Raw genomic sequence first — 51,867 nt, 5'->3', positions numbered from 1 at the left:
CGCCCGGTTACATTCCGAACCCGGAAGCTAAGCCTCATAGCGCCGATGGTACTGCAGGGGGGACCCTGTGGGAGAGTAGGACGCCGCCGAACAATCTTTCAGGAAAGGGCTCCAGCCGAAAGGCTGGGGCCCTTTTCGCGTTTCCGGGCCGTTCGAAAGCAGGGCGGAGGACGTACGCTCGCGGGTATGCGGACTTCTGAGAACACGTCAGGTGCGGGCCGGGTCGAGCGCGTCGAGGCGCTGACGGGGGAGCGGGCCGGGGAGGTGCGGGAGCTGCTGGCGGCGGCTGCCGCGGCGGACGGGCGGGAGGCGGTTTCGGAGGCGGGGCGGCTGCGGGTGCGGGCGGACAGTCCGCGGGTGGGGGTGGTGCACCTGGTGCAGTCGGTCGGCGGGGCGGTGACGGGGTACGGGCAGGTCGACGGGGAGCGGCCGGGGACGGTCGAGCTGACGGTGGCGCCGGCGGAGCGCGGGCGGGGGCTCGGGGCGGAGCTGGTGCGGGTGGTGTTGGACGGGGCGGACGGGGCGCTGGACTTCTGGGCGCACGGCGGGCTGCCGGCGGCCCGGCACCTGGCGGAGGTTCACGGGGCGGTGCTGGTGCGGGAGTTGCGGCAGATGCGGCGCACCGCGGCGGCTCCGGAGGCGGTGGCGGTGCCGGCGGGGGTGGCGCTGCGGACGTTCGAGCCGGGCCGGGACGAGGAGGCGTGGCTGGCGTTGAACGCGCTGGCGTTCGCGCACCACCCGGAGCAGGGGGCGTGGACGGCGCGGGACCTGGCGGAGCGGATGGCGGAGCCGTGGTTCGACCCGAAGGGGTTCTTCCTGGCGGAGCGGGACGGCCGGCTGGTGGGCTTCCACTGGACCAAGGTGCAGCCGGACGGACCGGGCGAGGTGTACGTGGTGGGGGTGGACCCGGCGGAGCAGGGTAATGGCCTGGGGAAGGCGTTGACGGCGGCCGGGCTGCGGCACCTGGGTCTGGAGCGCGGGCTGTCGACGGTGATGCTGTACGTGGACGCGGACAACGCTGCGGCCGTCCGGGTGTACGAGCGCCTGGGGTTCGCGGTCCACGAGGTGGACCTGATGTACCGCTGGGAGCCGACCGCGGGGCGCTGAGCTGGCAGGACGCGGGTGGAACGGAGTGTCCGGTAGCCGCCACGGGGGTGACGGACTCAGCTTTCCTCCTGGCCATGCGGTGTTTACCGTGGATTCAATTGTCGCCGCGAAGATCACAGAATGTCGCCCGTGTTGCCCGGTCCACGTCACCGCTCCACCCGCTGCCCGGTCGGGCGGACCCCGGTTTCGCCGGGCGGGTGGACCGGGTCGGCGGGGGCGGGTGCGGGGCGGTATGTCCCCCGGCCCGCCGGGACCGTGTCCTGCTGGAGGAGCTGGAACCGATGAGCATCCCCCGCCCTGTGTCCGAGTCGGCCGAGTCGGCCGCGCGCAGTACCGAGCAGAAGCCGGCCGCGAGGTCCAGTGCACGGAGCGAGTCCCGGGCCGCGGCCAAGGACACCACCAAGGAGTCGAAGCCCCGTACGGCGTCGCGCGCCAAGCCGAAGCCGGCCGCACCGGCCGCCGACGCGAGCGCCGCCGAGGCCGCCGGAGCGGGCGCGTCCGCGCCCGCCGCGGTGAGCGCGCCGGCCGAGCCGGTGCGGGCGACGACGGCGCTGCCGCCCGCGGTGTCGGCGGCCTTCCCGGCCGGGGCGGCGGACGCCCGGAGCGCCGAGGAGGCGGAGTTGCCGCAGGGCCGGTTCCTGGACCGCGAGCGCAGCTGGCTGGCGTTCAACGAGCGGGTGCTGGAGCTGGCGGAGGACCCGAACGTCCCGCTGCTGGAGCGGGCGAAGTTCCTGGCGATCTTCGCGTCCAACCTGGACGAGTTCTTCATGGTCCGGGTCGCGGGGCTGAAGCGCCGGATCGCCACCGGGGTGGCCCAGCGCTCGGCGTCGGGGCTGCAGCCGCGCGAGGTGCTGGACCAGATCTGGCGCCGGTCGCGGGAGTTGATGGCCCGTCACGCGGCGACCTTCCAGCAGGAGGTGCTGCCGGACCTGGCGTCCGAGGGCATCGAGCTGGTGCGTTGGGCGGAGCTGGCGGAGACCGAGCAGGCCCGGCTGCACACGCTGTTCCGGCAGCAGATCTTCCCGGTGCTGACGCCGCTGGCGGTCGACCCGGCGCACCCGTTCCCGTACATATCGGGGCTGTCGCTGAACCTGGCGGTGGTGGTGCGCAACCCGGTGTCGGGGCACAAGCACTTCGCCCGGGTGAAGGTGCCGCAGCTGCTGACCCGTTTCCTGGAGGCGTCGCCGCAGCGGTTCGTGCCGCTGGAGGACGTGATCGGCGCGCACCTGGAGGAGCTGTTCCCGGGGATGGAGGTGCTCGCCCACCACGCGTTCCGGGTCACCCGCAACGAGGACCTGGAGGTGGAGGAGGACGACACCGAGAACATCCTGAAGGCGTTGGAGAAGGAGCTGATGCGGCGCCGCTTCGGCCCGCCGGTGCGCCTGGAGGTCGAGGAGTCCATCGACCCGTACATCCTGGACCTGCTGGTGCGGGAGCTGAACATCACCGAGGCGGAGGTCTTCCCGCTGCCCGGTCCGCTGGACCTGACCGGTCTGTTCGGGCTGTCCGACCTGGACCGGCCGGAGCTGAAGTACCCGAAGTTCGTGGCGGGCACCGCGCGCGGCCTGACCGACGTGGAGTCGGCGACGCTGCCGGACATCTTCGGGGCGATGCGCGAGCGCGACGTGCTGCTGCACCACCCGTACGACTCGTTCTCCACCTCGGTGCAGGCGTTCCTGGAGCAGGCCGCCGCCGACCCGCACGTGCTGGCGATCAAGCAGACGCTGTACCGCACCTCGGGCGACTCGCCGATCGTGGATGCGCTGACCGACGCCGCGGAGTCCGGCAAGCAGGTCCTGGTGCTGGTGGAGATCAAGGCGCGCTTCGACGAGCAGGCCAACATCAAGTGGGCCCGCAAGCTGGAGGAGGCCGGCTGCCACGTGGTGTACGGCCTGGTCGGCCTGAAGACGCACTGCAAGCTGTCGCTGGTGGTCCGTCAGGAGGGCGACACGCTGCGGCGGTACTCGCACGTCGGCACCGGCAACTACCACCCGAAGACGGCCCGGCTGTACGAGGACCTCGGCCTGCTGACCGCGGACCCGCAGGTCGGCGCCGACCTGTCGGACCTGTTCAACCGGCTGTCGGGGTACTCGCGCCGGGAGTCGTACCGGCGGCTGCTGACCGCGCCGCGCGGGCTGCGCGACGGCCTGGTCGCCCGGATCAACGGGGAGATCGCGCACCACCGGGCCGGGCGCCCCGCCTCCGTCAAGATCAAGGTCAACTCGATCGTCGACGAGGTGGTGGTGGACGCCCTGTACCGGGCCTCGCAGGCGGGCGTGCCGGTGGACGTGTGGGTGCGCGGCATCTGCGCGATCCGGCCGGGCGTGCCGGGGCTGAGCGAGAACATCCGGGTGCGCTCCATCCTCGGACGGTTCCTGGAGCACTCGCGGGTGTTCGTGTTCGGCAACGGCGGCGACCCGGAGGTGTGGATCGGCAGTTCCGACATGATGCACCGCAACCTGGACCGCCGGATCGAGGCCCTGGTGCGGGTCACCGACCCGGCGCACCGGGCCGAGCTGAACGGGCTGCTGGACCTCGGCCTCTCCGACGAGACCGACTCCTGGCACCTGGGCGCCGACGGCACCTGGACCCGCCACGCGCAGGACGCCGAGGGCCGCCCGCTGCGGCACGTCCAGGACCTGCTGATCGACTCGCGCCGCCGCAACCGCGGCTCCGCCGCCGCACGCTGAGCGACACCCCGCCCGCGCCGGACGTGCACCCGGCGCGGGCGGACCGCATCCCTGGGGCAGGCCCAGGGAGGAGATCGGGGAGAGCCACAGCCATGACCGATGCGCCGACGACGGCCCCGGTGGCGCACGCCGCGACCGCCGGGGAGGTCCTTGCCGGCTACCTGACCGACCGGGCGGGCGCGTTCCTGCGCGCCCTGCCGCAGGCGGTCGGCGAGGCGGGCTCCAGACCGGGGGCGCTCCCGGCGTCGGCCCAGGCCGCGGACGACCTGCTGCGCGCGGTGCGCCGGATCGGCGGCGCGCTGCACACCTTCGCCGAGGTCTTCGACCCGGACTGGGCGCAGGAGTCCCGCACCGAACTGCGCTGGCTGCTCAACCTGCTCGCCCTGGAGCCGGGCTACCGGCGCCGCTCCACCCGGCTGTTGGGGGCCCTCGACTCGCTCTCCGACACCGACCCGGCGGGGGCCGGGATGCTGGCCGGGCACACGGGCGCGCCCAAGGCCCGGGCGCTGCTGGAGCGCCAGCTGACGCTGGGCCGGACCAGGGCGCACACCGCGCTGCTGCAGGAGCTGCGCTCGGCCCGGCTGCACGCGCTGGCGGACCGGATGACGCTGCTGGCCGGCGAGGTGCCGCTGGTCGCGCGGGCCGCCGCCGAGCCGGCCGAGGCGCTGCTGCCGCAGACCGGGGCGGCGCTCGGGGCGCTGGCCGCGGCCGCCGAGCGGCTGCCCTGGCGGCGGTCCGCGGAGGCGTACGCGGGGGCGGGCCTGCACCGGCTCGGCCCGGCGGCGGAGACCGAGCCGGGCCGGGTGCCGGCGGCGCGCAGTGCCGCGCCGGACGCGGACACGGCGCTGGCCGCCGACGACGCCCCGTGGCTGCGGGCCCGGATCCTGCTGAAGCGGGCCAGGTACGCGCTGGAGGTGTGCGGCGCGGCCGGGGACGGGCTGTTGGAGCTGGACGTGGTGCTGGGCCGCCACCAGGAGGCCTCGGACGCGGCGGCGACGGTGGCGACCGCCGCCCGCACGCCGCGGATCACCCCGGCGACCGCGTACGTGCTGGGCGTGGTGCACGCCGATCAGCGGCTGGAGGTGGAGGCGGCCCGGTACGCTTTCGGGCGCCAGTGGCCGGCGGTGGCGCCCGGGCTGGTCGGGCCGGTCGCCGTGGCGTCGGACTGAACCCCCCACCCCCTCGTCCGGATAGGCCGCGTACTGCTGATGCCCGCTCGCCCGACCTCGCCCCGCCCTGTCCGCCCCGCCGCCGCCCGCCCGGGCGGCGGTCCGGCGGAGGGCCGGCGCTCCACGGTGCTGGCGGCGGGCGCGGTGCTGTGGGTGCCCGGGCCGCTGCGCAAGGACGGTGGCCGGAAGAAGCCCCGGGTGGCGCTGGTGCACCGGCCCAAGTACGACGACTGGAGCCTGCCGAAGGGCAAGCTAGAACCGGGCGAGGGCTGGCGGGCCGCCGCGCTGCGCGAGGTGCTGGAGGAGACCGGCATGCGCTGCGTGCTGGGGCCGGAGTTGCCCGCGCAGCACTACCTGGCGCACGGCCGGCCGAAGGAGGTCCGGTACTGGTCGGCGGTGCCGACCGGCGGGGCGTTCCGGCCGAACCGCGAGGTGGACCGGCTGGAGTGGCTGCCGCCGCGGCGGGCCAAGGAGCGGCTGACCCACCCGCGGGACCAAGTGCTGATCGACGCCCTGCTGTCTCTCCTGCTCGGGTGACCCCCCGCCGAGCCCCCGCCCGTCCGGGCCGCTCGGGCGGGTGATCAGCCCGCGCCCGCACCGTGACGCAACCGTTACTACCGGCCGCAGTTTCCTGACATCCCTCCGAGGTTCACTCCCCGTTCATTTGTGACCGGCTGACGCGTCACCTGTCCTGCCTAACTTCTGGGTTACCGGAGGGCCGATAGGGCCCCGGACCACAGCAAATCCGGTCGTTCCGAGACCGGCATTGCCTCAGAAAGGGACACCCTGTGAACCTGCGGAACGGCCGCTCCAAGGCCCTCGCCATCGGTGCCGTCGCGCTCGTCTCCACGCTGTCGCTGTCTGCCTGCGGCACGGACGACAACACCAAGACGACCTCGGGCAGCTCCGCCTCCGGTGCGGCTCCGGCTGCCGCCAAGATCGCCTGCGCCGACAAGGGCGCCTCGCTGCTGGCGGCCGGTTCGACCGCGCAGACCCCGGCGATCGACGTCTGGAAGGCCGCCTACAGCGCCGCCTGCTCCAGCGCCACCCTGACCTACGGCGGCGGCGGCTCCGGCGCCGGCGTCACCCAGTTCAACCAGGGCAAGGTCGCCTTCGCGGGCTCCGACTCGGCCCTGAAGCCGGCCGAGGTCGACGCCTCGAAGGCCGTCTGCACCGGCGGCCAGGCGATCGACCTCCCGATGGTCGGCGGCCTGATCTCGATCGTCTTCAACGTGGACGGCGTCGACAAGCTCGTCCTCGACGGCCCGACCCTGGCGAAGATCTTCGACGCTCAGATCACCAAGTGGAACGACCCGGCGATCGCCGCCCTGAACGCGGGCGTGACCCTGCCGGACGCCGACATCCAGGCGATCCACCGCGCCGACGACTCCGGCACCACCGCCAACCTGACCGGCTACTTCGCCAAGGCCGGCGGCGGCGCCTGGAAGTACCCGGCCTCCAAGACCTGGGCGGGCCAGAAGGGCCAGTCCGCCACCGGCTCCGCCGGTGTCGCGGCCCAGGTGAAGCAGGTCAAGAACTCGATCTCCTACGTCGAGCTCTCCTTCGCCCAGACCAACAAGCTGAACAGCGCGCTGATCAACACCGGTGCCGCCAAGCCGGTCGAGGCCACCGCCGCCAACGCCGCCAACACCCTGGCCGCCGCCAAGGTCACCGGCACCGGTGCCGACCTCGCGCTGGACATCGACTACGCGACCAAGGCGGACAACAACTACCCGCTGACCCTGGTCACCTACGAGATCGTCTGCGACAAGGGCAACAAGGCCGACACCCTGCCGGTCCTGAAGTCCTTCCTGAACTACACCGTGAGCGACGCCGGCCAGCAGGCCATCGGCGCGGTCGGCTACGTGCCGCTGCCGAAGGAGCTCGCGGGCAAGGTCAAGACCCAGATCGACGCCCTGGCCTGAGGCTGAGCGACGCCCGGCCGGGCGGCCCCCGACGGAGGGGGGAGGGGCCGCCCGGCCGGGCCATTCGTCCGCACGCACCACGCATCACCGCACCACGCACCACCACCACACCAGAACGTCCGGGGCACCGCCGCCATGGTGCCGCCCTCCGCGGGGCTGCGCCGCCAGACCGGAGTAAACGATCATGACTACTGAAGCCCCCGCCGAGGCGCGGGGACGGACTCGACGGAGCCGGGGCGACAGCCGCCGCGGTGACAGCGTGTTCTTCAACCTCTCCCGCGGGTCGGGCGTCCTGCTGCTGGTCATCATGGCCGCCATCGCAGGCTTCCTCGCCTACCGCTCCGCCCTCGCCCTGAGCAAGAACCAGGGCAACTTCCTCACCACCTTCGAGTGGACGCCGGACGCCGTGACACCGGTGTTCGGCATTGCCGTGCTCACCTTCGGCACCCTGGTCAGCGCGCTGATCGCGATGCTGATCGCGGTCCCGGTCTCGGTCGGCATCGCGCTGTTCATCTCGCACTACGCGCCGCGCCGGATCGCCCAGCCGTTCGCCTACCTGGTGGACCTGCTGGCGGCCGTCCCGTCCATCGTCTACGGCCTGTGGGGCGTGCTGTTCCTGGTGCCGCACATGGACGGCCTGACCAGCTGGATGGACCAGTACCTCGGCTGGACGTACATCTTCGACCAGAGCAGCAAGGGCGTTCCGGCGCGCAACCTGTTCACGGTCGGCATCCTGCTCGCGATCATGGTGCTGCCGATCATCACCGCGGTCACCCGCGAGGTGTTCCGCCAGGTCCCGCGGATGCACGAGGAGGCGGCGCTCGCGCTCGGCGCCACCCGCTGGGAGATGATCCGGACCTCGGTGCTGCCGTTCGGCCGCCCCGGCATCATCTCGGCCTCGATGCTCGGCCTCGGCCGCGCGCTCGGCGAGACCATCGCCGTCGCCACCGTGCTCTCCACCAACAACAAGCTGTCGCTGCACCTGCTCGACCCGGGCGGCGGCACCTTCGCGCAGAACATCGCGCTGAAGTTCAACGAGGCCCAGCCGTTCGGGCGGGACGCCCTGATGGCCTCCGGCCTGGTCCTGTTCGTCATCACCCTGCTGGTGAACGGCGCGGCCCGCATGATCATCGCCCGTCGCAAGGAGTACTCGGGGGCCGCCGCGTGAGCAGCACCGTCACCATCGCCGACGCCACGCCGCCGCAGCTCAGCCACCGGCTGACCGCGGCCCGGCTGCCCCGCTGGGCGCCGGCCGGCATCGCCGCCGCCTCGATCGCGGTGGGCTGCGGGATCGGCGCCGCCGCCGGCCTGCAGAGCCACCTGCAGTGGGGGCTGCTCTCGGCCCTGCTGTTCCTGGTGGTCAGCTACGCCGTCTCGGCCTCGGTCGAGGGGCGCCGGCAGGCCAAGGACCGCTTCGCCACCTCGCTGATCTGGGTCTCCTTCATCTGCGCCGTGGTGCCGCTGGTCGCGCTGACCTTCTACACCGTGCAGCAGGGCATCGGCGCGCTCAGCGTCGACTTCCTGACCCACTCGATGAAGGGCGTCGTCGCCACCCTGTCCCCGGACGGCGGCATCTACCACGCCATCATCGGCACCATCGAGCAGGTCCTGCTGGCCACCCTGATCGCCGCGCCGATCGGCCTGCTCACCGCCGTCTACCTGGTGGAGTACGGCCGCGGCCGGCTCGCCAAGGCGGTCACCTTCTTCGTCGACGTCATGACGGGCATCCCGTCGGTCGTCGCCGGTCTCTTCATCCTCTCGCTCTGGAACATCGCCCTCGGCTTCCAGTACTCCGGCTTCTCCGGCAGCCTCGCGCTGGCCATCCTGATGATGCCGGTCGTGGTCCGCTCGACCGAGGAGATGCTCAAGCTGGTCCCGAACGAGCTGCGGGAAGCCTCGTACGCGCTCGGTGTGCCGCGCTGGAAGACGATCCTGCGGATCGTCCTCCCCACGGCCATCGGCGGTATCACCACCGGTGTGATGCTGGCGGTCGCCCGCATCACCGGTGAGACCGCCCCCGTGATGATGCTGGTGTTCGGCGCCGACTTCATCAACAGCGACCCGTTCAACGGCCCGCAGCAGTCGCTGCCGCTCTACATCTGGCAGCAGTACTCGCAGATCAACAACGACTTCGGCTACGAGCGCGCCTGGGGCGCGGCACTGGTGCTGATCGCCTTCGTGATGGGGCTCAACCTCGTCGCCCGGGGCATCGCGCGCTGGCGCTCGCCCAAGGGCGGGCACTGACACCGACTGACGTACGAACAGACGAGAAGAGACCAAGGATCATGGCCAAGCGCATCGACGTCAGCGGACTGTCCGCCTACTACGGCTCCACCCGCGCCATCGAGGACATCTCGATGACCATCGAGCCCCGCTCGGTGACCGCCTTCATCGGCCCCTCGGGCTGCGGCAAGTCCACCTTCCTGCGCACCCTGAACCGGATGCACGAGGTGATCCCCGGCGCCCGGGTCGAGGGCAAGGTGATGCTCGACGACGAGAACCTGTACGGCTCGAACGTCGACCCGGTCGCCGTCCGCCGCTCGGTCGGCATGGTGTTCCAGCGCCCCAACCCGTTCCCCACCATGTCGATCTACGACAACGTGGTGGCGGGCCTGAAGCTGGCCGGCGTGAAGAAGAAGTCCGTCCTGGACGGCGTGGTGGAGAAGTCGCTGCAGGGCGCGAACCTGTGGAACGAGGTCAAGGACCGCCTCAACAAGCCCGGCGCGGGCCTGTCCGGCGGCCAGCAGCAGCGGCTCTGCATCGCCCGGGCGATCGCGGTCGAGCCCGAGGTGCTGCTGATGGACGAGCCCTGCTCGGCCCTCGACCCGATCTCCACCCTCGCCATCGAGGACCTGATCGGCGAGCTGAAGTCGCAGTTCACCATCGTGATCGTGACCCACAACATGCAGCAGGCGGCGCGCGTCTCCGACCGCACCGCGTTCTTCAACCTGGCGGGCGTCGGCCAGCCCGGCAAGCTGGTCGAGCTGGACGACACCCAGCGGATCTTCTCCAACCCGCAGGTCCAGGCGACCGAGGACTACATCTCCGGCCGCTTCGGCTGATCGGCGCCCCGCGCCGCGCGAGCTGCTTCGCGGTGCTGCATGGCGGTGCCGCCGCGGAGCCGAAGGGAAGGGCCCGCCCCCGTGCTGTGGGGGCGGGCCCTTTCCGTGTGCGCGGACACGCGCGCGAAGGGGTGCGGCGGGGCTAGAGCACCAGCACGCTGGTGAGCCCGTACACCGCGGCGGCCACCAGGGCCGCGGCCGGCATGGTGATGAACCAGCCCATCACGATGTTCTTCGCCACCCCCCAGCGGACCGCGCGGACCCGCTTGGTGGCGCCCACGCCCATGATCGCCGAGGTGATCACGTGGGTGGTGGAGATCGGCGCCGCGTAGACGAACGAGGTGATGTACATGACCGCGGAGGCGGTCGCCTCGGCCGCGAAGCCCTGCGGCGGGTCCAGCTCGATGATCTTCCGGCCCAGCGTGCGCATGATCCGCCAGCCGCCCGCGTAGGTGCCCAGCGAGAGCATCGTGGCGCAGGAGATCTTCACCCAGATCGGGATGCCGTTGCCGGACTGGTGGCCGGAGATGGTCAGCGCCATCACCACGATGCCCATGGTCTTCTGGGCGTCCTGCAGGCCGTGCGCCAGCGCCATCGCGGCCGCCGAGGCGGTCTGCGCGACCCGGAAGTTGCGCTTGGCCCGGTGCGGGTTGGCCTTCCGGAAGATCCACAGGATCGCCAGCATCACCAGGAAGCCGCCGACCAGGCCGATCACCGGCGAGACGATCATCGGAATGATGATCTTCTCGATCACGCCGTGCCAGACCACCCCGATGCCGCCGGCCAGCGCCGCGCCCACCATGCCGCCGAACAGCGCGTGCGAGGAGGACGACGGCAGGCCGAAGTACCAGGTGACCAGGTTCCAGGCGATCGCCCCGACCAGGGCGGCGAACAGGATCGCCATGCCCTTGCTGCCGGTCGGGGTCTCGATGATGCCCTTGGAGACGGTCTTCGCCACCCCGCTGCCGAGGAAGGCGCCCGCCAGGTTCATCACCGCGGCCATCGCCAGCGCCGCCCGGGGCGTCAGCGCCCGGGTGGACACCGAGGTGGCGATCGCGTTGGCGGAGTCGTGGAAGCCGTTGGTGTACGTGAAGAAGAACGCGACGCCGATGACGACGATCAGTGCTGCCATGTCCACGGAGGTCAGGACTCCTTGACGGCGATGGTCTCCACCGTGTTGGCCACGTGCTCGAACGCGTCGGCGGCCTCTTCGAGGACGTCCACGACCTGCTTGAGCTTCAGCACCTCGATCGCCTCGTACTGGCCCGAGAACAGGTGGGCCAGCAGCTTGCGGTGGATCTGGTCCGCCTGGTTCTCCAGCCGGTTGACCTCGATCCAGTACTCGGTGAGGTTCGACATCGACCGCAGGTTGGGCATCGCCTCCGCGGTCAGCTCGGCCGCCCGGGCCAGCACCTCGATCTGCTGCTCGATGCCCTTCGGGAGGGTCTCGATGTCGTACAGCACGACCAGGTCGACGGCCTCCTCCATGAAGTCCATGATGTCGTCCAGCGAGGAGGCCAGGTTGTAGATGTCCTCCCGGTCGAACGGGGTGATGAACGAGGAGTTCAGCTGGTGGAAGATCGCATGGGTGGTGTCGTCGCCGGCGTGCTCGGCGGCGCGCATGCGCTCGACGATCTCCGCGCGGGCTGACACGTCCGAGCCCAGTAGTTCCAGCAGGAGCTTCGATCCGACGACCAGGTTCTCCGCCGCGGCGGCGAACATGTCGTAGAAGCTCGTCTCCTTCGGGGTCAGGCTAAAACGCACGGAAATCTCCGATGTGCGGGGTCGGTACTTGACGATGCTAGGCGCACGCCCGCCGCGGATGGTCACGGGGTTGCCGACGCGCGCCCTAAGTGTGTCCCACGACACGCCGGTTTGCGCCCGCTCTGCACGGGGATCTCTGAGCTGACGCCCGGACGGCGGAACACCGGACAGCCGCCGGATGTTGGAAAATGGGGCGACCACCGAGACCAGGAGGGCGGACCGGATGACCACCATCGACACGCCGAGCGCCGAGACGGCACCGGCCTGCCACGGCGCGCCGTCCGAAGCCGGACCGCACGGCTACAGCGGGGACAAGGCGGCCCACCTCAAGCGGCTGCGCCGGATCGAGGGTCAGATCCGCGGCCTGCAGCGGATGGTGGACGAGGACGTCTACTGCATCGACATCCTCACCCAGGTGTCCGCCTCCACCAAGGCGCTGCAGTCCTTCGCGCTCTCCCTGCTGGAGGAGCACCTGCGGCACTGCGTGGCCGCCGCGGCCGCGGCGGAGGACGGCGGCGAGGAACTGGACGCCAAGGTCGCCGAGGCCAGCGCGGCGATCGCCCGCCTGCTGCGGACCTGAACCCTCCCGCTCAGGGGAGTTGACGGTCCGTCGGCGCGTCCGGGCGGCGGGCCAGCAGGACCTCGTCGATCTGCTCGGCGCCCAGCCGGTCGGCGCGGCTGGCCGAGGCGGCGATCATCAGCTCGCCCGTCAGGTCGATCTCGTCCAGCGCGGTTCTGTCGTGGCCGCCGGTGCCGCTCTCCCCGGATGCCCCGGATGCCATGGCCTCCACCCCTTCCGCGCCCCGTCCGTGCACCGTTCCGAGCCCGCCCCCGTACACCAGCGTAGGGAGCGCGGGGCCGGGCCACATGGCACGGACGGGCCATCTCTGCCGCCGGAACGGGTGGCCCGGACCGGCCGGGGCGTCACTTCGGCGAGGGGGTGGCCTTCATCGAGAAGATGTCGGCGGCGGCCGGCTCGGCGGCCTCCACCGGGGCGCCGAACTGCGACAGCGCCACCGTCGAGGTGACCTTGACCTGGTCCTTCGGCGCGGTGGAGCCCGCCACCCCGGCGAAGGTGAAGTTCTCCACCAGCTTGTGCAGCCGGCCCTGGCCGTCCAGCCAGACCTCGTACGGCACCTCCTTCACCGTGAAGGTCTGGCCCGCCATCCGCAGGCCGTCCGCGCCGCGCCCGCCCGTCGCGTCGGCCGCCTTGGCCAGGTCGAGGACGCCCTTGTAGTGCTTGAGCTCCACGCCGTCCACCGTCTCGGTGCCGACCACCTCGGCGGTCTGCGCGCCGCGCAGCGCGCCCGCGGCACTGGCCGGGTCGGTGGCGCCGGAGCTGACCAGGTTGCCGTCCGGGAGCTGGCGGACGTCCAGCTTCACCCACTTGCCCTCGGGGATCTTCGCGCCGCTGTTCTGCAGGTAGACCGTGCCGGGCAGCACCACCTCGGTGATCTTCCCGGTGGTGGCGGCGCCCGGCGGCACGTCGATCTCCAGCCGGCCGAGGCGCTTCACGTAGTCGTAGCCGCCGGTGCCGTGGAACACCGCCTTCTTGTCGGCGGCCTCGGTGACCAGCTCGGTGGCCGCGTGCGCCGAGCCGCTGCGGCCGGTGAGGTCGGCGGACGAGCGGACCGCGGTCAGCGGATCGGCGGACAGCTGGTCGACCGAACCGCCCCCGGCCTGCCCGCCGGTGGAGCAGCCGGCCAGCGCGGAGACGAGCAGCGCCGCGGCGGCGGCCAGGTTGAGCTTCTTCACTTCTTCGACAACCCCCTCGGGCCCCGGACGACCCGGCAAGCAGCCGCCCCGGATGGGCAGAGCGCTTGCCAGGCAAACGAGTTGGGGCGCTGAAGGTTACGCGGATGTTCAACCGGCGCGCGTTTCGCCACGCCGCCCGGCCGGGTTACCGTGAAACCCGTGGCAGAGCAGCGGCCGGAGGCGACCGGCACGGCGACGCGGACCGATCCCCTCGACCCCCTCGACGGCGCACACCGCACCGAGGTGGTGGAGCGCGGCTCCTTCACCTTCGCGACCTGCGCCTGCGGCTGGTTCGCCCCCGGGCGACGCTCCCGCGACAAGGCCCGGCGGGACGCCGCGGACCACCTCGCCGACCCCGGCTGAGCCGCCCGCCCCCTACCTCGGGCCCCGACCTGGGGCCCCGGCTTCAGGCCGCCAGGTCCGACCCGTCCTCCGGGCGCTCCGCGCGCCGCCGGGCCCGGCCCGGTCCGGCGACGGGTTCCGCGATCCCGCGGCCCCGGCGCCGACCGGCCCGGGCCGGACCGGCGGGGGCCGCGACCACCAGCGGGCGCAGCGCGGTGCGCGACAGCGCGTGGCACAGCGGCACCAGCACCGCCATCGCGATCGGGGCGAGCAGCAGCACCACGGCGGTGGCCAGCGCGTAGCCGCCGAGCACGTCGGTCGGGTAGTGCACGCCGACGAAGAGCCGGCAGAAGCCCTGCAGCAGGGCGAGCGCGCCCGCGGCCGCGCCGAGCTTCCGGTTGACCAGGAACAGCGCCACCGCGATGCCCATCGACATCGCGGAGTGGTCGCTGACGAAGGACAGGGTGTCCTCCTTGCCGGGCACCAGCACGTCGATCTCGGGGTGGTCGACGAACGGGCGGGGCCGGTTCACGATCGCCGAGATCGGCAGGTTGGCGAGCTCGGCCAGGGCCACGGCGATCGGGGCCCACAGCACGCCGGCCACCGCGACCGGCGCGTCCGGGCGGCGGCGGGCGACCAGCCAGGCGGTCAGGCCGATCGCGGCCAGGCCGAGCAGGATGCCGTACTCGGCGGTCCAGGCGACCAGCGAGTCCAGCCAGCCCGGGGCGTCGGCGGCCAGGCTGTTGACGGCCTTCAGCAGGCCGAGGTCGGGATCGCCGGAGCCGGTTCCCGCGTCGGCGAGCAGCGTGGGCACGCCGCACCTCCCTGTCCGCGCTCCGCGGTGCTCCCCGGCCGGGGGACCACCGGTCGGGCGCTCCCGGGGCGGAGGACCGGCAGCATCCTGATCCAACGCGATCAAGGGCGTTCTGGTTTCCGGCAAAACCCGGTGTTATGGAAAATTGACTGACCGTGCACCAGTCGTGCACATGGCGGGCGGCGGGCGGTGCGCGGTGCGCAGCGAGCGGCGGGAGGTGCGCGGCCGGGGCCGTCAGCCGGTCTTCGGCCCCTCGGGCCGGGTGATGGTGCCGTCGTTCATGTTCCGGCTGGGCAGCGCGGCGGCGCCGTCCGAGGTCACCCGGGTCGCCCCGATGTAGTCCTTCTGATCGATCGGGTCGTAGCGGACCTTGGCCCCGGTGTGCGGCGCGTCGATCATGTAGCCGCCGCCGACGTACAGGCCGACGTGGTGGATGGTGCGCGGGTCGTCCAGGTCGTTGGCGAAGAACACCAGGTCGCCGGGCCGGAGTTGGTCCCGGGACGGGTGCGGGCCCGCGTACCACTGGTCGTTGGCGACCCGGGGCAGGTCGATGCCCACGCTCTGGAACGCCGCCTGGGTCAGGCCCGAGCAGTCGAACCGCCCGCTCTCCCAGGTCTGTCCGGTGCCGCCCCACAGGTAGTCGATCCCGAGCTTGCCCTGCGCGAACCAGATCGCCCCCGCCGCCTCCCGGGACAGCGCCAGCTGCACGCCCGGGGCGGCGGGCGCGGTGAAGGACTTCGCCAGCGACTGGATGCTCCGCACGTACCCCTGGGTCTCCTTGTACGGGGGGATGCCCCCGTACCTGGTCACCGCGTCCGTCCCGGCGTTGTACGCGGCCAGCATGTTGGCCTGCCGGTCGCCGGGCACCTTGGCGGTCCACCGGGCCAGCCGGCAGTCGTAGCTGGCGGCGGAGGCGATCGCGTCGGCCGGGTTCCAGACGTCCCGCTGCCCGTCGCCGTCGCCGTCGACGCCCTCGGTCGCCCAGGTGCCCGGCATGAACTGCGCCAGGCCCAGCGCGCCGACCGGGCTCTTCGCCCGCGGATCGAAACCGCTCTCCTGGTAGAGCTGCGCGGCCAGCAGCGGGGCGGAGATCTCCGGGCAGAGCTTGCCCCAATTCTCGATCTGGCTCCGGTAGACGGCCGGCACCGTTCCGGCGGACAGCGCGAGATCGCCCGAGGACTGCCCGGAAACCCCACTGGCCGCATAAGTGCCGAGCGTCACCACGCCGACGAAGCCGATGGCCACCACCGCTGCCGCGGCGCCCGCCAAGCGTGCCTTCCCGAGCGCCATCCAGCACCATCCCCGACGGATCGTCAGCTGTCATGTCCCGTTGCGTTATTGCCCGGTGCAATCATCACAGATACCAAGTACGGGCAGTATCCTCGAACCACCGGACATCATGGCGGAGGCGTCCGGTTCTCACGAGCAATCCGCCAGAAGCAGCCAAGTCGACGTGAGTTCAGGCCAAGAATAGGACCTGCCCCTTCGCTCGACCGTGGTCCGGGGCCTTGAATTTCCTGAGCGGGCGGTGAGATGGGATGAACCTGAACGTGGACAGCGCAGTGATCCGGCACTTGGCGGAGGACCCGCCGAAGAAGCCCGACATCGACACCATCATCGGCGGCATCGCCCCCGACTGGGGCCCGTTCGCCTCGCTGGGCTCCTCGGCCCGGGTGATGGTCCAGGTCGTGATGGCCGTCGCCATCCTGGTCTGCCTCGCCATCGCGATCTGGGGCGCCGCCAAGCAGCGGATCGGCGCCACCGCGATGCGCGACACCTTCAGCGCCGAACAGGGCAAGGGGCTGATCGTCGCGGGCCTGACCGGCGTGTTCATCATCGGTTCGCTCGGCACCCTGTTCACCATTGTCTACGGCATGGCCATCTGACGAGCGGACAACTCCCGCCCGGATGAGCCGGTCCGGGCTCCGCGCGCCACGCCAGCACCCCCACACCGAGAACCCACCCCCGGCCTCCGGCCGGGGGTACCCCCACCGCCACCGCGCGCCCCGCGCGGTGGCGCCGCACCAGGAGGGCCCCCGTGCCGTTGTCCGACGACCAGCCGCACACCCGGACGCGGCTACCGGTCGCCGAACAGAGCGCCCCGGCGACGGGCCGTCAGGCCCGGCCGCTGCGAACCCTCCTGACGATCCTCGCCGTGGTCACTCTGCTGGTCGTCGCCGTCTCCATCGCCAACCGCGACAAACCCGACCCGGGCCGCGGCACCGGCGGCAGCTCCGCCGACCGGGCCGGCGGCAGCACCGACCGGACGGGCAACAGCGGCGGCCAACCCGTCACCACCACCCAGAACGGCATCGGCACCGGCTACCCGCACACCGACCAGGGCGCGCAGTCGGCCGCCGCCAACTACGCGGTGGCGCTGGGCTCCACCGACATGTTCCGCGCCGAGACCCGGCACGCCGTCCTCGCCACCGTCGTCGACCCCACCGTCCTCCCCGCCCTCCAGGCCCGCCTGGACCAGGCCTTCTCGGCGGACACCGTCACCCGCTACGGCCTCGACGCCCAGGGGAAGGCGCCCAAGGGGCAGACCTTCGTCAGCCGGATCTCCCCGATCGGCACCCGGACCACCAACAGCGCGGACACCGCCACCCGGGTCGACGTCTGGTGCGTCGGGGTCTACGGGCTCGCCGGTGAGAACTCGACGGTCCCGGTCACCCAGGACTGGTACACCCTGAGCGTCACCATGCGCTGGACCGGCAGCGACTGGAAGCTCACCGACTTCTCCCGCGCCGCGGGCCCCGCCCCCCTCCCGGGCGACCAGCAGGCGGCCACCGCGAAAGAGATCGCCGATGCCGTCCAGCAGTTCGGAGGGTTCCGCTATGCCCGCTGAGGTGTCCAGAGTCCGCTTCCTCCGCCGGGCCGGGGCGCTCGCCGCCGGGCTGAGCGGCCTGCAGTTCGCCGCGCTGATGGTCGCGCAGCGGGTGTGGGCCGAGCCCACGCCGACACCGCAGAACACCTGCGCCGCGCAGAACGTGCCGCTGCCCGGGGCGGGCAGCCAGTGCGCGCCGCCCGGGGCGACGGTGATTCCCGGGAACGGGGCGGTGTCGAACGTGACGGACCCGCTGGGGTCGTTGGCGAAGGGGTGCGCGCAGGCGGCGGCCTGGGTGGTGCGGCAGTTGTCGGGGGCGATCGACGGGACGACGAAGGTCGACTTCACGAACGCGGCGTTCCTGCAGCAGTACGCGGTGGTGTTCGCGGTGTCGACGGTGGTCACGCTGGTGCTGTGGCTGCTGGCGGTGACGAAGCGGGCGGTGCGCGGGGCCCCGCTGGGGCAGGCGTTCGCGGAGGCGGTCGGCTTCCTGTGGCTGACGGTGATCGCCTCGGCGTTCACGCCGCTGATCCTGTACACGGTGGTGACGGTCACCGACGGGCTGACGGCCGCGATCGCGGCGGGCACCAAGTCCGACACCACCACCTACCTGGGCGGGTTCGCGGACACCCTGGAGAAGGGCAGCATGGGCGGCGGCCCGCTGATCCTGATCATGGTGTCGCTGGTGGCGGTGCTGGCCGCGGCGGTGCTCTGGATCGAGCTGGTGATCCGGGCGGCGATGCTGTACGTGGGCGCGCTGCTGGGGACGGCCGTGTACGCGGGCCTGGTGGACAAGCAGCTGTGGAAGCACGTGCGGCGGTGGGCCGCGATGATGCTGGCGGTCGACCTGGCCAAGCCGATCATCGTGATCATCCTGGGCCTGGCGGGCGCGGTGGCGACCGGCTCCGGCGCGGACGACGACTTCGCCCGGGTGCTGAGCGGGCTGGCGATCCTGTTCCTGTCGATCTTCGCGAGCGCGGCGGTGTACCGGTTCGTGCCGGGCTTCGGCGACGAGCTGATGGCGATGCGGCGGGCCCGGTCGAGCGCGGTCTCGGCGGGCAGCGCGATGATCAACGGCCCGGCGAACTTCGTGAAGCAGGGCATCTCGACGCACGGTTCGCGCGGTGGCGGCGGCCCGCAGACCGCGACCGCCTCGCCGGGCGCGGGCGGCGGCGGGGCGGGCGCCGGGATCGCGGCGCACGCGTCCCGCCCGGCGGCCCCCGCCCGTCCGGCCGGCCCGCCCCCGCAGACCTCCGTCCAGGCTCCGGTCAACAACCCGAAGGGAGGGTGACCGGGAGTGAGCAGCGAACAGTTCGGCCAGTACGGCGCCCCGTACGCCCATCAGCGCCGCAGTTACCTGATCGGGAAGGCGCGCCCGAACGCGCCGATCGGGCGCAACCGGGAGACCGGCGAGATCGTGCTGATCATCGCGGGCGCCGGCCTCGGCATGGTGTGGGGCCTGGTCCCGAGCCTGCTGCCACTGCGGATCGCGGGCCTGGTGGGTTTCCCGCTGCTGGCGATCATGGCGGTGTACGTGCCGTACCGGCGGCGGACGTTCTACAAGTGGGTGGAGATCAACCGGACGTACCGGCGCACCGTGCGCAGCGGCCGGGGGAGTTGGAAGCCGGACGTGCACGAGGCCGGGACGCGGCTGGACGGGCGCGAGGTGGAGGTCGGCCCGCCGCCGGGGGTGGGGCGGCTGCGCTGGCTGTCGGCGCCGTTCGGGCCGGACGAGGTCGCGGTGCTGATGCACCTGGAGCGGCGGACGGTGACCGCGGCGATCGAGATCGAGGGCCCGGGCGTGGGCCTGCGCGACTCCGAGGACCAGGAGGCGCTGGTCGACCGGTTCGGCACGCTGCTCAAGCACGTGGCCAACGGCGACGGCTTCGTGACCCGGCTGCAGATCCTGGCCCGGACGCTGCCGGCCGACCCGGACGCGCACGCCAAGGACGTGGAGCGGCGCGGCAGCCACGACGCGCCGCGCTGGCTGCAGGACAGCTACGACGAGCTGCAGTCGATGGTGTCGACCTCCTCGGAGCAGCACCGGGCGTACCTGGTGGCGTGCATGCACTACACCCGCGACCTCGCCTCCGAGGCGCACGCGATGGGGCGCACCGCGTACGGGCGGGGCGGGCGGGGCGAGAAGGCGGACCGCAGCGACGACGGCCTGGCGACCGTGATGGCGCGTGAACTCACCGACATCTGTGCCCGGTTGGCGGAGGCGGACATCCGGGTCCGGCAGCCGCTCGGGCAGGCCCGGCTGGCCTCGCTGATCCACTCGATGTACGACCCGGACCACCCGATCGACCACATCCAGGCGATGAGCCGGCGCAACGCCTGGCCGGCCGAGCTGGACGCCACCCACCAGCAGTACCTGCAGGCGAAGACCCGGGAGGCGGCGACCCGGGAGCCCTGGTGCCACGCCACCGCGTGGATCAAGGAGTGGCCGCTGACGCCGGTCGGGGTGAACTTCCTGGCCCCGCTGCTGGTGCACACCCCGGACGTGATCCGGACCGTCGCGGTCACCATGGACCTGGAGCCGACCGACGTCGCGATCGAGCGGATGCTGACCGAGAAGACCAACGACGAGGCGGAGGCCAGCCGGGCGGCGAAGATGAACCGCACGGTGGACCCGCGCGACCTGGCGCACACCGGCCGGGTGGACCAGCGCGGCGACGACCTGGCGTCCGGCGCGGCCGGGGTGAACCTGGTCGGCTACCTGACGGTGTCCTCGCGCAGTCCGGAGGCGCTGGCCCGGGACAAGCGGACCATCCGCGCCTCCGCGGGCAAGAGCTACCTGAAGCTGGAGTGGTGCGACCGCGAGCACCACCGGGCGTTCGCCAACACCCTGCCGTTCGCCACCGGCATCCGCCGCTGACCCCCGGAGGCCGTCGATGCTGAGCAGGCTCACCGAATCCTTCACCAGCACCCTGTTCGGCCGGGTGGAGACCACCCGGCTGCCGGTGCGCACCTCCAGCGGCCAGGCGCAGGCGGTGTACCTGCCGACGGCGGCGCCCGGCCTGGGCGACTCCGGGGTGATCATCGGCCGCGAGGTGTACAGCGGCAAGGGCTACGTCTACGACCCGTTCCAGCTGTACGGCCAGCAGCTGCCGGCCCCGCACTGGCTGGTGCTGGGGGAGTCCGGCAACGGCAAGTCCGCCCTGGAGAAGACGTACGTGCTGCGGCAGTTGAGGTTCCGCGACCGCCAGGTGGTGGTGCTGGACGCGCAGGGCGAGGACGGCGTCGGCGAGTGGAACCTGATCGCGAACGCGCTGGGGATAAAGTCCATCCGGCTGGACCCGATGGCGGCCCGGGACGGCGGGGTGAAGCTCAACCCGCTGGACCCGGCGATCACCACCACCGGCCAGCTGTCGCTGCTGCGCACCATCATCGAGGTGGCGATGGGGCGCGGCCTGGAGGAGCGGGCCGGCTTCGCGCTGAAGGCCGCGCACGCCTACGTGCTGAGCACGGTGACGGGCCGTCAGCCGGTGCTCAACGACATCATCGACACGCTGCGCAGCCCCGACCTGTCGGCGGTGGAGTCGCTGGGCGTGGAGGTCGGCGAGGTGCAGTCCTGGGGCCTGGACGTGGCCCTGGTGCTGGACCGGCTGGTCGACGGCGACCTGCGCGGCATGTTCGACGGCCCGACCACGGCGGGCATCGACCTGGACGCGCCGCTGATCGTCTTCGACCTGTCGCACATCGACCGGAACTCGATCGCGATGCCGATCCTGATGGCGATCGTCGGGGTGTGGCTGGAGCACACCTGGCTGCGGCCGGACCGGGTGAAGCGGATCTTCCTGGTCGAGGAGGCCTGGCACATCATCAACAGCCCGTTCGTGGCGCAGCTGTTCCAGCGGCTGCTGAAGTTCGGGCGGCGGCTCGGCCTGTCCTTCGTGGCGGTGGTGCACCACCTGTCGGACGTGGTGGACGGTGCGGCGGCCAAGGAGGCGTCGGCGATCCTGAAGATGTCCTCGACCCGGACGATCTACATGCAGAAGGCCGACGAGGCGAGAGCCACCGGCCGGGTGCTGGGCCTGCCGCGCTGGGCGGTGGAGATCATCCCGACGCTGTCGCCGGGCATCGCGGTCTGGGACGTCAACGGCAACGTGCAGGTGGTCAAGCACATCATCACCGAGGCCGAGAAGCCGCTGGTGTACACCGACCGCGCGATGACCGAGGACGCGGTGGCCGAACGGGACCGCGCGGACCAGCAGTTGGCGGACCGGCCGCGGGTCTGACGGGTGCCCGGCCCGGTCGCGGACCGGGCCGGCCGACGGCTCGTCAGCCGTCGGATACCAGCTCGTTACCCGCGGGTTCCTGACAGCTACGCGCGTTGACCCTAGGCTTCCCCCAGACAACGCCAGGCCGCCCAGTCGCGGCCCCGACGGTGCAGGGGACAGCCATGCCCATTTCCGGAACCACCGGCCGCCGCACGACCGCCCTCGCGGTCGCCGCGGCCGCCGCCCTGTTCGGCACGATGGCCCTCCCGGCCACCGCCGAGGCCCACGGCCGGGGCCACGACAAGCCCAAGTACGAGGACCTGCAGCTCCTCGCCATCAACGACCTGCACGGCAACCTGGAGCCCCCGGCGGGCTCCTCCGGCACCATCAACGAGATCGACGCCACCACCGGCAAGCCGGTCGCCACCCCCGCCGGCGGCGTCGAGTACCTGGCCACCGCGCTGCGCCAGGCCCGCGAGGGCCACCGCAACAGCATCACCGTCGCGGCCGGCGACCTGGTCGGCGCCAGCCCGCTGATGTCCGGCCTGTTCCACGACGAGCCCACCATCGAGGCGCTCAACAAGATCGGCCTGGACGTCACCTCGGTCGGCAACCACGAGTTCGACGAGGGCTCGGCCGAGCTCAAGCGCATGCAGAACGGCGGCTGCCACCCGGTCGACGGCTGCTACGAGGAGGGCCGCGAGTTCGACGGCGCCGACTTCCCGTACTTGGCGGCCAACGTCACCAGCGAGAAGACCGGCAGGCCGATCCTCAAGCCGTACTGGGTGAAGAACGTCCACGGCGTCAAGGTCGGCTTCATCGGCGTGACCCTGGAGGGCACCCCGAACATCGTCACCGCCGCGGGCGTGCAGGGCCTCAAGTTCGGCAACGAGGTCGCCACCATCAACAAGTACACCGCCGAGCTGAAGCGCCAGGGCGTCAACTCCGTGGTCGCGCTGATCCACGAGGGCGGCCTGCCCGCCAGCAACATCTACAACTACGACTGCGGCGCGGGCGGCTCCGGCATCTCCGGCCCGATCGTCGACATCGCCAAGCGGCTCGACCCGGCCGTCGGCGCGATCGTCACCGGCCACACCCACACCGCGTACGCCTGCATGATCCCGGACCCGAACGGCGTGCCCCGCTCGGTCACCAGCGCCGCCTCCTTCGGCCGCCTGTACACCGAGATCGACCTCAAGCTGGACAAGCGCACCGGCAGCATCGTCCGCCCGTCGGTCACCGCCGCCAACCACGTGGTCCGCCGCGACGTGGCCAAGGCCCCCGACATGACCGCGCTGATCGACCACTACCGCGCGCTGGCCGCCCCGATCGCCAACCGCCCGGTCGGCTGGATCTCCGCGGACATCAACGGCCGCGGCAGCTCCGCCCTGGAGAAGCCGCTCGGCGACGTCATCGCCGACGCCCAGCTGGCCGGCCTGTCGGCCGCCGACAAGGGCGGCGCCCAGGTCGCCTTCATGAACCCGGGCGGCATCCGCGCCGACCTGGTCTACAAGTCGACCGGCAGCGAGGGCGACGGCGTGGTGACCTACGGCGAGGCCTTCGCGGTCCAGCCGTTCACCAACATGATGCAGGTCAAGACCCTGACCGGCGCCCAGCTGGTCCAGCTCCTGCAGCAGCAGGTCTCCGGCTCCAACGACGCCGCCCCGAAGATCCTGCAGCCCTCCGCCAACCTGGCCTACACCCTCGACCTGAACAAGGCCGGCGCGGCCCGGGTCCTGGTCGACTCGATCCGCCTGAACGGCGCCCCGGTCGACCCGAACGCCAAGTACCGGGTCGCCGCCAACGAGTTCCTGGCCGGCGGCGGCGACGGCTTCCCCGCCTTCGCGGCCGGCACCGACAAGCTCGTCGGCGCCTCCGACCTGGACCTCTTCAACTCCTACCTGACCGGCCACTCCAGCGCCGGCACCCCGCTCGCGGCCCCCGCCACGACCCGCATCAAGGTCATCGGCGTCGGCCAGGACAACGGCTGATCCACCGCCGGTACCGGGGGGCGGGGCGCCTGCGGGCGCCCCGCCCTCACCGCTCCTCCGGCCGCTCCGGCTGCCCGGGCAGCACCATCACCGCCTGCGTCCCCGCCCCGCCGTCACCCGCCGGACCCAGCGCCACCTGCCCGCCGGCGTCCCGCACGGTCTGCGCCACGATCGACAACCCCAGCCCCGAGCCCGGGAGTTGACGCGAGGACGGCGAACGCCAGAACCGCTCGAAGACCAGCGGCAACTCCTCCGCCGGAATCCCCGGCCCCCGGTCGCGCACCGTCAGCCGCCCCGCCCGCAGCCGGACGTCGATCGTCCCGCCCGGCGGCGAGTACTTCACCGCGTTGTCCAGCAGGTTGATCACCGCCCGCTCCAGCGCCGCCGGGTCCCCGTGCACGAACCACGGGTTCACCTCGGTGTCGAACACCAGCGACGGCCCGCGCAGCCGCCCCCGCTCCAACGCCCGCCCCACCGTGTCGTGGAACGCCACCACGGTGCGCACCGCCTCCGGGTTCGGGGTGTCCGGCCGCGACAGCTGCAGCAGGTCCCCGATCAGCACCGTCAGCTCCTGCATCTGCGCCTTCATGTTCCCCAGCATCCGCGCCCGGGTCTCCGCCGGCAGCGCCCGCCCCTGCGCGTCCGACCGGATCAACAGGTCCACGTTCGTCCGCAACGAGGTCAACGGCGTCCGCAACTCGTGCCCGGCATCGGCGATCAGCCGGGTCTGCCGCTCCCGGGAGTTGGCGAGCGCCGTCGACATCGAGTTGAACGAGGTGGAGAGCCGCGCGATCTCGTCCTTCCCGTTGACGGGGATGGTCGTCCCGACCTCCTCGGTCCGCGCGATGTGCTCCACCGCGTCGGTCAGCTGGTCGACGGGCTTCAACGCCGACCGCGCGATCAGCCGCCCGGTGACACCGGCCCCGATCACGCCCAGCCCGGCGACGCCGGTCATCAGCAGGGCGAGGGAGTTCAGCGAGTCCTGGACGTCCTTGACGGAGACCGCCGTGAGCAGGACGACCGCCTCACCGCCGGAGGTCATCGGCCCGCCCCAGACCCGCACCATGGCGGGGGTGCCGTCGGCGTACTTGCCGTCGCGGTAGACCGGACGCTTCCCGGTCGCGGCGGTCAGGTCGTCGGGGACGGACACGATGGCCCTGGTCGAGCCGATCGGGAAGCAGACCGTCCCGTTGACCCCGACGAACTGGTTGTCGTACTTGTTCTGGTGGAACGGGCGCTCGTCGACGATCGCCTTCACCTTGGCCAGTGCAGCGTCGACCGACGTGGCGCAGGTCACCCGGGACTGGGCCGGCGAGTTGGGCGGCTCCGCCGAGGCCAGGGACTGGCGCGCCTGCTTGTAGAGCGAGTCCCTGACGATCAGCCAGCAGGCCGCCGCCACCACCGCGATCGCCACCGCCACCGCGGCGGCCGTGAGCATGGCCAGCCTGCTCCGCAGCGATCTGCCGCGGAACCACCCCGTGAGCCGGCCGAGGGGCTTCACGCCGCTGCGCCGGTGGCGGCGCGGAGGGCGTAGCCGACGCCGCGGACGGTCTGGATGAGGCGGGGCATGCCGTGCTGCTCGGTCTTGCGGCGGAGGTACATGACGTAGACGTCGAGGGAGTTGGAGGAGGGTTCGAAGTCGAAGCCCCAGACCGCCTTGAGGATCTGTTCGCGGGTCAGCACCTGGCGGGGGTGCGAGAGGAACATCTCCAGCAGCATGAACTCGGTGCGGGTGAGTTCGATCGGGGTGCCGTCGCGGGTGACCTCGCGGGTGGCGGTGTTCATCCGGAGGTCGGCGAAGGCGAGTACCTCGTCGTCCTCCTCGTCGGCGGCGGTGCGCGCCGCGGCCTCGTTGGCGAGCGCGTTGCGGCGCAGCAGCGCCCGGACCCGGGCGAGCAGCTCGTCGAGTTCGAAGGGCTTGGCGAGGTAGTCGTCGGCGCCGACGTCGAGCCCGGTGACGCGGTCGCCGACGGCGTCCCGCGCGGTGAGCATCAGCACCGGCACGGCGTCGCCCCGGGAGCGCATCCGGCGGACGGCGGTGAGGCCGTCCATCCGGGGCATCATGATGTCCAGCAGCACCAGGTCGGGGTGGTCGCGTTCGACGGCGGCGAGTGCCTCGTAGCCGTCGGTGGCGGTGGTGACCTGGTAGCCCTCGAAGGCGAGGCTGGATTCCAGCGCGTCGCGCAGCGCGGGCTCGTCGTCGACCACGAGGACGCGGGCGCCGCCGCCCGGGGCCTCGGTGGGAGTGCGGTCGTCGGCGGGGGGAGTCATCGGCGCGGGGCCCTTTCTGATTCCGGTGCGGTCGTGGCCATTGTCCGCCGGGTGGGGCGGGAACGGCGGTCGGTCAGAGGTTCTTGCCGGCCTGCAGCTGGGACAGGACCTGCTTGACGCTGTTGATCGGGATGGCGAAGCCGAGGCCGACGCTGCCGGCCTCGGAGCTGCCGGTGGAGCCGGTGCCGGAGGCGGAGTACATCGCCGAGTTCAGGCCGATCACCTGTCCGGCGGCGTTGATCAGCGGGCCGCCGGAGTTGCCGGGGTTGAGCGCGGCGTCGGTCTGCAGGGCCTGGTAGGTGGCGGTGTCGGCGGTGGAGTTCGCGGAGGAGCCGGACCGGCCGGGCAGGTTCGGTAGGCCGAAGCCGCCGTTCCCGCGGGTGGTGCCCTCGTCGACCTGGACCGAGACCTGCCGGTTCTTGGCCGAGACGATGCCGGAGGTGACGGTGCCGGTCAGGCCCTCGGGGTTGCCGATGGCGACCACCGGGTCGCCGACGGCGGTGCTGTCGGAGTCGCCGAGGACGGCGGTGGTGAGGCCGCTGACGCCGGCGGCGGTGATCACGGCGGTGTCGAGGGACTTGTCGGTGCCGGTGACGGTGGCGGTCGCGGTCTTCCCGTCCTGGAAGGTGACGGTGGCCCGGCCGCCCTGCACCGCGCCCGCGATGACGTGGTAGTTGGTGAGGATGCGGCCGTCGGAGGTGAGCACCACGCCGGTGCCGGTGGCGGTGCCGCTGCCGGTCTGCACGGTGATCTGGACGACGGCGGGGGAGACCGCGGCGGCGATCGCCGAGACGTTCGCGGAGCCGTCCGCGTTGGCGGACACCGGCCGGACCAGGGTGGCGGCCGCGCTGCCGGAGCCGTCGCGGTCGGCGGCGAGCACGCCGCCGGTGACGCCGCCGAGCAGCGCGGCGACCGCGGCGACGGCGGTGACCAGGGCGAGCCGCCCCTTCAGCAGGCCGCGCCGGGCCCGGTGCCCGGGCACGGACGCGGGCGGCAGTGCGCCGGCGAAGGCGGGGTGGGCGGGCAGAGCGGGCGGAGCGGGCGGGGCCGGCGGGGCCGGGTACCCGGCGTACGGGTCGGTGGTCGCGGGCGGCTGCGGCGGGTTCCGGTCCGCGCCGCCGTCCTGGGGGTGGGGCTCGTGGGTGCTGCGGTGCCAGTCGCTCATGACGACCACGTTCCGCGCGTTTCATGAAGAGCGGATGAGAGGCCGGTACAGGTTCCCCGAGAAGCGCGTCAGGTTCTCATAAAGCCTGGTCAGGCCGGAGATCAGGCCGCCGGGCCACCGCAGCCGCAGGAACGCCGCACGACCAGGCGCGACGGGAACTTGCGGACCCGCTCGGTGTCGCTGCCGGGCACCATCAGCGAGTCGTCGAGGACCAGGTCGACGGCGGCCCGGGCCATCGCGTCCCGGTCGGAGGCGACGGTGGTCAGCGGCGGGGAGGCGAACGCGGCCTCCGGGATGTCGTCGAAGCCGGCCACCGCGAGGTCCTCGGGGACCCGCAGGCCGAGTTCGGTGGCGGCCCGCAGCACGCCGATCGCCTGGTCGTCGGTGGAGCAGAAGATCGCGGGCGGGCGCCGGTCCGAGCCGAGCAGCTCCAGCGCGACCTGGTAGGCGCCGTAGCGGTGGAACGGCGCGTCGACCAGGTACGGCTCGGTGGGCAGGCCGTGCGCGGTCATCGCCAGCTCCCAGCCGGCCACGTGGTCGATCACGGGGTCGCCGGGCGCGGGGGACTCGACCGGGCCGCCGAAGCAGGCCACGTACGGGTGGCCGTGCTCCTCCAGCAGGTGGCGGACCACCAGTTCGGAGCCGCCGACGTCGTCGGTGACCACGGCCACGTCGTCGATCGCCTCGGGGCGACGGTGCAGCAGCACCACCTTGGCGCCCTCCATGGCGGCGAACTCCTCGGCGGCCCGCTGCGAGGGGCCCTGGCTGACCAGGATCAGGCCGGACACCCGCATGCCGAGGAAGGCGCGGACGTAGTGCACCTCGCGGTCGTCCACGTAGTCGGAGTTGCCGATCAGCACCAGCTTGCCGCGCTCGGAGGCGGCCCGTTCCACGGCGTGCGCCATCTCCGCGAAGAACGGCTGCCGGGCGTCGGGGACGACCATGCCGATCAGGTTGGTGCGCCGGGAGGCCATCGCCTGGGCGACCGAGTTGGGGCGGTACCCCAGCTGCTCGATCGCGGCGAGCACCTTCTCCCGGGTGGCCGGGGCGACCGGCCGGGGACCGTTGTTGATCACATAGCTGACGACCGCGGTCGAGGTCCCAGCCAGTCGGGCTACATCGTCGCGCGTCACCTTGGCCACGGGGCGAGTCTACGCGGGTCGTTCGCCGCCCCGGGGCCGGGTGACACCTGGTGGGACGGCGGTTTCGGGACCGATCCGGGCAAAGCCGGGCGAGAGTCCCCGCCCGGCCGCGCGTCAGCGCTCGCGGGCCGCGCCGGCCCGGTTCGGCTCGGCCCGCTCGCCGCCCTTCTCGGGCCGCTCGGGCACCACGAAGCGGTAGCCGACGTTGCGCACGGTGCCGATCAACTGCTCGTTCTCGACGCCGAGTTTGGCCCGCAGCCGGCGGACGTGGACGTCCACGGTGCGGGTGCCGCCGAAGTAGTCGTAGCCCCACACCTCCTGGAGCAGCTGGGCCCGGGTGAAGACCCGCCCGGGGTGCTGGGCCAGGTACTTGAGCAGCTCGAACTCCTTGAAGGTGAGGTCGAGGACGCGGCCCTTGAGCTTGGCGGAGTAGGTGGCCTCGTCGACCGTGAGGTCGCCGTTGCGGATCTCCATCGGCGAGTCGTCGACACCGGCGTTCAGCCGGCCCAGGGCCAGCCGCAGCCGGGCCTCGACCTCGGCCGGCCCGGCGGTGTCGAGCAGCACGTCGTCGATGCCCCACTCGGCGGTGACGGCGGCCAGGCCGCCCTCGGTGACCACCAGGATCAGCGGGCTGCCGATGCCGGTGGAGCGCAGCAGTTGGCACAGGCTGCGGATCTGCGGCAGGTCGCGGCGGCCGTCGACCAGGATCACGTCGGCGCTGGGGGTGTCGACCAGGGCGGACCCCTCGGCGGGGGCCACCCGGACGCTGTGCAGGAGCAGCCCGAGGGCGGGCAGTACCTCTGCGGAGGGTTGCAGGGCGTTGGTCAGCAGGAGCAGAGAACTCATACCCGGTTAGTCCCCTTTCCGGGTTGTCGCGGTCGCGGCCGCCGAGGGGACGGCGGCCGCGGAACGGGGGTGGGGAACGCCGACAGCTCCGGTGGAGGCGACGGCGGACGGGGCGGCGGTGGCTCGTCCGGGGTCCCGCAACCCCAGGCGTCCCGCTGGTGCCTCGCCCATCGGCGTACCCTCCGGTCTGTCCCGCTCCGGGACCGCACCTCGTCGTGCGGCCGGCGGCGGGGGCGTTCCGGCGGTCGGCGCGGGTGGGGCGCCGCTCGCAAGAACGTCCGTACTGGCGTCCTGAAAGCACAAAAGGACCCGGGGGCGACTCTGCCCGGGTCCCTCACAGTCACCGAGGATAGCCGACGGCCCCCGGCCTGGGGAGAGGCGCGAGCGGGGCGCGCGCCGATCGGGGCCGCTCCGGGGCGTGAGGTGCGCCACCCCGCCGGACGGGCCGCGGCCTGCGATTCGCTTGCCCCGGGGCGGGGGGCGCGGGCGATGATGGGGGCCGCACCGGCCGCACCGTACGTGCTGCGCGTGTACACCCGGCCTTCCCGGCCCGGGTGGGCCGGGCCGGCCACCGGGTCGGCCGCCGCACCGGGCGAGGACCGTCGAGAGGGGTTGCCGTGAGCACGGCCACCGATGCCCGCACCGTCCCCGGTTCACCCGCCCGGGTGAGCGGGACGATCCGCTACTGGGCCGCCGCGAAGGCCGCGGCCGGCCGGGCCGAGGACCCGTACCTGGCCGCCACGCTGGCCGAGGCGCTGGCGGCGGTGCGCGCCGCGCACGCGGGCCGGCCGGAGCTGCTGCGCCTGCTGGAGGTGTGCTCGTTCCTGGTGGACGGCGACCCGGTGGGCACCCGCCCGCACGGCGGGGTGCCGCTGTCCGCGGGCGGCTCGGTGGAGGTGCTGCCGCCGTTCGCCGGCGGCTGATCGCCGGTTCCGGTCCCAGGAACCGGGGCATACGTGCGATCGTCCTATGTCCGAAGGGCCGTCCGGCGGCGGGGGGTTGCGGACCGAGCGTTCCAGGGGGAGTTGCGATGCATGGCGCGGTGAAGCTGCTGATCGGCCTCGGCGTGGTGGGCGGCCTGCTGGTCGGCGCCGACCGGGTGGCGGTCGGCGTCGCGGAGGACCAGGCCGCGGACGCGGTGGTCTCCTCCGGCTGGCTCGCCACCAAGCCGGACGTGGACATCGCCGACTTCCCGTTCCTGACCTCGGCGGTCGCGGGCGAGCTGGACAAGGTCACGCTCACCTCGGACGGGATGACCGTGACGGACGGCAAGGAGCGGGTGACGGTGCACGCCTTCCGCGCCGACCTGTCGGACGTGAAGTTCACCGACTCCTACCGCGGCGTGACGGTCGGGCGCGGCGACGGCCAGGGGGTGGTCGACTACAAGGACGTCTCGAAGTTCCTGGTCGGCGGCGGCCTGATCGGCCTGGAGTACGCCGGCCCGGGCAAGGTGAAGGCCGCGGTGCCGGGCGGCTCGATCGAGGGCACGCTGCACAGCGAGGGCAACGAGGTGGTCGTGGACGGCCTCCAACTGACCGGCATGGCCTCGAAGTTGAACGGCCTGGCGGCCGACCGGCTGAAGCCCCAGCGGTTCCGGCTGACCGGCCTGCCGAACGGCCTCGCGCTGGCCGAGGCGGCCCCGGAGCAGGGCGGCGTCCGGCTCCGCTTCACCCTCGCCCCCGGCACCGCGCTGGGGCACTGACCCCGCCGCCGACCCGCCACCGCCCCGTCCGCTGGGCGAGACGCGCTGTCCAGCGCGATCACCGGAATGCCCCGGAAGGCCCGTTCGCCCGTTCCCCGCCCGGGGAGCGGGCTGTTCGGCATGAGGGCGAAAACCGGTAAATCCCAGTATTCGAGTGATCTAGTCTCACTATTCGACACGATGATGACAGCGCCCCCACCGGTTCCCTAGCATCGTCGTCATGAAGCGACAGGCGGACCTCACGAAGCGGCGGGCGGTAGACCACTGCCGCGTGTCGAGCTGCCTGTGTCGAATGCGCTGACCGGACGGCCCTGACCGCGGTCCCGGCCCGTCCCCCCGCTCCGGCGCCCATGAACCGGCGGCGATCGATCGCCCCGGCGCGCCGACAGCGGCGGACCCACTCCTCCCGTTCCACCCCGGCCACCGCCGCACCCACGCCCGTCCCAGCATGCGGACAGGTGTGCGGACGCACGGTCCGGGCGCCCTCCCCGCAGCCTTCCGCCAACCGCCCCCGGATGGAGACACCACCATGAGCCGCAGCGACGTCCTGGTCGACGCCGACTGGGTCCAGGCCCGCCTGGACGACCCGAAGGTCGTCATCGTCGAGGTCGACGAAGACACCGCCGCCTACGACAAGAACCACATCCGCAACGCGGTCCGGATCGACTGGAAGAAGGACCTCCAGGACCCGGTCCGCCGCGACTTCATCGACCAGGCCGGCTTCGAGGCGCTGCTCTCCGCCAAGGGCATCGCCAACGACGACACCGTGGTGCTCTACGGCGGCAACAACAACTGGTTCGCGTCCTACGCCTACTGGTACTTCAAGCTGTACGGCCACGGCGACGTCCGCCTGCTGGACGGCGGCCGCAAGAAGTGGGAGCTCGACTCCCGCGAGCTGGTCGTCGAGCAGCCCGAGCGGGCCGCCACCCAGTACACCGCGCAGGCCGCCGACTCCTCGATCCGTGCCTTCCGCGACGACGTGGTCAACGCGATCGGCACCCTGAACCTGGTCGACGTCCGCTCGCCCGACGAGTTCTCCGGCAAGCTGCTCGCCCCGGCCCACCTCCCGCAGGAGCAGTCGCAGCGCCCGGGCCACGTCCCGTCCGCGAAGAACATCCCGTGGGCGAAGAACGCCAACGACGACGGCACCTTCAAGAGCGACGACGAGCTCAAGGCGCTCTACGAGGCCGAGGGCGTCGACCTGGCGACCGACACCATCGCCTACTGCCGGATCGGCGAGCGCTCCGCGCTCACCTGGTTCGTGCTGCACGAGCTGCTGGGCCAGGAGAACGTCAAGAACTACGACGGTTCGTGGACCGAGTACGGCAGCCTGGTCGGCGTGCCGATCGAGCTCGGCAACTGAGCCCCGGCTCGCACGACAGCAAGGAAGAAGGAGACAGACATGTGCGGTGCGAAGGCCGGCGGCCCGGACCTGGCAGGAGTTGACGTGGCGAACGAGACGATCATCCAGGGTTCGGTGACCCGCAACGACGAGCCGGTCAACGGCTACGTGCGGCTCCTCGACGAGAACGGCGAGTTCACCGCCGAGGTCCCGACCTCGGCGACCGGGCAGTTCCGGTTCTTCGCCCGCCCGGGCAAGTGGACGCTGCGGGCCCTGGTGCCCGGCGCCACCGTGGACCGCCAGGTGGTCGCCGCCCAGGGCGAGTTCACCGAGGTCGCGATCGCGGTCTGAGGACCGCGACGAGCAGCGTGACGAGGGGCCCGGACGTCTTCTGACGTCCGGGCCCCTCGCCGTACCCTGGAAGGGTGCGGGCACACCGGCGGCATGTGCGCTACTTCGTGATGATGGGCGTCTGCCTGGCGCTGTTCGTCCTGGCCTGGGGCGTGGTGCGGTTCTGGTCGGTCGGCGCGGCCATCGCCATGTGCGCGGTCGCCATGGTGATCCCGCCGATCGCCGCCGTCCTCGCCAACAAGCGGGACCGCGACGACGACTGGTGGAACGACCCGCGCTGGGACGACCCGGACTGGGAACGGCCCGGCCACGACCGGGACCACCCCGATCAGTAGACGAGCGCCTTGGCGCCGTCCGCCATCACCTCGGACAGGAACACCTGCGCCCCGGCGATCCGCACGCCCTCGATCACGTCGGCCTGCGCGATGTCCCGGCGCGCCGCGCACTGGGTGCACAGCGTGACGCTGCCGGCCGCCAGGACCGCCGCCAGCAGGTCCGGCAGCGGCGCGGAGTGCGGCAGCTCGAACCCGTCGGCCCGCCCCGGCAGCGCGAACCAGGCGGACTCCCCGGTCAGCCAGAGCGAGACCTCGACCCCGCTGGCGACCGCGACCGAGGCGACCGTGAAGGCCTGCGAGCAGCGTTCCGGCGCGTCCGCCCCGGCGGTGACCTTGATGACCAGCTTCTTCGACATGCCCCAGAGACTACGGGCGCGCGGGGCGCCCGATAGACTCGCGCCGTACCACAGCCCGTCGAACCCGCCCCTGGGAGAGCACCGTGTCCGGTCTTGAGATCTTCTTCGACAGCCTGCTGGCTCTGATGGCCGTGCTGATCACCTGGTTCGCCGTCTTCTCCGTCATGAAGCTCTACCAGGGCCAGCGCTGAGAACTGCCGTACGGTTGATCCGGTAACCGTCCGACGACACCAGCCAGGACCATGATCGAGATTCCTTCCGACCTCCACCGCGACGTCGTCCCGCTCGCCTTCCTCCTCGGCACCTGGGAGGGCGCGGGCGTCCACGCCCCCCTTCCCGGACAAGAGGGCCCCGGCTCGGAGAAGTGCAACTTCGGCCAGGAGCTGGTCTTCCGGCACGACGGCCGCCCCTTCCTCGAGTTCCGCTCGCGCACCTGGGTGCTCGACGAGCAGGGCGAGAAGGTCCGGCCACTGGAGACCGAGCACGCCTTCTGGCGCGTCACCAGCAACCAGCACGGCGCCGGCGGCGAGCGCGAGATCGAGGTCTCCTCGGTCCGCGACGACGGCACCGTGGAGATCTGGTACGGCAAGCTGCACGACGGCAAGCCGCAGATCGACCTGGCCACCGACGCGGTCGCCCGGATCGAGGGCGCGGCCCCCTACACCGGCGGCAAGCGCCTGTACGGCCTGGTCAAGGACGAGCTGCTCTGGGTCGGCGAGAAGGCCGCCCCCGAGGTGCCGCTGCGGCCGTACATGTCCGCGCAGCTCAAGAAGGTGCTCAACCCGGCGCAGCTGATCAGCGACATCAACGACCTGCCGGACGACGGGATCGCGTTCTTCCGCTGAGCCGCGGGAACGCACGGGGTAGGGGCCGGCCGGGCGGTCGGTCCCTACACTTGTCGGCACGACCTCTCACCGGGCAGGGACACACGTGGCGAACAGCGAGACCACCGACTGGAAGGCCGACCTCCGCGAGCGCGGCTACCGGCTGACCCCGCAGCGCCAGCTGGTGCTGGAGGCCGTCGACGTGCTCGACCACGCGACCCCGGACGAGATCCTCGGCCAGGTCCGGAAGACCGCCAGCGGCGTCAACATCTCCACCGTCTACCGGACGCTGGAGCTGCTGGAGGAGCTCGGCCTGGTCTCGCACGCCCACCTCGGGCACGGCGCCCCGACCTACCACCTGGCGGGCCGGCACACCCACCTGCACCTGGTCTGCCGGGACTGCGACCGGGTCACCGAGACCGACACCGCGATCGCCGCCCCGCTGATCGAGAGCCTGCGCGCCCAGCACGGCTTCGACACCGACCTCAAGCACTTCGCCATCTTCGGCCGCTGCGCCGACTGCACCGCGAAGCTGGCCGACGGGCGGTCGTAAGCTTGCCGGTATGAAGAGCCCGCTGCTTGCGCTGCCCGGTGCCGTCGCCGCCGAAGGTCCCGACGAGGGGGTCGCCGCGCACTACGGCGACCTGTTCCGCGAACAGCGGGCGCTGGCCGGCGGGCGGGGGTACACCGACCTCTCGCACCGCGGCGTGGTCACGGTGACCGGCCCGGACCGGCTGAGCTGGCTGCACCTGCTGCTCACCCAGCACGTCAGCGAACTGCCGCCGCAGCGGGCCACCGAGGCGCTGGTGCTGTCCGCGAACGGCCACGTGGAGCACGCGCTGTACCTGGTCGACGACGGCACCACCACCTGGGCGCACGTCGAGCCGGGCACCGCGCCCGCGCTGGTGAAGTACCTGGAGTCGATGAAGTTCTGGAACCGGGTCGAGGTCGCCGACGCCACCGGGCAGTACGCCGTGGTCTTCCTGCCGGCCGGCTCCACCGCCGGGGCCGACCGGGCCGCCGCGGTCCGCGAACTCCCCTGGGGCCGCGACCTGTTCCTGCCGCGCGCCGAACTCGCCGACGCGGTGGCCGACTTCGGCCTGCCCGCGGGCGTCCTGGCCTACGAGGCGCTGCGGATCGAGGGGCACCGGCCGCGGCTCGGCTTCGAGACCGACCACCGCACCATCCCGCACGAGGTGGACTGGCTGGGCAGCGCGGTGCACCTGCAGAAGGGCTGCTACCGGGGCCAGGAAACGGTCGCCCGGGTGCACAACCTGGGCCGCCCGCCGCGCCGGCTGGTCTTCCTGCACCTGGACGGCACCGAGGAGAAGCTGCCCGCGCACGGCGCCGAGGTCCGGGTCGAGGGCCAGGAGCGCCCGGTCGGCTTCGTCACCTCCGCCGCCCGGCACCACGAACTGGGCCCGATCGCGCTCGCCCTGGTGAAGCGCAACACCCCGGTCGACGCGGTGCTGCTGGCCGACGGCGTGCCCGCCGGACAGGACGTGATCGTCCCGGCCTGACGGCCGGTCAGACCTCCAGCAGGACGGTGAACGGCCCGTCGTTCACCAGCGACACCCGCATGTCGGCGCCGAACCGGCCGGTCTCCACCTTGGCGCCCAGCGTCCGCAGTTCGGCCACCACCGCGTCCACCAGCGGTTCGGCGACCGGGCCGGGCGCGGCGGCGTTCCAGGTGGGGCGGCGGCCCTTGCGGGCGTCGCCGTAGAGCGTGAACTGGCTGATCACCAGCAGCGGGGCGCCCAGCTCCGAGCAGGACTGCTCGGGGCTGCCGGGGAACAGCCGCAGCGTCCAGAGCTTGCGGGCCAGCTGGGCGGCCTGCTCCGGGGTGTCCTCGTGGGTGACGCCGACCAGGACGCACAGGCCCGGCCCCTCGATCGCGCCGACCGTCCCGCCGTCCACCGTCACGGCCGCCCCGGCGACCCGCTGCACCACTGCTCGCATGCCGCCCATTGTGCCGGTACCGCCACCCAGGGGGCGCACGGCCTCGGCCCGCACGCCGGGGTCGCGCGTGCAGCGCCCCGATTCGTGCAGGTGAGCCCGTGGCGCGGATTCTTCGTACTAGCCAGGGGTGTTCGCCAGGGGGCCGTTCGGGTACTCGGGCGTGCGGCGCCGGGGCCCGGGGTGGCACGCTGTCCGACGGCCCGGGGGACCGGGCCCCGAGGGAGGCGTCCGCCGTCCCGGCGAACCGCGTCACCCGCACGAGTGGCGTCGCCCGCCCGGGGGAACCCTGGGTGGCGGGCGGCCCGTACAGAGCGGCGGGTACTGGTACTACGGCAGGTGGTCGGATTGATGGACGTGAGCGCGGTCGACGGGCTGGCCGGCCTGGCCCTGGAGGAACTGCGGGTGCTGCGCAGGGACGCCCTGCAGCAGGAGGCCGACCTCTCCTACCTGCGCCGCCTGCTGCACGGCCGGATGGACATCCTGCGGGCCGAGCTGCAGCGCCGCGAGGTCCCGCTGGCCGAGGCCGGCGAGGAGCGGGCCGCCCTGCTGGACCGGCTGCCGGCGATCCTCGCCGACGCCCCCTCCGCCAACCGCCGCCCGGCCCGGCACCTGACCCTCGGCCCGCCGCGCGGCGAGCGCTACCGGCGCGAGGCGGACGCCCTGATGGGCGACGTCCAGCTGGCGGACCTGGCCGCGCACCCCACCGCCGACCTGCTGGCCGCGATCGAGCGCCTGGACGAGCACCAGCGCGAGGTCTCCGGCCGCCGCAGCGCCCTGCAGCGCACCGCCGACGACTGCGGGGCGGAGATCACCCGCAGGTACCGTGAGGGGGAGGCCCGGGTCGACGACCTGCTCGGCGGAGGCTGAGCAGGACGGCGGCGGCCGGGGCCCACCCACCCTCACCGCACGCCCTTCACGTCCTGGAGTCCCACCCGTGTCGCAGCCCGCCCTGCCCGCCCTCGCCGAGGTCATACGCTCCGGCTTCACCGAGGGCCGCCACCGCGGCTCGCTGGTCCTGCTCGACGCCGACGGCGCCGTCGAGTTCGCCCTCGGCGCCCCCGAGCAGCCGGTCTTCCCGCGCTCCACCGCCAAGCCCTTCCAGGCGGTCGCCACCCTGCGGGCCGGCCTCGACCTGCGCGGCGAGCAGCTCGCGCTGGCCGCCTCCAGCCACTCCGCCGAACCGTTCCACCGCGCCGCCGTCCGCAAGCTGCTGGCCGGGGCCGGACTCACCGAGGCCGACCTGCGCACCCCCGCCGACCTGCCGCTGGACGAGGCCGAGGCGGAGGAACTGCTCCGCTCCGGCGGGCAGCGCGCCCCGATCCTGATGGACTGCTCCGGCAAGCACGCCGCCTGGTTGGCCGCCTCCGCCGCCAACGGCTGGGACCTGGAGACCTACCTCGACCCGGCCCACCCGATCCAGCTGCTGGCCCGCACCGCCCTGGAGGAGGCCACCGGCGAGCCCGCCGCCCACCTCGGCACCGACGGCTGCGGCGCCCCGCTGCTGGCCGTCTCGCTGACCGGCCTGGCCCGCGGCTTCCGCGCCCTGGTGCTGGCCGACCCGGGCGCCGAGCGGCGCCGGGTCGCCGACGCGATGCGCGCCCACCCCGAGTACGTGGCCGGCACCCGCCGGGCCGACACCTGGCTGATGCGGGCGGTGCCCGGCGCGCTCGCCAAGATGGGCGCGGAGGCCGTCCAGGCGGTCGCGCTCGCCGACGGCCGGGCCCTCGCCTTCAAGATCGAGGACGGCGCGGAGCGCGCCCGCGGCCCGGTGCTGGCCGCCGCGCTGCGCCGGCTGGGCGTCGAGGACCCGGTGCTGGACCGGATCGCGGCCGCCCCGCTGCTCGGCGGCGGCGTGCCGGTCGGCGAGGTCCGCGCGGCGTTCTGACGCCCCGTCGGACGGCGCCGGGATGCCCGGGGCGGGACTTCGGTGCACGGTGGACGGCGGGGGGCCACCCGTCGCCGCACAGGGAGAGACCGCCATGACCGACCACACCTACCGGGTCACCGAGATCGTCGGGTCCTCGCACGAGGGCGTGGACGCCGCCATCCGCAACGGCATCGCCCGGGCCGGCCGGACGCTGCGCAACCTGGACTGGTTCGAGGTGGTCCAGGTCCGCGGCCACATCAAGGACGGCGAGATCGAGCACTACCAGGTCGGCCTCAAGGTCGGCTTCCGGCTCGACGACAACGACGGCGTCTGACGACAGCCGGTCGGGGAACGTGCGAGGGGCGGGAGTCCGACCGGACTCCCGCCCCTCGCACGGGTGCTGCGGGCCGCCCCGGAGGGCGCGCGGGCTCAGTGGCCGCCCTGCTCCTCCAGGCGCTTGATCGAGGCGGTGATCTCCGCCTCGGCCTCGGCGCGGCCGACCCAGTCGGCGCCCTGGACGGACTTGCCGGGCTCCAGGTCCTTGTAGACCTCGAAGAAGTGCTGGATCTCCAGGCGGTCGAACTCCGACACGTCCTGGATGTCCTGCAGGTGCGACCAGCGCGGGTCGGTGGCCGGGACGCAGAGCAGCTTGTCGTCGCCGCCCGCCTCGTCGGTCATGTGGAACATGCCGATGGCGCGGCACTTGATCAGGCAGCCCGGGAAGGTCGGCTCCTCCAGGATGACCAGCGCGTCCAGCGGGTCGCCGTCGTCCGCGAGGGTGCCCTCGACGTAGCCGTAGTCGGCCGGGTAGCGGGTCGAGGTGAAGAGCATGCGGTCCAGGCGGAGGCGACCGGTCTCATGGTCGACCTCGTACTTGTTGCGCGAGCCCTTCGGGATCTCGATCAGGACGTCGAACTCCAACGCTTCCTCCAAGGATGGGGACTGACAGAATCCAAGTGTCTCCTACGGCGGGGTGTGCTCAGGAAAGGGGCCGGTCGGTGGGATCAGGGACAGCGGGGGGACGCGGGCGCCGGGCGGCGCTCGCGGGGGTGCTGGGCGTCGCGCTGGCCGCCGGGACGGTGCTCGCCGCACCGTCCTCGGCCCAGCCCTCGCCGGTGCCGAGCCACGGCGGGCGGCACCCGGAGGAGCCGCGCCGGGACGGCGCGACCAGCCCCGGGCCGGGCAAGGACCGCGGCCCGTCCGAGCGCCGCGGCAACCGGCACCGGGCCGTCCCCGCCCGGGGCCCGGTGCTGGCCGCCGGGGGCTCCGACGGCCGGCCGGCCACCGGCAGCGGGCTGCGCGCCGCCGTCGCCCCCGCCGTGCAGGACAAGGCGCTGGGCACCCTGGACTTCGCCGTCGCCGACGCCGCCACCGGCGAGTTCCTGTTCGGCGCCGACGAGGGCACGCCCGCCACGCCCGCCTCCACCACCAAGCTCGCCACCTCGGTCGCCGCGCTGGCCCTGCTGCCCGCCGCGCACCGGATCGCCACCACCGTCGTGCAGGGCGCCCCCGGCGAGATCACCCTGGTCGGCGGCGGCGACCCCACCCTGACGGCGCTGCCCGCCGACCAGGTCCGGGTCGGCGGCGCCCCCGTCGACGCGGAGAGCGCGCCCGCCTCGCTCGCCGACCTGGCCCGCCGCACCGCCGCCGCGCTGAAGGCGTCCGGCACCACCGCCGTCCGGCTCGGCTACGACACCTCGCTGTACACCGGCCCGCTGCTGCACAAGGACCACGACGGCGAGAACATCGCCGCCGTCACCCCGCTGATGGTCGACGAGGGCCGGGTCGACCCGCGCTCCGCCGAGGACGCCCCGCCCCGGGTCGCCGACCCCGCCGGGCAAGCCGCCGAGGCGTTCGGGCGGCTGCTCGCCGCCGAGGGCGTCACCCTGCGCGGCGGCCCCGCCCCGGGCACCGCCGCGGCCGGGGCGAAGGAGCTGGCCCGGGTCGAGTCGCCGACCGTCGGCCGGCTGGTCGAGCGGATGCTCACCACCTCCGACAACACGCTCGCCGAGGCGGTCGCCCGGCAGGTCGCGATCGCCGCCGGGAAGCCCGCCGGGTTCGACGGGGCCGCGAAGGCCGTCACCGACGAGCTCGCCGCGCTCGGCGTCCCGCTGGCCGGCGTGCTGATCACCGACGGCAGCGGCCTGGCCAAGGCCAACCTGATCCCGCCGATCACCCTGGTGAAGCTGCTCGCCACCGCCTCCTCGGCCGACCACCCCGAGCTGCGCCCGGTGCTCACCGGCCTCCCGGTCGCCGGCTTCACCGGCACCCTGGCGAGCCGGTTCGGCGCCAAGTCCGGCGCGGGCGAGGCCGCGGGCATCGTCCGGGCCAAGACCGGCAGCCTCTCCGGCGTCAACACCCTGGCCGGCACCGTGGTCGACGCCGACGGGCGGGTGCTGGTCTTCGCCCTGATGAGCCGCACCACCGCCGACCCGGCCACCGCCCGCGCCGCCGTCGACCGGATCGTGGCCCGGATCGCCGCCTGCGGCTGCTGAACCGCCCGCCGCGCCGCCGCTGACGGGGCGTCAAGGAGCGCCGCCCGTCCCGCCCGTCTCCCCCGGGCGGGGACGAGCACGTACGGTGAGGGCATGACGAGCGCGAGCGGCGGTGCGGAGATGGTCGACTGGGATCTCGCGGTGGCGACCGCGACGCGGCTCGCCCGGCCCGGGCCGCGGGTGTCCCGGGAGGAGGCCCGCGCGGCGGTCGCCGAGCTGCGCGGGCACGCCGCGGAGGCCGAGCGGCACGTGCGCGAGTACACCCGGATGGGGTCGCCGGAGGCGGCCGGCACCCCGGTGCTGGTGGTGGACCGGCCCGGCTGGGTGCGGGCCAACGTGGCGGGCTTCCGGACGGTGGCGCGCCCGCTGACCGACCGGCTGGCGGCCCGCCGGGCCGAGGGCCGGGGCGCGGCCGCGGCGGGCGCCGCCGGGGCCAAGGCGACCGGGGTGGAGGTCGGCGTGGTGCTGGCCTTCCTGTCGGCGAAGGTGCTCGGCCAGTACGAGACCTTCGCCCCGCCGGAGCTGCCGACCGCCCCGGACAGCCCGGAGGGCCTGTTCGACCAGCCGCGCCGGGGCCTGGCGGTGCCGCCCGGCCGACTGCTGCTGGTGGCCCCGAACATCGTCCAGGTGGAGCGTGAACTCGACGTCTCCCCGCGCGACTTCCGGCTCTGGGTGTGCCTGCACGAGGAGACCCACCGGACCCAGTTCACCGCGGTGCCCTGGCTGCGCGACCACATCCAGTCCGAGGTGCAGGACTTCCTGGCGCAGACCGACGTCGACCCGGCGGCCTTCCTGGAGCGGCTGCGCGACGCCTTCGGCGGCGTCCCCGGCCTGCCCCGGGCCAAGAACGGCGGCGGGGGCGGCGGCAGCAGCCTGACCGACCTGGTGCAGACGCCCGCGCAGCGCGAGATCCTGGCCCGGCTGACCGCGGTGATGTCGCTGCTGGAGGGCCACGCGGACGTGGTGATGGACGGCGTCGGACCGGCTGTGGTGCCCTCGGTGGCGGAGATCCGGGAGAAGTTCCAGCGCCGCCGCGACCGCGGCGGCGGCCGGCTCGACCTGGTGCTGCGCCGGCTGCTCGGGATGGACGCCAAGCTGCGCCAGTACCAGGACGGCGCGGTGTTCGTCCGGGGCGTGGTCGAGCGGGTCGGGATGGACGGCTTCAACCGGGTCTGGACCTCGCCGAACACGCTGCCGACCAAGGAGGAGGTCCACGACCCGGCCTCCTGGGTGGCCCGGGTGGTGGGCTGAGGCGCGGGTCCGGTCCGGACCCGCGGAAACACCGATCGGGTGAGTCGTACACCTGGCGGCAGACGTAACGTTTCGTCATTCACCCGTACGTGGGACGGTGACACCGCCGTTGGCGCGGGTGGCGTGGGCGGTGTCCGGATTCTGCGACCATCTGTGAGCGCCTGGTGACCGAGAGTTGGCAGGCGGCCGACGTACCCCCCTCCGCCAAGGAGTGCCAACCATGGGCCCACACCCCGCTGTCGCGGCGATACGCCTCGCCGTCCGCCGTACCCTCGCCGAACTCGCCGCCGAGGCGGGCGCGGCCCCGGGCGGGACGGTGCGCGAACGCGCCGTCCCGGCCCCCGCACCGGTCCCGGTGCCCGTGCTGGCCGGCACCGTGACGGTGCCCGGCACCCTGATCGGCAACGCCCGCCGACACCCCTCCGGCCTGCCCCGCACCCCGGCCGCGCCCGGCTCCCCGCTGGTGCTGGTGGCGGTCTCCGGCGGCGCCGACTCGATGGCGCTGGCCACCGCCACCGCCTTCGAGGCCCCCAAGCTCGGCCTGCGGGTCGGCGCCGTCACCGTCGACCACGGCCTGCAGGACGGCTCGGCCGAACGCGCCGAACTGGTCGCCGTCCGGCTGCGCGAACTCGGCCTCGACCCGGTGGAGGCCGTCGCGGTCCGGGTCGGCCGCGAGGGCGGCCCGGAGAGCGCCGCCCGGGACGCCCGCTACGCGGCCCTCGACCGGGCCGCCGAGCGCCACGGCGCGCTGGCCGTGCTGCTCGGCCACACCCGCGACGACCAGGCGGAGACGGTGCTGCTGGGCCTGGCCCGCGGCTCCGGGGCCCGCTCGCTGGCCGGGATGCCCGCCCAGAAGGGCCGCTACCGCCGCCCGCTGCTGGAGCTGGACCGGGCCGCCACCCGGCAGGCCTGCACCGCCCAGTCCATCCCGGTCTGGGACGACCCGCACAACACCGACCCGGCCTACACCCGCTCCCGGGTCCGGCACGAGGTGCTGCCGGTGCTGGAGAAGCACCTCGGCGGCGGGGTGGTCGAGGCGCTGGCCCGCACCGCCCGGCTGTTCCGCGACGACGCCGACGCCCTCGACCAGTGGGCCGCCCTGGCCGAGCACGACCTGCGGGCCCCGGACGGCGCCCTGGACGCCGACAAGCTCGCCGAACTGCCCCCCGCGGTCCGCCGCCGGGTGCTGCGCCGGGCGGCGCTGCGCGCGGGCTCCCCGGGCGGGGACCTGTTCGCCCGGCACCTGGAGGCGGTGGACCTGCTGGTCACCGGCTGGCGCGGCCAGGGCCCGCTGCACCTACCCGGGGGCGTCGAAGCCGTGCGCCGGTGTGGCACGCTGGTGTTTCGGCGGCCGGGCGGCTGAGCACGAACGAAGTCGCACCGCCGCCGCCGAACCCCGACCCCGAGCGTTTGAGGACGTATCCCCGGTGGACCAGAACGACATGGGCGCAGACCTCGCGAAGGTGCTCATCAGCAAGGACGAGATCGACGCCAAGCTGGCGGAGCTGGCCGCGAGGATCGACCAGGACTACGCCGGGAAGGACCTGCTGCTGGTCGGCGTCCTCAAGGGCGCGGTCATGGTGATGGCGGACCTGGCCCGGGCCCTGCACAGCCAGGTGACCATGGACTGGATGGCGGTCTCCTCGTACGGCATGGGCACCAAGTCCTCCGGCGTGGTGCGGATCCTCAAGGACCTCGACACCGACATCGCGGGCAAGGACGTGCTGATCGTCGAGGACATCATCGACTCCGGTCTGACGCTGTCCTGGCTGCTCGGCAACCTGGGCTCGCGCGGCCCGGCCTCGCTGAAGGTCTGCACCCTGCTGCGCAAGCCGGACGCCGCCAAGGTGGAGATCGACGTCGAGTACGTCGGCTTCGACATCCCCAACGAGTTCGTGGTCGGCTACGGCCTGGACTACGCGGAGAAGCTCCGCAACCTGCCTTTCATCGGCACCCTCGCGCCGCACGTCTACGGGGGCTGAACCGTTCGGGCGACGGGTGGGAACAGGGCCCTGTTCCCACCCGTTGTGCGGGGGTAGGAAAATAGGCCGCACCGTGGTGTGATCCCGCCGTGACCGGGGGTCGCTGCGGTACGGTCCCATCAACCGCTCGTCTTACGAGCACATATCGGATGCGCCAAGGCCCCACAGCCGAGCAGCGCCCGTCGAATTGGCAGGAGGGACGGGGCGGCGACGCCCCGCATGGATGGACGTCAAGCGATACTTCCGTGCGCCGATCATGTGGGTCGTGCTGGCCGCCCTCGCCGTGTTCGCACTCATGGAGCTCGTCTCGGACCCGAGCGGCTACAAGACTGTGGACACCGGACAGGTCATCAGCGCCATCAACAGCGACCAGGTGAAGTCGGCGCAGCTCACCACCGGTGACTCGAACCTCATCAAGATCCAGCTGCAGGACGGCCAGAAGCTGAAGCCGGGCGCCAACGGCAAGTCGCCGTCCGGCACCCGCTTCCAGGCCTCCTACACCGGCGACCAGCAGGCCGCCGACCTGGCCAAGAGCCTCCAGACCAAGCAGGACGCGGGCCAGATCCCGGGCGGTTACACCGTCAGCCCCGAGAAGCAGTCGACCCTGGTCAGCCTGCTGTTCTCGATGCTGCCGATCGTGATCATCGTCGTGGTCTTCCTGTTCCTGATGAACCAGATGCAGGGCGGCGGCTCCCGGGTCATGCAGTTCGGCAAGTCCAAGGCCAAGCTGCTGACCAAGGACACCCCGAAGACCACCTTCGCCGACGTCGCGGGCGCCGACGAGGCCGTCGAGGAGCTCCACGAGATCAAGGAGTTCCTGCAGGAGCCGGCCAAGTTCCAGGCCGTCGGCGCCAAGATCCCCAAGGGCGTGCTGCTGTACGGCCCGCCCGGCACCGGCAAGACCCTGCTGGCCCGCGCGGTGGCCGGCGAGGCGGGCGTCCCGTTCTACTCGATCTCCGGCTCCGACTTCGTCGAGATGTTCGTCGGCGTCGGCGCCAGCCGGGTCCGCGACCTGTTCGAGCAGGCCAAGGCGAACGCCCCGGCGATCATCTTCGTCGACGAGATCGACGCCGTCGGCCGGCACCGCGGCGCGGGCCTCGGCGGCGGCCACGACGAGCGCGAGCAGACCCTCAACCAGCTGCTGGTCGAGATGGACGGCTTCGACGTCAAGGGCGGCGTCATCCTGATCGCCGCCACCAACCGCCCCGACATCCTGGACCCGGCGCTGCTCCGCCCCGGCCGCTTCGACCGGCAGATCGCGGTCGACCGCCCGGACCTGCAGGGCCGACTGGACATCCTCAAGGTGCACCAGAAGGGCAAGCCGATCGCGCCGGACGTCGACCTCTCGGCCGTCGCCAAGCGCACCCCCGGCTTCACCGGCGCCGACCTGTCGAACGTGCTGAACGAGGCGGCGCTGCTCACCGCGCGCTCCGAGAAGAAGCTGATCGACAACCAGACGCTGGACGAGGCGATCGACCGCGTCGTGGCCGGTCCGCAGAAGCGTTCGCGGATCATGTCCGAGAAGGAGAAGAAGATCACCGCGTACCACGAGGGCGGACACGCCCTGGTCGCGGCGGCCTGCAACTACTCCGACCCGGTGCACAAGATCACCATCCTGTCCCGGGGCCGCGCCCTGGGCTACACGATGGTGCTGCCGGACGAGGACAAGTACTCGACCACCCGCAACGAGATGCTCGACCAGCTCTCGTACATGCTGGGCGGCCGGGCGGCGGAGGAGCTGGTCTTCCACGACCCGACCACCGGCGCCTCGAACGACATCGAGAAGGCCACCGCCACCGCGCGGGCCATGGTCACCCAGTACGGCATGAGCGAGCGGCTCGGCGCGATCAAGTTCGGCACCTCCGACTCCGAGCCCTTCCTGGGCCGCGAGATGGGCCACCAGCGCGACTACTCGGAAGAGGTCGCCGGGCTGGTGGACGAGGAGGTCAAGAGCCTGATCGAGACCGCCCACAACGACGCCTGGGAGATCCTGGTCGAGAACCGGGACGTGCTGGACAACCTGGTCCTGGAGCTGCTGGAGAAGGAGACGCTGAACAAGGAGCAGATCGCCGAGATCTTCACTCCCGTCATCAAGCGTCCCCCGCGCCCGGCGTGGACCGGCTCGGCCCGCCGCACCCCGTCCACCCGGCCGCCGGTGCAGTCGCCGAAGGAGCTGGCGCTGACCAACGGCGCCGCCGCCACCGCTCCCGACCCGGTCGACGTGGTCAAGCTGCCGCCGGTCGACGGCGGCCAGGTCGAGAGCTGATCGCTCGACCACCTGTTCGGAATGGATGCCGCGTTTCCGGGGTTTGTACCCTGGAGGCGCGGCATCCGTGCTGCACCCACCCTCTGTGACCGAGACCTTCCCGACTGACGAGCAGCGAGGCACGCATGATCGACCCGGTGACGCTCGACGGCGAGCCCGCCGTCGGCCAGTTCGACCAGAAGCGGGCCGAGAACGCCGTCCGCGAGCTGCTGATCGCGGTCGGCGAGGACCCGGACCGCGAGGGCCTGCTGGAGACGCCGGCCCGGGTCGCCCGCGCCTACCGGGAGATATTCGCCGGGCTGTGGCAGCAGCCGGAGGACGTGCTCACCACCACCTTCGACCTCGGCCACGACGAGATGGTGCTGGTCAAGGACATCGAGGTGTTCTCCACCTGCGAGCACCACCTGGTGCCGTTCCGCGGCGTCGCGCACGTCGGCTACATCCCGTCCACCAGCGGCAAGATCACCGGCCTGTCCAAGCTGGCCCGGCTGGTCGACGTGTACGCCCGCCGGCCGCAGGTGCAGGAGCGCCTGACCAGCCAGGTCGCGGACGCGCTGATGCGGATCCTGGAGCCGCGCGGCGCGATCGTGGTGATCGAGTGCGAGCACATGTGCATGTCGATGCGCGGCATCCGCAAGGCCGGGGCGAAGACCATCACCTCGGCGGTCCGCGGCCAGCTCCGCGACCCGGCCACCCGCAACGAGGCGATGAGCCTGATCATGGCCCGCTGACGGGCCGTCACGGCGGAGGGCGCACCCCGGCGGGGTGCGCCCTCTTCCGTTCCCCGCCGGCTACGGCCGGGGTTCGCGGTCGGCCGGCGGGGCCAGGTGGTCGCCGAACCACTCCAGGGCGGCGGGCAGTTCGCGGCGCCAGGTCTCGAAGGAGTGGCCGCCGTCGGGCAGCACCAGCGAGTCCACCCGGAACTCCGGGTGGGCGGCGGCGACCTTCTGCGCCCCGGCCAGGAACTGCTCGGTGGCCGCGAAGTCCTCCTCGGCCCGGGTGGAGACCACCAGCAGGCTGGTCGCGGGGGCGGGCAGGTTCGCCAGCCGCCAGTTCAGGTCGGAGTGCTGGGCGGCGGCCCTGTCGCCGCGGAACAGGTCGCCGTCGGTCCAGCGGTCCGCGGGCACCGTGTAGTCGGCGTGCAGCGCGGCCGCGCTGCCGAACGCGCCCGGGTCGCGCATCGCCATCCGCAGCGCGCAGGAGCCGCCGGTCGAGTAGCCGAACACGCCCCAGGAGGACGCCGAGCGGCCGACCCGGTAGGCGGACCGCAGCGCCGCCGGGACGTCCTTGGCGAACCAGGTCTCGGCCCGCGGCCCGCCCGGGACGTCCACGCACTCGGTGTTCCGGGGCGGGGCGACGGTGGGACGGGCCATCACCACCACGGTCGGGGCCATCCGCCCGTCGCGCTGCAGCTCGGCGGCGGCGGACGGCAGCCGCAGCCCGTCGATCAGGGCCAGCGAGGGGCCGGGGTAGCCGGCCAGCGCCAGCAGCACCGGGAAGCGCGCGCGGGCGTAGCGCGGGTTGAAGTACTCCGGCGGCAGGTAGACGAAGACCTGGTCGGACAGCCCGGACTCGGTCCCGGTGATCCGCACCGAGTCGACCCGCCCGACCTGCTCCGGCGGCCCGGCGGGCAGCACGTCCCGGACGCCCGCCAGCCCGCCCTCATCGGTCGGCCGGACCAGCGCCGCGCCGGCCGGGGCGGCGCCGGGGGCGTGCGCGGCGGCCAGTGCGACGGGGGCGCCGCCGGGGTGCAGCAGGTCGTTCCAGGAGCTGTAGAAGCCGTACGCGTCGTTGACCGAGAGCAGCAGCACCGACAGCACGCAGAGCTGCACCACCGCGAGCAGCCCGAGCCGGCCGAGCAGCGCCAGCGGCCGCTGCCGGGCCAGCCGGGGCCACAGCCAGAGGGTGGCCAGCAGGGTGGCCGCCGCCACCGCGCCCAGGGTGTACAGCAGTGCCCGGCCGGTCAGCTCCATGCCTTGCGGTCCCTCCTCGACTCCAGCCCGCCCATCGTCATCTGACGCTTCGTCGGGAGCGAGTGGGGGTAGTCTGACCGGGCGTCGGAAACCAGTGCGAAAAGGTGGCGGCGCGCAGGGGAACCGATGCCGTACGATGCGGCGTCCACCCGGGGGAAGACGCGCCGAACCGCCGCACCGGCGGCCACGGGTGCGCGGCGGTGGACGCGGTCGCATCCCCCGGTCCGATGAGCGCAGGCGTTCGAGCCGACTCCCGGCGGACACCTCGGATTCGTCCCTTGGACCCTCTTTGACGTGCGGATTGCCAGAAAAAGGAACAGGCATGAAGGTCCATCACCACCTCGCCCCCGGGGTGCGCGAGCTGCGCCCCGGTGCCTCTAGGCTGACTTCCCATGAGTGCCCCCGTGTCCGCTGAGCCGACCTCCGAAGCACCCCGCCGCAGGGGACTGCAGACGCTCCGCAACCAGGCCGCCGCCGTGCCGCGGGCCTGGCTGCCGGGCGCGGTCGGGTACGCCGCGCTGGTGATCGGCCTGATCGACATCGCCTGCGCGATCTTCCCCAAGCTCCGGCTCACCAAGATGCACAACTGGGCCGGGCACCTCCCGGGCGGCACCACCTCGCTGGCCGCCGCCGGGACGCTGATGGTCGGCATGCTGCTGGTGCTGCTCGCGCACGCCCTGCGCCGCCGCAAGCGCCGCGCCTGGCGGGCCGTCTGCGTGCTGCTGCCGATCGGCGCCGCGCTGCACCTGCTGCGCTGGCACCAGGTCGGCCAGGCCGTGGTCTCGCTGGCGCTGCTCGCCGTCCTGCTGATCCACCAGCGCGAGTTCTACGCCAAGGCCGACCCGCGCACCCGCTGGCGGGCCCTCCTCAACCTTGTGGTGCTGAGCGCCTTCTCGGTGCTGCTCGGCCTGGTCATCGTCTCGGTCCGGTGGAAGTCCGAGGTCGGCGACCCGACCCTGTTCCAGCGCTTCGAGCACATCGGCTACGGCCTGTTCGGCTTCGAGGGCCCGATCCACTACACCTCGGAGCGGATCGGCGACCTGGTCGGCTACTCGCTCGGCGCGCTCGGCCTGGTCACCGCGCTCACCACCGCCTACCTGGCGCTGCGCCCGGAGAAGCCGGAGCCCGAGCTCACCCCCGAGGACGAGCTGAAGGTCCGCGAGCTGCTGGCCCGGCACGGCCGCCGCGACTCGCTCGGCTACTTCGCGCTGCGCCGCGACAAGAGCGTGCTGTTCTCGCCCACCGGCAAGGCCGCGATCTCCTACCGGGTGGTCTCCGGCGTGATGCTGGCCTCCGGCGACCCGGTCGGCGACGTCGAGGCCTGGCCCGGCGCGATCAAGGTCTTCATGGCGACCGCCCGCGAGCACGCCTGGGCCCCGGCCGTGATGGGCTGCTCCGAGATCGGCGGCGAGGTGTGGACCCGGGAGGCCGAGCTGGACGCGCTCGAACTCGGCGACGAGGCGATCGTCGACACCGCCTCCTTCTCGCTGGCCGGCCGCGCCATGCGCAACGTCCGCCAGATGGTCAAGCGGATCGAGCGCAACGGCTACTCCTGCCGGGTCCGCCGGGTCGGCGACCTCACTCTGGAGGAGAAGCGGCAGATCGCCGACGCCGCCGCCCGCTGGCGCGGCACCGACACCGAGCGCGGCTTCTCGATGGCGCTCGGCCGGTTCGGCGACCCGGGCGACGACGCGTGCGTGGTCGTCACCGCCCACAAGGCGCCGGAGGAGGGCGAGCCCGACACCGGGGACGACCTCAAGGCGGTGCTGCACTTCGTCCCCTGGGGCGAGGACGGCATCTCGCTGGAGCTGATGCGCCGCGACCGGGAGGCCGACCCCGGCCTCAACGAGCTGCTGATCGTCGCCGCCCTCCAGGAGGTCGGCGCGATGGGCGTCCGCCGGGTCTCGCTGAACTTCGCGATGTTCCGCTCCGCGCTCGCCCGCGGCGAGCGGATCGGCGCCGGGCCGGTGCTGCGGGCCTGGCGCGGGCTGCTGGTCTTCCTGTCGCGCTGGTTCCAGATCGAGTCGCTGTACAAGTTCAACGCCAAGTTCCAGCCCGCCTGGGAGCCGCGCTTCCTGGTCTACCAGCACACCCGCGACCTGCCGCGGATCGGCTTCGCCGCGATGCAGGCCGAGGCGTTCATCACGCTGGGCATGCCGCGCTTCGGCCGCAAGCGCCAGCGCCAGGGCCTGATGCCGGAGCAGACCGCCCCGCTCGGCCGGGCCGCGTAGCGCCGGCCGCCCCCGTGGTGCCGGACGTCCTGACGTCCGGCACCACGGGGGCGGACCGATAATGGGGCGCATGAACGAGAACGTCCCCGGCCTGCCCGTCCTGTCGCGCTGCGCGGTGATGGGGGTGGTCAACGTCACGCCGGACTCGTTCTCGGACGGCGGGCTGTGGCTGGACCCGGCCCGGGCGGTCGCGCACGGCCTCGACCTGGTGGCCCGCGGCGCGGACCTGGTCGACGTCGGCGGCGAGTCGACCCGGCCGGGCGCGGTCCGGGTCACCGAGGCCGAGGAACTGCGCCGGGTCGTGCCGGTGGTCACCGAACTGGCCCGGGCCGGCGTGGTGGTGTCGGTGGACACCATGCGGGCCGCCGTCGCGGCGGCCGCCGTCGCGGCCGGCGCCCGGATCGTCAACGACGTCTCCGGCGGCCTCGCCGACCCGGAGATGGCCGCGGTGGTCGCCGACACCGGGGCCCCGTTCGTGGTGATGCACTGGCGCGGCCAGTCCGCCGACATGGACCGCCTCGCCGTGTACGGGGACGTGGTCGAGGACGTGGTGCGTGAACTGACCGTCCGGGTCGACGAGTTGCTCGCCGCCGGGGTCAAGCAGGAGCAACTGGTCCTCGACCCCGGCCTGGGGTTCGCGAAGACCGCTGCGCACAACTGGGCCCTGCTGGGCCGGCTGGACGCGCTGACGGCACTGGGACGGCCGGTGCTGGTGGCCGCTTCGCGCAAGCGCTTCCTGGGTACGCTGCTGGCCGACCCGGAAACCGGGGAGCCGCGCCCGGCGCGGCAGCGGGACGACGCCACGGCGGCGGTCTCGGTGCTGTCGGCGAAGGCGGGTGCCTGGGCGGTCCGGGTGCATGACGTGGCCGGCACGGCTGACGCCGTACGAGTCGTCGCGGCCTGGGAGCAGGCGGCGCAGAGGGGGTAGGCGTGGCGGAAGCAGTGAGCGGCAACGACCGGGCGGCAGCACTGGAGCCGGACGAGGAAGCGGTGCTGGCGGCCAACCAGGCCCTGTACGAGGCACTGGAGAACGGCGACCTGGAGGCCGTCGAGGCGATCTGGCTCGGCCCGGACCAGGCCGACGACCGGGGCGGCGTGTTCTGCGTGCACCCGGGCTGGCCGGCCCTGATCGGCCGGGCCCAGGTGACCCGCTCCTACATGCTGATCATGGCGAACACCGAGTACATCCAGTTCTTCCTGACCGACGTCGAGGTGGACGTCCAGGGCGACGTCGCCCTGGTCACCTGCACCGAGAACATCCTGTCCGGCGGCGAGCCGGAGGAGGAGGGCGAGCTCGGCCCGCTGGTCGGCGGCAAGGTGGTGTCGACCAACCTGTTCCGGCGCACCCCGGACGGCTGGAAGCTCTGGTCGCACCACGGCTCGCCGGTGCTCACCAGCGGGGACGACGAGGACGACGACGAGGACGGGGACGAGTAGCGCCGTCAAGGGCCGCCGCGGCCGGTCCGATCGGGTGGGCGGCCGGGGAGGCGGTCCCGGCCGCCCGGCCCTCGAAGGTAGATTCGAGGGGCGGCGGGCGACGGTGTCCGCCGGTCCCCGCCCCGCGCGGGGCCGTCAGCTGGGAGCAGTGATTCTTTTGCTGGACCGCGTCACCCTGCGTGGCCTCCGCGCCCGCGGCCACCACGGCGTCTTCGAGCGCGAACGGATCGAGGGGCAGACCTTCGTGGTCGACCTGGTGCTGTTCCTCGACACCCGGCCGGCCGCCGCGGGCGACGACCTGACCCGCACCGCGCACTACGGCGTGATCGCCGAGGAGGTCACCGCGGTGATCTCCGGCGAGCCCGTCGACCTGATCGAGACGCTGGCCCAGCGGATCGCCGAC

The 51,867-nt window shown here is 73.0% G+C and carries 52 protein-coding genes and 1 rRNA gene (1 of these 53 cut by a window edge); 38 read left to right on the top strand and 15 right to left on the bottom strand.

Annotation, left to right across the window (positions count from 1 at the left end; genetic code table 11):
* The 9 genes from rrf to pstB form a co-directional block, all read left to right on the top strand.
* A 5S ribosomal RNA gene (gene rrf / locus ACIQBJ_RS26400) occupies positions 1 to 92 on the top strand; the annotation flags it as partial.
* Positions 93 to 186: 94 nt separating this feature from the next.
* A complete protein-coding gene (gene mshD / locus ACIQBJ_RS26395) occupies positions 187 to 1,107 on the top strand; it encodes a mycothiol synthase (RefSeq protein WP_400715302.1) in 921 nt (306 codons plus the stop codon).
* Between the two features lie 281 nt (positions 1,108 to 1,388).
* Entirely contained in the window at positions 1,389 to 3,797 is a 2,409-nt protein-coding gene (locus ACIQBJ_RS26390) for an RNA degradosome polyphosphate kinase (protein ID WP_400715300.1), read from the top strand.
* 92 nt (positions 3,798 to 3,889) lie between these two features.
* A complete protein-coding gene (locus ACIQBJ_RS26385) occupies positions 3,890 to 4,966 on the top strand; it encodes a CHAD domain-containing protein (protein ID WP_400715298.1) in 1,077 nt (358 codons plus the stop codon).
* Between the two features lie 39 nt (positions 4,967 to 5,005).
* Positions 5,006 to 5,503: an NUDIX hydrolase gene (locus ACIQBJ_RS26380; protein ID WP_400715296.1), complete on the top strand. Its 498-nt coding sequence runs from the start codon at positions 5,006 to 5,008 to the stop codon at positions 5,501 to 5,503.
* Positions 5,504 to 5,754: 251 nt separating this feature from the next.
* Positions 5,755 to 6,891, top strand: a complete 1,137-nt coding sequence (gene pstS, locus ACIQBJ_RS26375; protein ID WP_400715293.1) for a phosphate ABC transporter substrate-binding protein PstS — start codon at positions 5,755 to 5,757, stop codon at positions 6,889 to 6,891.
* A gap of 184 nt (positions 6,892 to 7,075) precedes the next feature.
* A complete protein-coding gene (gene pstC / locus ACIQBJ_RS26370) occupies positions 7,076 to 8,059 on the top strand; it encodes a phosphate ABC transporter permease subunit PstC (protein WP_400715291.1) in 984 nt (327 codons plus the stop codon).
* Entirely contained in the window at positions 8,056 to 9,135 is a 1,080-nt protein-coding gene (gene pstA / locus ACIQBJ_RS26365) for a phosphate ABC transporter permease PstA (RefSeq protein ID WP_400715289.1), read from the top strand. The genes pstC and pstA overlap by 4 nt, the downstream gene beginning before the upstream one ends.
* 41 nt (positions 9,136 to 9,176) lie before the next feature.
* A complete protein-coding gene (gene pstB, locus ACIQBJ_RS26360) occupies positions 9,177 to 9,953 on the top strand; it encodes a phosphate ABC transporter ATP-binding protein PstB (protein ID WP_400715287.1) in 777 nt (258 codons plus the stop codon).
* 142 nt (positions 9,954 to 10,095) lie between these two features.
* Here pstB and ACIQBJ_RS26355 read toward each other — a convergent pair whose 3' ends face one another.
* Both ACIQBJ_RS26355 and ACIQBJ_RS26350 read right to left on the bottom strand, forming a co-directional pair.
* A complete protein-coding gene (locus tag ACIQBJ_RS26355; RefSeq protein WP_400715285.1) occupies positions 10,096 to 11,091 on the bottom strand; it encodes an anion permease in 996 nt (331 codons plus the stop codon).
* Between the two features lie 5 nt (positions 11,092 to 11,096).
* Positions 11,097 to 11,717 (bottom strand): DUF47 domain-containing protein, encoded by a 621-nt coding sequence (locus ACIQBJ_RS26350; protein ID WP_014137429.1) that lies wholly within the window; start codon positions 11,715 to 11,717, stop codon positions 11,097 to 11,099.
* Between the two features lie 223 nt (positions 11,718 to 11,940).
* Here ACIQBJ_RS26350 and ACIQBJ_RS26345 point away from each other — a divergent pair, with 223 nt between their 5' ends.
* Entirely contained in the window at positions 11,941 to 12,297 is a 357-nt protein-coding gene (locus ACIQBJ_RS26345; protein ID WP_400715283.1) for a metal-sensitive transcriptional regulator, read from the top strand.
* Positions 12,298 to 12,307: 10 nt separating this feature from the next.
* On the opposite strand, the gene ACIQBJ_RS26340 is transcribed toward ACIQBJ_RS26345, so the two are convergent.
* Together ACIQBJ_RS26340 and ACIQBJ_RS26335 are read right to left on the bottom strand one after the other, a co-directional pair.
* The gene (locus ACIQBJ_RS26340) at positions 12,308 to 12,499 is read right to left on the bottom strand and encodes a hypothetical protein (protein ID WP_400715281.1); all 192 of its coding nucleotides are present in this window, start codon (positions 12,497 to 12,499) and stop codon (positions 12,308 to 12,310) included.
* A 142-nt stretch (positions 12,500 to 12,641) separates the two neighbouring features.
* A complete protein-coding gene (locus ACIQBJ_RS26335; protein WP_400715279.1) occupies positions 12,642 to 13,472 on the bottom strand; it encodes a hypothetical protein in 831 nt (276 codons plus the stop codon).
* 159 nt (positions 13,473 to 13,631) lie between these two features.
* On the opposite strand from ACIQBJ_RS26335, the gene ACIQBJ_RS26330 reads away from it, so the two are divergent.
* Positions 13,632 to 13,835 (top strand): hypothetical protein, encoded by a 204-nt coding sequence (locus ACIQBJ_RS26330; RefSeq protein WP_400715277.1) that lies wholly within the window; start codon positions 13,632 to 13,634, stop codon positions 13,833 to 13,835.
* Positions 13,836 to 13,878: 43 nt separating this feature from the next.
* On the opposite strand, the gene ACIQBJ_RS26325 is transcribed toward ACIQBJ_RS26330, so the two are convergent.
* Both ACIQBJ_RS26325 and ACIQBJ_RS26320 read right to left on the bottom strand, forming a co-directional pair.
* A complete protein-coding gene (locus ACIQBJ_RS26325) occupies positions 13,879 to 14,628 on the bottom strand; it encodes a phosphatase PAP2 family protein (RefSeq protein WP_400715275.1) in 750 nt (249 codons plus the stop codon).
* A gap of 234 nt (positions 14,629 to 14,862) precedes the next feature.
* Positions 14,863 to 15,918 (bottom strand): NlpC/P60 family protein, encoded by a 1,056-nt coding sequence (locus ACIQBJ_RS26320; protein ID WP_400715273.1) that lies wholly within the window; start codon positions 15,916 to 15,918, stop codon positions 14,863 to 14,865.
* Positions 15,919 to 16,166: 248 nt separating this feature from the next.
* Here ACIQBJ_RS26320 and ACIQBJ_RS26315 point away from each other — a divergent pair, with 248 nt between their 5' ends.
* The 6 genes from ACIQBJ_RS26315 (at position 16,167) to ACIQBJ_RS26290 (ending at position 23,669) form a co-directional block, all read left to right on the top strand.
* Positions 16,167 to 16,514 (top strand): hypothetical protein, encoded by a 348-nt coding sequence (locus ACIQBJ_RS26315; protein ID WP_400715271.1) that lies wholly within the window; start codon positions 16,167 to 16,169, stop codon positions 16,512 to 16,514.
* A gap of 152 nt (positions 16,515 to 16,666) precedes the next feature.
* The gene (locus ACIQBJ_RS26310; RefSeq protein WP_400715269.1) at positions 16,667 to 17,476 is read left to right on the top strand and encodes a hypothetical protein; all 810 of its coding nucleotides are present in this window, start codon (positions 16,667 to 16,669) and stop codon (positions 17,474 to 17,476) included.
* Position 17,477: 1 nt separating this feature from the next.
* Positions 17,478 to 18,746: a hypothetical protein gene (locus ACIQBJ_RS26305; RefSeq protein WP_400715267.1), complete on the top strand. Its 1,269-nt coding sequence runs from the start codon at positions 17,478 to 17,480 to the stop codon at positions 18,744 to 18,746.
* A gap of 6 nt (positions 18,747 to 18,752) precedes the next feature.
* Positions 18,753 to 20,333, top strand: a complete 1,581-nt coding sequence (locus ACIQBJ_RS26300; RefSeq protein WP_400715265.1) for an SCO6880 family protein — start codon at positions 18,753 to 18,755, stop codon at positions 20,331 to 20,333.
* A 16-nt stretch (positions 20,334 to 20,349) separates the two neighbouring features.
* Positions 20,350 to 21,696: an ATP-binding protein gene (locus tag ACIQBJ_RS26295; RefSeq protein WP_400715263.1), complete on the top strand. Its 1,347-nt coding sequence runs from the start codon at positions 20,350 to 20,352 to the stop codon at positions 21,694 to 21,696.
* Positions 21,697 to 21,860: 164 nt separating this feature from the next.
* A complete protein-coding gene (locus ACIQBJ_RS26290) occupies positions 21,861 to 23,669 on the top strand; it encodes a bifunctional metallophosphatase/5'-nucleotidase (RefSeq protein ID WP_400715261.1) in 1,809 nt (602 codons plus the stop codon).
* Positions 23,670 to 23,715: 46 nt separating this feature from the next.
* On the opposite strand, the gene ACIQBJ_RS26285 is transcribed toward ACIQBJ_RS26290, so the two are convergent.
* From ACIQBJ_RS26285 to ACIQBJ_RS26265, 5 genes are all read right to left on the bottom strand, one after another.
* A complete protein-coding gene (locus ACIQBJ_RS26285; RefSeq protein WP_400715259.1) occupies positions 23,716 to 25,107 on the bottom strand; it encodes an ATP-binding protein in 1,392 nt (463 codons plus the stop codon).
* A 59-nt stretch (positions 25,108 to 25,166) separates the two neighbouring features.
* On the bottom strand, positions 25,167 to 25,940 hold the full coding sequence (locus ACIQBJ_RS26280; protein ID WP_400715257.1) for a response regulator transcription factor: 774 nt from the start codon (positions 25,938 to 25,940) through the stop codon (positions 25,167 to 25,169).
* 73 nt (positions 25,941 to 26,013) lie between these two features.
* On the bottom strand, positions 26,014 to 27,105 hold the full coding sequence (locus ACIQBJ_RS26275) for a S1C family serine protease (protein ID WP_400715255.1): 1,092 nt from the start codon (positions 27,103 to 27,105) through the stop codon (positions 26,014 to 26,016).
* A 101-nt stretch (positions 27,106 to 27,206) separates the two neighbouring features.
* A complete protein-coding gene (locus ACIQBJ_RS26270) occupies positions 27,207 to 28,247 on the bottom strand; it encodes a LacI family DNA-binding transcriptional regulator (RefSeq protein WP_400715253.1) in 1,041 nt (346 codons plus the stop codon).
* Positions 28,248 to 28,361: 114 nt separating this feature from the next.
* Positions 28,362 to 29,093 carry a response regulator transcription factor gene (locus tag ACIQBJ_RS26265; protein WP_400715251.1) on the bottom strand — a complete coding sequence of 244 codons (732 nt, stop codon included), beginning with the start codon at positions 29,091 to 29,093 and terminating at the stop codon, positions 28,362 to 28,364.
* 677 nt (positions 29,094 to 29,770) lie between these two features.
* Here ACIQBJ_RS26265 and ACIQBJ_RS26260 point away from each other — a divergent pair.
* The 5 genes from ACIQBJ_RS26260 (at position 29,771) to ACIQBJ_RS26240 (ending at position 32,823) form a co-directional block, all read left to right on the top strand.
* The gene (locus ACIQBJ_RS26260; protein WP_400715326.1) at positions 29,771 to 30,016 is read left to right on the top strand and encodes a MoaD/ThiS family protein; all 246 of its coding nucleotides are present in this window, start codon (positions 29,771 to 29,773) and stop codon (positions 30,014 to 30,016) included.
* Positions 30,017 to 30,123: 107 nt separating this feature from the next.
* Positions 30,124 to 30,795, top strand: coding sequence for a DUF2993 domain-containing protein (locus ACIQBJ_RS26255; RefSeq protein WP_400715249.1), 672 nt, complete (start codon positions 30,124 to 30,126; stop codon positions 30,793 to 30,795).
* 529 nt (positions 30,796 to 31,324) lie between these two features.
* Positions 31,325 to 32,158, top strand: a complete 834-nt coding sequence (locus ACIQBJ_RS26250; RefSeq protein ID WP_400715247.1) for a sulfurtransferase — start codon at positions 31,325 to 31,327, stop codon at positions 32,156 to 32,158.
* 39 nt (positions 32,159 to 32,197) lie between these two features.
* Positions 32,198 to 32,488, top strand: a complete 291-nt coding sequence (locus tag ACIQBJ_RS26245; protein WP_030458165.1) for a DUF1416 domain-containing protein — start codon at positions 32,198 to 32,200, stop codon at positions 32,486 to 32,488.
* A 74-nt stretch (positions 32,489 to 32,562) separates the two neighbouring features.
* The gene (locus ACIQBJ_RS26240) at positions 32,563 to 32,823 is read left to right on the top strand and encodes a DUF3099 domain-containing protein (RefSeq protein WP_400715244.1); all 261 of its coding nucleotides are present in this window, start codon (positions 32,563 to 32,565) and stop codon (positions 32,821 to 32,823) included.
* Here the strand turns inward: ACIQBJ_RS26240 and ACIQBJ_RS26235 are convergent.
* Complete coding sequence (locus ACIQBJ_RS26235) at positions 32,817 to 33,179, bottom strand: DsrE family protein (protein WP_400715242.1); 363 nt, start codon at positions 33,177 to 33,179, stop codon at positions 32,817 to 32,819. The two genes, ACIQBJ_RS26240 and ACIQBJ_RS26235, sit on opposite strands and share 7 nt — an antisense overlap.
* A 242-nt stretch (positions 33,180 to 33,421) precedes the next feature.
* On the opposite strand from ACIQBJ_RS26235, the gene ACIQBJ_RS26230 reads away from it, so the two are divergent.
* The 3 genes from ACIQBJ_RS26230 (at position 33,422) to ACIQBJ_RS26220 (ending at position 35,523) form a co-directional block, all read left to right on the top strand.
* Complete coding sequence (locus ACIQBJ_RS26230) at positions 33,422 to 34,024, top strand: FABP family protein (protein ID WP_400715240.1); 603 nt, start codon at positions 33,422 to 33,424, stop codon at positions 34,022 to 34,024.
* Positions 34,025 to 34,109: 85 nt separating this feature from the next.
* Positions 34,110 to 34,556 (top strand): Fur family transcriptional regulator, encoded by a 447-nt coding sequence (locus ACIQBJ_RS26225; protein WP_400715238.1) that lies wholly within the window; start codon positions 34,110 to 34,112, stop codon positions 34,554 to 34,556.
* Between the two features lie 10 nt (positions 34,557 to 34,566).
* Positions 34,567 to 35,523 carry a YgfZ/GcvT domain-containing protein gene (locus ACIQBJ_RS26220; RefSeq protein WP_400715236.1) on the top strand — a complete coding sequence of 319 codons (957 nt, stop codon included), beginning with the start codon at positions 34,567 to 34,569 and terminating at the stop codon, positions 35,521 to 35,523.
* 7 nt (positions 35,524 to 35,530) lie between these two features.
* Here ACIQBJ_RS26220 and dtd read toward each other — a convergent pair whose 3' ends face one another.
* Positions 35,531 to 35,962, bottom strand: coding sequence for a D-aminoacyl-tRNA deacylase (dtd, locus tag ACIQBJ_RS26215; RefSeq protein ID WP_400715234.1), 432 nt, complete (start codon positions 35,960 to 35,962; stop codon positions 35,531 to 35,533).
* Between the two features lie 348 nt (positions 35,963 to 36,310).
* On the opposite strand from dtd, the gene ACIQBJ_RS26210 reads away from it, so the two are divergent.
* From ACIQBJ_RS26210 to ACIQBJ_RS26200, 3 genes are all read left to right on the top strand, one after another.
* The gene (locus ACIQBJ_RS26210; protein WP_400715232.1) at positions 36,311 to 36,829 is read left to right on the top strand and encodes an ABC transporter substrate-binding protein; all 519 of its coding nucleotides are present in this window, start codon (positions 36,311 to 36,313) and stop codon (positions 36,827 to 36,829) included.
* A 67-nt stretch (positions 36,830 to 36,896) separates the two neighbouring features.
* Positions 36,897 to 37,847: an asparaginase gene (locus ACIQBJ_RS26205; RefSeq protein WP_400715230.1), complete on the top strand. Its 951-nt coding sequence runs from the start codon at positions 36,897 to 36,899 to the stop codon at positions 37,845 to 37,847.
* Between the two features lie 94 nt (positions 37,848 to 37,941).
* On the top strand, positions 37,942 to 38,163 hold the full coding sequence (locus tag ACIQBJ_RS26200) for a dodecin (protein WP_400715228.1): 222 nt from the start codon (positions 37,942 to 37,944) through the stop codon (positions 38,161 to 38,163).
* A 95-nt stretch (positions 38,164 to 38,258) separates the two neighbouring features.
* Here the strand turns inward: ACIQBJ_RS26200 and ACIQBJ_RS26195 are convergent, their stop codons facing one another.
* Positions 38,259 to 38,750 carry an inorganic diphosphatase gene (locus ACIQBJ_RS26195; RefSeq protein WP_400715226.1) on the bottom strand — a complete coding sequence of 164 codons (492 nt, stop codon included), beginning with the start codon at positions 38,748 to 38,750 and terminating at the stop codon, positions 38,259 to 38,261.
* Positions 38,751 to 38,827: 77 nt separating this feature from the next.
* On the opposite strand from ACIQBJ_RS26195, the gene dacB reads away from it, so the two are divergent.
* The 6 genes from dacB (at position 38,828) to folE (ending at position 46,554) form a co-directional block, all read left to right on the top strand.
* Positions 38,828 to 40,324: a D-alanyl-D-alanine carboxypeptidase/D-alanyl-D-alanine-endopeptidase gene (dacB, locus tag ACIQBJ_RS26190; protein ID WP_400715224.1), complete on the top strand. Its 1,497-nt coding sequence runs from the start codon at positions 38,828 to 38,830 to the stop codon at positions 40,322 to 40,324.
* Positions 40,325 to 40,444: 120 nt separating this feature from the next.
* Positions 40,445 to 41,575 carry a zinc-dependent metalloprotease gene (locus ACIQBJ_RS26185; RefSeq protein WP_400715324.1) on the top strand — a complete coding sequence of 377 codons (1,131 nt, stop codon included), beginning with the start codon at positions 40,445 to 40,447 and terminating at the stop codon, positions 41,573 to 41,575.
* A 220-nt stretch (positions 41,576 to 41,795) separates the two neighbouring features.
* Entirely contained in the window at positions 41,796 to 42,938 is a 1,143-nt protein-coding gene (gene tilS, locus ACIQBJ_RS26180; protein ID WP_400715222.1) for a tRNA lysidine(34) synthetase TilS, read from the top strand.
* Positions 42,939 to 43,017: 79 nt separating this feature from the next.
* Positions 43,018 to 43,557, top strand: coding sequence for a hypoxanthine phosphoribosyltransferase (hpt, locus tag ACIQBJ_RS26175; RefSeq protein WP_400715322.1), 540 nt, complete (start codon positions 43,018 to 43,020; stop codon positions 43,555 to 43,557).
* A gap of 223 nt (positions 43,558 to 43,780) precedes the next feature.
* Positions 43,781 to 45,823, top strand: a complete 2,043-nt coding sequence (gene ftsH, locus ACIQBJ_RS26170; RefSeq protein ID WP_400715220.1) for an ATP-dependent zinc metalloprotease FtsH — start codon at positions 43,781 to 43,783, stop codon at positions 45,821 to 45,823.
* A 125-nt stretch (positions 45,824 to 45,948) separates the two neighbouring features.
* Entirely contained in the window at positions 45,949 to 46,554 is a 606-nt protein-coding gene (gene folE / locus ACIQBJ_RS26165; RefSeq protein WP_400715218.1) for a GTP cyclohydrolase I FolE, read from the top strand.
* Positions 46,555 to 46,614: 60 nt separating this feature from the next.
* Here folE and ACIQBJ_RS26160 read toward each other — a convergent pair whose 3' ends face one another.
* The gene (locus ACIQBJ_RS26160) at positions 46,615 to 47,796 is read right to left on the bottom strand and encodes an alpha/beta hydrolase (RefSeq protein ID WP_400715216.1); all 1,182 of its coding nucleotides are present in this window, start codon (positions 47,794 to 47,796) and stop codon (positions 46,615 to 46,617) included.
* A gap of 392 nt (positions 47,797 to 48,188) precedes the next feature.
* Here ACIQBJ_RS26160 and ACIQBJ_RS26155 point away from each other — a divergent pair, with 392 nt between their 5' ends.
* From ACIQBJ_RS26155 to folB, 4 genes are all read left to right on the top strand, one after another.
* On the top strand, positions 48,189 to 50,027 hold the full coding sequence (locus ACIQBJ_RS26155; protein ID WP_400715214.1) for a phosphatidylglycerol lysyltransferase domain-containing protein: 1,839 nt from the start codon (positions 48,189 to 48,191) through the stop codon (positions 50,025 to 50,027).
* Between the two features lie 61 nt (positions 50,028 to 50,088).
* Entirely contained in the window at positions 50,089 to 50,955 is an 867-nt protein-coding gene (gene folP / locus ACIQBJ_RS26150; RefSeq protein WP_400715212.1) for a dihydropteroate synthase, read from the top strand.
* A gap of 2 nt (positions 50,956 to 50,957) precedes the next feature.
* Entirely contained in the window at positions 50,958 to 51,464 is a 507-nt protein-coding gene (locus ACIQBJ_RS26145; RefSeq protein WP_400715210.1) for a nuclear transport factor 2 family protein, read from the top strand.
* A 160-nt stretch (positions 51,465 to 51,624) separates the two neighbouring features.
* On the top strand, positions 51,625 to 51,867 hold the 5' portion of the coding sequence (gene folB / locus ACIQBJ_RS26140; protein ID WP_400715320.1) for a dihydroneopterin aldolase. The gene runs 117 nt beyond the window's last position; the window shows 243 of its 360 coding nt (coding positions 1-243); the start codon lies at positions 51,625 to 51,627; the stop codon falls past the right edge of the window.

The organism is Kitasatospora sp. NPDC088391, from assembly GCF_044753345.1.
Lineage (GTDB): Bacteria > Actinomycetota > Actinomycetes > Streptomycetales > Streptomycetaceae > Kitasatospora.
The sequence above is the reverse complement of the archived record's forward strand: the minus strand, read 5'-3'. Positions and strand labels throughout refer to the sequence as shown.

What these genes read in the sequence shown, in the direction of transcription:
- folP (WP_400715212.1), top strand. Translation starts at nt 50,089, where the DNA reads ATGGGGCGCATGAACGAGAACGTCCCCGGCCTGCCCGTCCTGTCGCGC.
- ACIQBJ_RS26245 (WP_030458165.1), top strand. Translation starts at nt 32,198, where the DNA reads ATGTGCGGTGCGAAGGCCGGCGGCCCGGACCTGGCAGGAGTTGACGTG.
- ACIQBJ_RS26185 (WP_400715324.1), top strand. Translation starts at nt 40,445, where the DNA reads ATGGTCGACTGGGATCTCGCGGTGGCGACCGCGACGCGGCTCGCCCGG.
- ACIQBJ_RS26290 (WP_400715261.1), top strand. Translation starts at nt 21,861, where the DNA reads ATGCCCATTTCCGGAACCACCGGCCGCCGCACGACCGCCCTCGCGGTC.
- pstB (WP_400715287.1), top strand. Translation starts at nt 9,177, where the DNA reads ATGGCCAAGCGCATCGACGTCAGCGGACTGTCCGCCTACTACGGCTCC.
- ACIQBJ_RS26255 (WP_400715249.1), top strand. Translation starts at nt 30,124, where the DNA reads ATGCATGGCGCGGTGAAGCTGCTGATCGGCCTCGGCGTGGTGGGCGGC.
- ACIQBJ_RS26285 (WP_400715259.1), bottom strand. Translation starts at nt 25,107, where the DNA reads ATGCTCACGGCCGCCGCGGTGGCGGTGGCGATCGCGGTGGTGGCGGCG.
- ACIQBJ_RS26250 (WP_400715247.1), top strand. Translation starts at nt 31,325, where the DNA reads ATGAGCCGCAGCGACGTCCTGGTCGACGCCGACTGGGTCCAGGCCCGC.
- ACIQBJ_RS26340 (WP_400715281.1), bottom strand. Translation starts at nt 12,499, where the DNA reads ATGGCATCCGGGGCATCCGGGGAGAGCGGCACCGGCGGCCACGACAGA.
- ACIQBJ_RS26380 (WP_400715296.1), top strand. Translation starts at nt 5,006, where the DNA reads ATGCCCGCTCGCCCGACCTCGCCCCGCCCTGTCCGCCCCGCCGCCGCC.
- ACIQBJ_RS26275 (WP_400715255.1), bottom strand. Translation starts at nt 27,105, where the DNA reads ATGAGCGACTGGCACCGCAGCACCCACGAGCCCCACCCCCAGGACGGC.
- folE (WP_400715218.1), top strand. Translation starts at nt 45,949, where the DNA reads ATGATCGACCCGGTGACGCTCGACGGCGAGCCCGCCGTCGGCCAGTTC.
- ACIQBJ_RS26265 (WP_400715251.1), bottom strand. Translation starts at nt 29,093, where the DNA reads ATGAGTTCTCTGCTCCTGCTGACCAACGCCCTGCAACCCTCCGCAGAG.
- ACIQBJ_RS26235 (WP_400715242.1), bottom strand. Translation starts at nt 33,179, where the DNA reads ATGTCGAAGAAGCTGGTCATCAAGGTCACCGCCGGGGCGGACGCGCCG.
- mshD (WP_400715302.1), top strand. Translation starts at nt 187, where the DNA reads ATGCGGACTTCTGAGAACACGTCAGGTGCGGGCCGGGTCGAGCGCGTC.
- tilS (WP_400715222.1), top strand. Translation starts at nt 41,796, where the DNA reads ATGGGCCCACACCCCGCTGTCGCGGCGATACGCCTCGCCGTCCGCCGT.
- ACIQBJ_RS26345 (WP_400715283.1), top strand. Translation starts at nt 11,941, where the DNA reads ATGACCACCATCGACACGCCGAGCGCCGAGACGGCACCGGCCTGCCAC.
- ftsH (WP_400715220.1), top strand. Translation starts at nt 43,781, where the DNA reads ATGGACGTCAAGCGATACTTCCGTGCGCCGATCATGTGGGTCGTGCTG.
- ACIQBJ_RS26155 (WP_400715214.1), top strand. Translation starts at nt 48,189, where the DNA reads ATGAGTGCCCCCGTGTCCGCTGAGCCGACCTCCGAAGCACCCCGCCGC.
- ACIQBJ_RS26315 (WP_400715271.1), top strand. Translation starts at nt 16,167, where the DNA reads ATGAACCTGAACGTGGACAGCGCAGTGATCCGGCACTTGGCGGAGGAC.
- ACIQBJ_RS26280 (WP_400715257.1), bottom strand. Translation starts at nt 25,940, where the DNA reads ATGACTCCCCCCGCCGACGACCGCACTCCCACCGAGGCCCCGGGCGGC.
- hpt (WP_400715322.1), top strand. Translation starts at nt 43,018, where the DNA reads ATGGGCGCAGACCTCGCGAAGGTGCTCATCAGCAAGGACGAGATCGAC.
- ACIQBJ_RS26295 (WP_400715263.1), top strand. Translation starts at nt 20,350, where the DNA reads ATGCTGAGCAGGCTCACCGAATCCTTCACCAGCACCCTGTTCGGCCGG.
- ACIQBJ_RS26200 (WP_400715228.1), top strand. Translation starts at nt 37,942, where the DNA reads ATGACCGACCACACCTACCGGGTCACCGAGATCGTCGGGTCCTCGCAC.
- pstC (WP_400715291.1), top strand. Translation starts at nt 7,076, where the DNA reads ATGACTACTGAAGCCCCCGCCGAGGCGCGGGGACGGACTCGACGGAGC.
- ACIQBJ_RS26210 (WP_400715232.1), top strand. Translation starts at nt 36,311, where the DNA reads ATGGACGTGAGCGCGGTCGACGGGCTGGCCGGCCTGGCCCTGGAGGAA.
- ACIQBJ_RS26385 (WP_400715298.1), top strand. Translation starts at nt 3,890, where the DNA reads ATGACCGATGCGCCGACGACGGCCCCGGTGGCGCACGCCGCGACCGCC.
- ACIQBJ_RS26390 (WP_400715300.1), top strand. Translation starts at nt 1,389, where the DNA reads ATGAGCATCCCCCGCCCTGTGTCCGAGTCGGCCGAGTCGGCCGCGCGC.
- ACIQBJ_RS26220 (WP_400715236.1), top strand. Translation starts at nt 34,567, where the DNA reads ATGAAGAGCCCGCTGCTTGCGCTGCCCGGTGCCGTCGCCGCCGAAGGT.
- ACIQBJ_RS26320 (WP_400715273.1), bottom strand. Translation starts at nt 15,918, where the DNA reads ATGGCGCTCGGGAAGGCACGCTTGGCGGGCGCCGCGGCAGCGGTGGTG.
- ACIQBJ_RS26230 (WP_400715240.1), top strand. Translation starts at nt 33,422, where the DNA reads ATGATCGAGATTCCTTCCGACCTCCACCGCGACGTCGTCCCGCTCGCC.
- dtd (WP_400715234.1), bottom strand. Translation starts at nt 35,962, where the DNA reads ATGCGAGCAGTGGTGCAGCGGGTCGCCGGGGCGGCCGTGACGGTGGAC.
- ACIQBJ_RS26160 (WP_400715216.1), bottom strand. Translation starts at nt 47,796, where the DNA reads ATGGAGCTGACCGGCCGGGCACTGCTGTACACCCTGGGCGCGGTGGCG.